Annotated in this window: 46 protein-coding genes (1 of these 46 running past the window's edge); 27 read left to right on the plus strand and 19 right to left on the minus strand. The window is 35.3% G+C overall.

Translation table 11 applies throughout. From position 1 onward, the window contains the following. Positions 1-145: 145 nt before the first annotated feature. Entirely contained in the window at positions 146-1,192 is a 1,047-nt protein-coding gene (locus tag J7604_RS22175; RefSeq protein ID WP_293901047.1) for a hypothetical protein, read from the plus strand. A 17-nt stretch (positions 1,193-1,209) separates the two neighbouring features. On the opposite strand, the gene J7604_RS22180 is transcribed toward J7604_RS22175, so the two are convergent. Genes J7604_RS22180 through J7604_RS22190 form a run of 3 tightly spaced genes read right to left on the minus strand, consistent with a single transcriptional unit; the run spans position 1,210 to position 5,296 of the window. Beyond that, positions 1,210-3,207, minus strand: a complete 1,998-nt coding sequence (locus J7604_RS22180; protein WP_293901050.1) for a glycosyltransferase — start codon at positions 3,205-3,207, stop codon at positions 1,210-1,212. A gap of 9 nt (positions 3,208-3,216) precedes the next feature. After that, positions 3,217-4,269 (minus strand): glycosyltransferase family 2 protein, encoded by a 1,053-nt coding sequence (locus J7604_RS22185; RefSeq protein WP_293901053.1) that lies wholly within the window; start codon positions 4,267-4,269, stop codon positions 3,217-3,219. A 37-nt stretch (positions 4,270-4,306) separates the two neighbouring features. Beyond that, positions 4,307-5,296, minus strand: coding sequence for a lantibiotic dehydratase C-terminal domain-containing protein (locus J7604_RS22190; protein WP_293901056.1), 990 nt, complete (start codon positions 5,294-5,296; stop codon positions 4,307-4,309). A gap of 141 nt (positions 5,297-5,437) precedes the next feature. On the opposite strand from J7604_RS22190, the gene J7604_RS22195 reads away from it, so the two are divergent. The 8 genes from J7604_RS22195 (at position 5,438) to J7604_RS22230 (ending at position 14,861) form a co-directional block, all read left to right on the plus strand. Further along, the gene (locus J7604_RS22195) at positions 5,438-6,493 is read left to right on the plus strand and encodes a glycosyltransferase family 2 protein (RefSeq protein ID WP_293901059.1); all 1,056 of its coding nucleotides are present in this window, start codon (positions 5,438-5,440) and stop codon (positions 6,491-6,493) included. Positions 6,494-6,502: 9 nt separating this feature from the next. After that, on the plus strand, positions 6,503-8,695 hold the full coding sequence (locus J7604_RS22200; protein ID WP_293901062.1) for a peptidase domain-containing ABC transporter: 2,193 nt from the start codon (positions 6,503-6,505) through the stop codon (positions 8,693-8,695). Next, positions 8,695-10,023 (plus strand): HlyD family efflux transporter periplasmic adaptor subunit, encoded by a 1,329-nt coding sequence (locus tag J7604_RS22205; RefSeq protein WP_293901065.1) that lies wholly within the window; start codon positions 8,695-8,697, stop codon positions 10,021-10,023. Before J7604_RS22200 ends, J7604_RS22205 begins: the two co-directional genes overlap by 1 nt. Further along, the gene (locus J7604_RS22210) at positions 10,020-11,222 is read left to right on the plus strand and encodes an ATP-grasp domain-containing protein (protein WP_293901068.1); all 1,203 of its coding nucleotides are present in this window, start codon (positions 10,020-10,022) and stop codon (positions 11,220-11,222) included. Before J7604_RS22205 ends, J7604_RS22210 begins: the two co-directional genes overlap by 4 nt. Before the next feature lie 103 nt (positions 11,223-11,325). Next, positions 11,326-12,078: a TauD/TfdA family dioxygenase gene (locus tag J7604_RS22215; protein ID WP_293901070.1), complete on the plus strand. Its 753-nt coding sequence runs from the start codon at positions 11,326-11,328 to the stop codon at positions 12,076-12,078. A gap of 50 nt (positions 12,079-12,128) precedes the next feature. Next, entirely contained in the window at positions 12,129-12,302 is a 174-nt protein-coding gene (locus tag J7604_RS22220) for a pinensin family lanthipeptide (RefSeq protein ID WP_293901073.1), read from the plus strand. A 102-nt stretch (positions 12,303-12,404) separates the two neighbouring features. Then, positions 12,405-13,463 (plus strand): glycosyltransferase family A protein, encoded by a 1,059-nt coding sequence (locus J7604_RS22225; RefSeq protein WP_293901076.1) that lies wholly within the window; start codon positions 12,405-12,407, stop codon positions 13,461-13,463. 39 nt (positions 13,464-13,502) lie between these two features. Then, positions 13,503-14,861 carry a TolC family protein gene (locus J7604_RS22230; protein ID WP_293901079.1) on the plus strand — a complete coding sequence of 453 codons (1,359 nt, stop codon included), beginning with the start codon at positions 13,503-13,505 and terminating at the stop codon, positions 14,859-14,861. Between the two features lie 7 nt (positions 14,862-14,868). Here J7604_RS22230 and J7604_RS22235 read toward each other — a convergent pair whose 3' ends face one another. Next, entirely contained in the window at positions 14,869-15,738 is an 870-nt protein-coding gene (locus J7604_RS22235; RefSeq protein ID WP_293901082.1) for a DUF1080 domain-containing protein, read from the minus strand. A 308-nt stretch (positions 15,739-16,046) separates the two neighbouring features. Between J7604_RS22235 and J7604_RS22240 the strand changes: the two genes are divergently transcribed. Further along, a complete protein-coding gene (locus J7604_RS22240; protein WP_293901085.1) occupies positions 16,047-17,909 on the plus strand; it encodes a PAS domain S-box protein in 1,863 nt (620 codons plus the stop codon). Between the two features lie 149 nt (positions 17,910-18,058). Here J7604_RS22240 and J7604_RS22245 read toward each other — a convergent pair whose 3' ends face one another. From J7604_RS22245 to lgt, 5 genes are all read right to left on the minus strand, one after another. Then, positions 18,059-18,412: a hypothetical protein gene (locus J7604_RS22245; protein WP_293901088.1), complete on the minus strand. Its 354-nt coding sequence runs from the start codon at positions 18,410-18,412 to the stop codon at positions 18,059-18,061. A gap of 232 nt (positions 18,413-18,644) precedes the next feature. Beyond that, complete coding sequence (locus J7604_RS22250; RefSeq protein WP_293901091.1) at positions 18,645-19,604, minus strand: lytic transglycosylase domain-containing protein; 960 nt, start codon at positions 19,602-19,604, stop codon at positions 18,645-18,647. Between the two features lie 195 nt (positions 19,605-19,799). Then, positions 19,800-20,282 (minus strand): DUF4126 family protein, encoded by a 483-nt coding sequence (locus J7604_RS22255; protein WP_293901093.1) that lies wholly within the window; start codon positions 20,280-20,282, stop codon positions 19,800-19,802. 113 nt (positions 20,283-20,395) lie between these two features. After that, positions 20,396-21,469, minus strand: a complete 1,074-nt coding sequence (locus tag J7604_RS22260) for a DUF748 domain-containing protein (protein ID WP_293901096.1) — start codon at positions 21,467-21,469, stop codon at positions 20,396-20,398. Between the two features lie 408 nt (positions 21,470-21,877). Further along, positions 21,878-22,711 carry a prolipoprotein diacylglyceryl transferase gene (lgt, locus tag J7604_RS22265; RefSeq protein ID WP_293901099.1) on the minus strand — a complete coding sequence of 278 codons (834 nt, stop codon included), beginning with the start codon at positions 22,709-22,711 and terminating at the stop codon, positions 21,878-21,880. Between the two features lie 334 nt (positions 22,712-23,045). Between lgt and J7604_RS22270 the strand changes: the two genes are divergently transcribed. From J7604_RS22270 to J7604_RS22305, 8 genes are all read left to right on the plus strand, one after another. Continuing rightward, a complete protein-coding gene (locus J7604_RS22270; RefSeq protein ID WP_293901102.1) occupies positions 23,046-23,393 on the plus strand; it encodes a PadR family transcriptional regulator in 348 nt (115 codons plus the stop codon). Between the two features lie 47 nt (positions 23,394-23,440). Further along, on the plus strand, positions 23,441-25,462 hold the full coding sequence (locus tag J7604_RS22275; protein ID WP_293901105.1) for a PspC domain-containing protein: 2,022 nt from the start codon (positions 23,441-23,443) through the stop codon (positions 25,460-25,462). A 184-nt stretch (positions 25,463-25,646) separates the two neighbouring features. Then, positions 25,647-26,057: a hypothetical protein gene (locus J7604_RS22280; RefSeq protein WP_293901109.1), complete on the plus strand. Its 411-nt coding sequence runs from the start codon at positions 25,647-25,649 to the stop codon at positions 26,055-26,057. 133 nt (positions 26,058-26,190) lie between these two features. Next, on the plus strand, positions 26,191-26,712 hold the full coding sequence (locus J7604_RS22285) for a hypothetical protein (protein ID WP_293901112.1): 522 nt from the start codon (positions 26,191-26,193) through the stop codon (positions 26,710-26,712). Between the two features lie 481 nt (positions 26,713-27,193). Beyond that, entirely contained in the window at positions 27,194-28,501 is a 1,308-nt protein-coding gene (gene ahcY, locus J7604_RS22290; RefSeq protein ID WP_293901115.1) for an adenosylhomocysteinase, read from the plus strand. 384 nt (positions 28,502-28,885) lie between these two features. Next, positions 28,886-29,203 carry a DUF6660 family protein gene (locus J7604_RS22295; RefSeq protein ID WP_293901118.1) on the plus strand — a complete coding sequence of 106 codons (318 nt, stop codon included), beginning with the start codon at positions 28,886-28,888 and terminating at the stop codon, positions 29,201-29,203. A gap of 227 nt (positions 29,204-29,430) precedes the next feature. After that, complete coding sequence (locus tag J7604_RS22300; RefSeq protein ID WP_293901121.1) at positions 29,431-33,798, plus strand: CusA/CzcA family heavy metal efflux RND transporter; 4,368 nt, start codon at positions 29,431-29,433, stop codon at positions 33,796-33,798. Between the two features lie 8 nt (positions 33,799-33,806). Continuing rightward, the gene (locus J7604_RS22305; protein ID WP_293901124.1) at positions 33,807-35,060 is read left to right on the plus strand and encodes an efflux RND transporter periplasmic adaptor subunit; all 1,254 of its coding nucleotides are present in this window, start codon (positions 33,807-33,809) and stop codon (positions 35,058-35,060) included. 142 nt (positions 35,061-35,202) lie between these two features. On the opposite strand, the gene J7604_RS22310 is transcribed toward J7604_RS22305, so the two are convergent. Further along, positions 35,203-35,514: a helix-turn-helix domain-containing protein gene (locus J7604_RS22310; protein WP_293901127.1), complete on the minus strand. Its 312-nt coding sequence runs from the start codon at positions 35,512-35,514 to the stop codon at positions 35,203-35,205. 121 nt (positions 35,515-35,635) lie between these two features. Between J7604_RS22310 and J7604_RS22315 the strand changes: the two genes are divergently transcribed. From J7604_RS22315 to J7604_RS22325, 3 genes are all read left to right on the plus strand, one after another. After that, entirely contained in the window at positions 35,636-36,619 is a 984-nt protein-coding gene (locus J7604_RS22315) for an NADP-dependent oxidoreductase (RefSeq protein ID WP_293901130.1), read from the plus strand. 239 nt (positions 36,620-36,858) lie between these two features. Next, positions 36,859-38,049 (plus strand): enoyl-ACP reductase FabV, encoded by a 1,191-nt coding sequence (fabV, locus tag J7604_RS22320; protein WP_293901133.1) that lies wholly within the window; start codon positions 36,859-36,861, stop codon positions 38,047-38,049. 147 nt (positions 38,050-38,196) lie between these two features. After that, a complete protein-coding gene (locus tag J7604_RS22325; RefSeq protein WP_293901136.1) occupies positions 38,197-38,562 on the plus strand; it encodes a hypothetical protein in 366 nt (121 codons plus the stop codon). 283 nt (positions 38,563-38,845) lie between these two features. On the opposite strand, the gene J7604_RS22330 is transcribed toward J7604_RS22325, so the two are convergent. After that, positions 38,846-41,416, minus strand: coding sequence for a T9SS type A sorting domain-containing protein (locus J7604_RS22330; RefSeq protein ID WP_293901139.1), 2,571 nt, complete (start codon positions 41,414-41,416; stop codon positions 38,846-38,848). A 384-nt stretch (positions 41,417-41,800) separates the two neighbouring features. On the opposite strand from J7604_RS22330, the gene J7604_RS22335 reads away from it, so the two are divergent. Both J7604_RS22335 and J7604_RS22340 read left to right on the plus strand, forming a co-directional pair. After that, on the plus strand, positions 41,801-42,247 hold the full coding sequence (locus J7604_RS22335; protein ID WP_293901142.1) for an SLATT domain-containing protein: 447 nt from the start codon (positions 41,801-41,803) through the stop codon (positions 42,245-42,247). A 285-nt stretch (positions 42,248-42,532) separates the two neighbouring features. Beyond that, entirely contained in the window at positions 42,533-43,153 is a 621-nt protein-coding gene (locus J7604_RS22340; protein ID WP_293901145.1) for a plastocyanin/azurin family copper-binding protein, read from the plus strand. A 135-nt stretch (positions 43,154-43,288) separates the two neighbouring features. On the opposite strand, the gene J7604_RS22345 is transcribed toward J7604_RS22340, so the two are convergent. From J7604_RS22345 to J7604_RS22355, 3 genes are all read right to left on the minus strand, one after another. Beyond that, positions 43,289-43,555 carry a hypothetical protein gene (locus J7604_RS22345; protein ID WP_293901148.1) on the minus strand — a complete coding sequence of 89 codons (267 nt, stop codon included), beginning with the start codon at positions 43,553-43,555 and terminating at the stop codon, positions 43,289-43,291. A 19-nt stretch (positions 43,556-43,574) separates the two neighbouring features. Next, a complete protein-coding gene (locus J7604_RS22350; protein ID WP_293901151.1) occupies positions 43,575-43,970 on the minus strand; it encodes a VOC family protein in 396 nt (131 codons plus the stop codon). 89 nt (positions 43,971-44,059) lie between these two features. Next, entirely contained in the window at positions 44,060-44,851 is a 792-nt protein-coding gene (locus tag J7604_RS22355) for an AraC family transcriptional regulator (protein ID WP_293901154.1), read from the minus strand. A gap of 275 nt (positions 44,852-45,126) precedes the next feature. Between J7604_RS22355 and J7604_RS22360 the strand changes: the two genes are divergently transcribed. Beyond that, positions 45,127-46,614 carry a PAS domain-containing sensor histidine kinase gene (locus J7604_RS22360; RefSeq protein ID WP_293901157.1) on the plus strand — a complete coding sequence of 496 codons (1,488 nt, stop codon included), beginning with the start codon at positions 45,127-45,129 and terminating at the stop codon, positions 46,612-46,614. Positions 46,615-46,656: 42 nt separating this feature from the next. Here J7604_RS22360 and J7604_RS22365 read toward each other — a convergent pair whose 3' ends face one another. Genes J7604_RS22365 through J7604_RS22380 form a run of 4 tightly spaced genes read right to left on the minus strand, consistent with a single transcriptional unit; the run spans position 46,657 to position 50,503 of the window. Then, positions 46,657-47,790: a PAS domain-containing sensor histidine kinase gene (locus J7604_RS22365; protein WP_293901160.1), complete on the minus strand. Its 1,134-nt coding sequence runs from the start codon at positions 47,788-47,790 to the stop codon at positions 46,657-46,659. A 50-nt stretch (positions 47,791-47,840) separates the two neighbouring features. Beyond that, a complete protein-coding gene (nrfD, locus tag J7604_RS22370) occupies positions 47,841-49,172 on the minus strand; it encodes an NrfD/PsrC family molybdoenzyme membrane anchor subunit (protein ID WP_293901163.1) in 1,332 nt (443 codons plus the stop codon). A gap of 41 nt (positions 49,173-49,213) precedes the next feature. Then, positions 49,214-50,296 (minus strand): SDR family oxidoreductase, encoded by a 1,083-nt coding sequence (locus tag J7604_RS22375; RefSeq protein WP_293901166.1) that lies wholly within the window; start codon positions 50,294-50,296, stop codon positions 49,214-49,216. A 42-nt stretch (positions 50,297-50,338) separates the two neighbouring features. Continuing rightward, positions 50,339-50,503: a hypothetical protein gene (locus J7604_RS22380; RefSeq protein WP_293901169.1), complete on the minus strand. Its 165-nt coding sequence runs from the start codon at positions 50,501-50,503 to the stop codon at positions 50,339-50,341. Between the two features lie 160 nt (positions 50,504-50,663). On the opposite strand from J7604_RS22380, the gene J7604_RS22385 reads away from it, so the two are divergent. Genes J7604_RS22385 through J7604_RS22395 form a run of 3 tightly spaced genes read left to right on the plus strand, consistent with a single transcriptional unit; the run spans position 50,664 to position 56,529 of the window. Continuing rightward, the gene (locus J7604_RS22385; RefSeq protein ID WP_293901172.1) at positions 50,664-52,445 is read left to right on the plus strand and encodes a thiamine pyrophosphate-requiring protein; all 1,782 of its coding nucleotides are present in this window, start codon (positions 50,664-50,666) and stop codon (positions 52,443-52,445) included. 6 nt (positions 52,446-52,451) lie between these two features. Next, positions 52,452-53,549: an enolase C-terminal domain-like protein gene (locus J7604_RS22390; protein WP_293901175.1), complete on the plus strand. Its 1,098-nt coding sequence runs from the start codon at positions 52,452-52,454 to the stop codon at positions 53,547-53,549. Between the two features lie 10 nt (positions 53,550-53,559). Beyond that, a complete protein-coding gene (locus J7604_RS22395) occupies positions 53,560-56,529 on the plus strand; it encodes an FAD-binding and (Fe-S)-binding domain-containing protein (RefSeq protein ID WP_293901178.1) in 2,970 nt (989 codons plus the stop codon). A gap of 212 nt (positions 56,530-56,741) precedes the next feature. Here J7604_RS22395 and J7604_RS22400 read toward each other — a convergent pair whose 3' ends face one another. After that, positions 56,742-57,671, minus strand: the 3' portion of a protein-coding gene (locus J7604_RS22400) for a Gfo/Idh/MocA family oxidoreductase (protein ID WP_293901181.1). The gene runs 102 nt beyond the window's last position; the window shows 930 of its 1,032 coding nt (coding positions 103-1,032); the start codon falls outside the window, past its right edge — the gene reads right to left on this strand; it ends in the stop codon at positions 56,742-56,744.

Consider the following 57,671-nt stretch of genomic DNA (forward strand, 5'->3'; position numbering starts at 1 on the left):
GGATATTTCTTTGATGGAGTCATAGTCTGTTTGAGGAAGAATAAAAGTAAAAAACAAAGGTAGATATAAAATATATTTTTTTATACTAATATGTATTTGATGTCCAAAAAAATAATTAAATTTTCATGATTATTTTTAAGATAAGATGGAAGATACCACTGGTCCTTCAGATAGTAGAATCATAAAGTATATCGATGCAATCCATAAAGAGAGATGGGTGAGTGTTGCGGTCAGGTATGATGAGTTTTCAAGGTTTACTTTGACTTTTATTTTACCTATTAAAAAACACTTACTTGATAAATCTTTAATTACATATTTCTATCACCGTAAGGGGTCTAACAATAATGTTATTCAATTAAATTTTGTTACTTCTCCATTTTATCTTCAAAGAGAAATAAAACCATTTCTAATTGATATGCTTAATAGTTATTTCGGAGAAGAATACTTACAATTAAATTATAATATAACCACCATAGATATGACTATGTGTGAACATAAGCTTGGACTTGATGGCATCGACTTACAAAATCTTAAGTTATTTTCTACAGAAGATTTATATACAAGTCCTATCACTTATTCCATTGGTGTACAAGGAGGCAAGGCGTTATCTGAACTGTTATCTGTCTCGTCAGAAATCCTTTTGTTTGAGGTGTCTTCAAATGATCATTTTATTCAAAGCCAGGATTGTATTGAAAAATCAATGACTTTTAATCTTATCCTTCTATATTATTTTATTCCTGATAAAAATAGTCAATACGAGTTTTTGTCCTGGGTTTATGAAAGTATGCTTACTCAAATGGACAATAAATCGGCTAGTGTGCTAACAGAGTTGGAGACCTCTTATCTTGAACAAAGAGAGCTGCTTTCAGCTTATGTGGATTATATTGAAGATACCTTATCATCTGCAGAAGTATTTGAAGATGACTGGATGAATGACTGGAATAAAGCTTGCTATAAGTACAAGAATTTACTTAATGAATTAAGCGGTTCTGGAAAGCTAACTATGCCTTATGATGTAAAAGACAATCCAACAATCCACTGGGCAATTGATAACAAAACTTATCAGAACTGGCAGATAGCTTATTTCATGGTGTCTTCTATAAATGGACAGTTAGGAATTAATTTCAATACTGAACTAAATATATTGTTTTGGCTCAAAAAGGTATTTCAAGAATTGTATGTGAATGATTAGGGACTAATCGTTTAATATCAATCGATTAGTTCCTTGAATTTGTTAATAGATCCCGCAAAGAAAGCTAACAGGTTTATTTTTCCTTCAGCTTTTTCACCTTCATTGATATAAAAGCAAAATGATTTTATTCTTGACATCAGGAAGTTAAAGTTTTGATCTTCCGGAAGGGATGTGAAGTCAAAGTGGAGCCATTGATAATCTTGTTCTATATTTGCTTTGGTTAGACTTTTTATGGAAAAATCATTTTCGTTTTCATCTCTGGCCACAATATCCATAGTTAAACTGGCACTATTGTTTCCACTCATTAATATCATAATATGTCTGTTTTCTTTTTGAGAAAGGTCAATATATAAATCAAGACTTAAAGGGTGCTCTGATTCTTGTAATGACAAGCGAAAATATTCATCATCATCTTTGTTATAAGATATCGTGATAATTTCATTGTCAGCATCGGATTTAATTTTGTAAGCGTTGGAATATAAATCAGCATCTAAAAGGTCCGCATTTCCAGTGTCAAATTCATTGAAATAATAGTATCGCTTTTGGACAGGAGAGAATATTTTGGTTAAACTTGCCTGGTCCTGATAATATTGTGCTTTTCCATTATTCAGCCAGTTAATTACATCAAAGGTACTCAATGAATAAGGAAAGAATATTTCACTCTCAGGATTCCAGAAATCCATGAGGATGAAATTTTCTTTATTTATAAGTTCTTTAAGCTTATTCTTATCGTGATATTTTAAAAAGCAAACCTTATTTTTTACAGGTATATTCTGGAAGTTGTTTATTTCATTAGTGTTATCTTCTTCATGTGAAGCATCCATCTTGAAATAAATATTATCCCATACTATTTTGATTTTTCCCTCTTCCCATGATTTTAATGCATCTTTTTCAGATCTGAATTTTGTAAAATGTATTTCAATATCATCAAGTTTTCCAATAGGATATTGAACTCCATAGGTATGCCTGAAATCATGAATGTTATTACTTTCTGATAAATCAATGAATTTGATTTCCTTGTTGATGTAATAACTAAACCTTTCAGTTAGTTTGACAAAATCCTTATTGTAAATACGTATTCCAATGAAAGGAGTGAGCTTTGGGAAGTTAAAAGCCTTGTATAATTCCTCACCCCAATTATCATCACTAACTATGGTAAATTGTTTATTATTTAGAGAATCCGGGTTTAAAGGCTTTCTGAATTCACTTTTAATCCAGGGTAAATTTTTTCTATAAAGATTATAAATTCTTTTTAGATGAATATTTTCATGAAAGTCTCTGTAGAGCTCTTCAATGCTAAGGTAGTTCAGTGAATATTTTTGTTGATCTATATGTTTACTCCACACACCTCCCGAATGAATAAGGTAAACACCTCCAAAGAAGTTGTGTACATAACCTTTTCCTTTGTTTAGCAATGTCCAGAAAATCTGAGTATCCCAACAGTATCTATTCTTTTCGAAATGTTGAGTATCCTGCATGGCACTATTTCTGAAAACCATTGTCAGCGTTTGTGTCAGCCACTTTTCAAAATAGTTTTCCTGGCCAAATTCAAATCCTTCTGGTTTATCAATAAAGAGTTCAGGGTGAAGATCTTCTTCATATTTCTGAGTATCCGTATAAAACCTTTTGTATCTGTGACAAGAAATCACATATTGAGGATTTTCGTCAAGAAATCTAATTTGCTTTTTTATTTTATCAGGGTCGGTCCAGTAGTCGTCACCATCCAGAGTGGCTATGTATTCTCCTGTGCATGATCTGAAATTATGCAGGCAGTTTTTTGAGACTCCGAGATTTTTTTCATTTAATATCGGTCGAATGATCTCAGGGTATTTCTTTTGATAACTTTTAATTATTTCTCTTGTATTATCTGTACTGCAATCATCACTTACTACAATTTCATATTTATAGTCATGATTCTGAGATATAATGCTGTCAAGGGCTTTTGCAATGTATTTCTCATGATTATAAGTAGTCATTGCAACACTGAATTTCAAAGGATAGCTTTGAATCATCATTTGTATTGTCTAGGAAACGAAAATTTTTTCTGTAGAAAAGTTCTTGTAAACAGTGCCTTTTCCAAATCCATTTTTATTTACCCCAGCTCTTTTTTCTATGTTGGAAAGAAAGTGTCCGTAGTTGGTGATTAGTGGAAGGTCATAAGAAAGCTTAGCAAGAAATTGCTCATGTGTGATGTTGTAATAAATGGTATTATTATAATTTAAGCAATCATCTTGTTCAGTAAATGTGTATGTAGGTTTACTTTCAGTTGACTTAATAATAATTTTGTCTCCTGCTTTTTCCCATTGTATGGATTCCCATTGGTTGTTATCAAGGACTGCAGGGGCTGGGGTTTGGGTATTGGGTGATAGAATACCTTTGTGTGCAGTTCCGTTTTTATACAATACTAAAACAATTGACCTTTCATGCGTTTCATAGTTAATGTATATTTTATGGAAATAATTTGTGAAGAATTCGTTCTCAACTCTATTTTCATTTCCATGCTTAATAGCATGAAGGAAGTTCAAGTCCATTATAATGTTTTCTTTTTTACCGCTATTTACAAGTCTTTCATAAAGGTCATCATCTTCAAATCCATATCCACTCATTCTTTCATCGTAGCCTGAGACATCCATGAAGTCTTGTTTTGATGCGCAAAATCTACCCAATGCATCTCTGAGGTAATAAAACTTTCTTTTTGTATCAGGTACCAGAAAAAGGTTTTCCTGCTCCTCAAATCTTTGGGAAACATATTCGGCAAAACCTTTCCCTAGGAAGTTATCTGCATCAGTATTACAAATGATGTCTCCGCTTGCCAGTTTGAACATGAGATTTCTGGAATGACTTCTGTCAAAATAGTCGGCTTCGTCATATCGGTAATATACCAGAATTCCATTCTCTATATATTCGGACATTTCCGACTTTATCCAACTTGAAAGGCCGTCAGAAGAGCTGTAATCCATTACTATAAACTCCAGGTTGCCGTAAGACAAATTGTTTTTTATATTTTGAGGAAGGGTTTGCTTTAGGTGATGCAGTCTGTTCATACAGACAGTGCAAAATGATATTTTATGTTTCATTATTCGATAAACCTGTGTCTTTATTTCATTAATAGCATTAGGTGTTAGCTTCCTCAGCTATTAGGGCAATGCATTCTTTGATTGTATAAATCAAATTGAGTTCATATGCATTCAAAATACCCAATTGTGAATTGATAGATCTCAGGTAATATTGAATTACGAGCCATTTTTGCTGGTCTTCTTCGCTAGTGCCTAAATCTTCATTAAGTTTGAAATCTTCAGGCGCGATGAATTCACCATTATTTTGAAGTGTGTTAACTTTATTGTTTATTTTGCAACACAGTTTATACCAGTCGTTAAGCCATTCGTCTTCAAATTTATCATTATCAAGTATGGTAGAAGTAATATAGCATACATAGTCTCTTAGATTTTCCTTCTGTTCACTAAAAGTTGATTGCAAACCTTCCAGCAATTCATTTTTGAATTTTTCCTGATCTTGACCTCCCTGAGTTAATTTTAAGATGTTGTTAAAAAATGATTCATAAAAGCAGGAAGCATTTTCTAGATTTTTGTCAAAAGCAAGGAAAAGAACTACGTGAAGTTGAATGCCTAGACCAATTGCAGTGTCTACGTTCCATTCATCCCCTGTAGCTTCAATGAAATCAAGTATTGTAGATGATGATTCTGACAGCAATTCTTCTGCTAGGGTTGAAGCTTGCAGACCGCCAGTTTCCATAATATCAAATAAGAAATAATCATTAATATGAATATGATTATTTGGATATGGCAAAAACCAATCGTTAACAGGCAGCTCAATTTTTTTGGCAGGAGCAGGATGAATTTTAAAAAACTCTATAGCCTTATGTCTTGCAATAGATTTTATTAAATCTCTGTTGTTTTCATCATTGATCTCACACATTATAATCACATTCTCTCCGCGATCAAAACTACGGTTGAAAATTACTTTGCTGGTCAGCTCCTTATCATATAATTCATCTTTGATTGGCAGAACTACATCGTGAATGATTTTTTCTATTTCGTTATGATAAAGAGAAATAGATATCCAGGGGTTGCGCAATGCTTTCATTTTAATGTTTTTAAAAATGTGTGTTTGATCTGTTTACAGAAAATTAATGATTCAAATTAGGTATATATTTTTTGGAGGTTTGTATCTTTTGTTACAATCAATAAAAAATGTGGGACCTATTTTTATAGAAAAATAAATTCAATGGGTCTATTAAAAATCTCTATTTGTACGGTTTGCATGAACAGGCTTCATCATATAATGCAAACCCTTCCTGCAAATATTGAAAATAATAAAGATTATCCTGAAGTAGAGTTTGTGCTGCTGGATTATAATTCTTCTGATGGTCTGGAGGAATGGGTAAAGGATAATATGGACATTTACCTAAAAAGTGGTGTTCTAAAGTATTATCGTACAGAAGAACCGGCTTTCTTTGACAGGACGCATTCAAGAAATTTATTATTCAAGCTTGCAACAGGAGAAATTATATCTAATGTCGATGCTGACAACTTTACCGGAATAGGATATGCTGCATATCTCAATGAGGTATTTTCCAATAATAATGATATTTATGTTGTAGCTGATACCAAAAAGAGGTATTACTTTTTGAGAAATGCTTTCGGTCGTTTTGCTTGTCAGAAGAAGGATTATTTATCAATTGGTGGAATGGATGAAACCATGAAAAGTTATGGGTCAGAAACAATTGACTTATATGAAAGATTGTCAAATCTGGGAAGGAAAGAATATGTCATAAGAAATACTAATTTGCTTAAAGCGATTAGTCATGCTGATGAAGAGAGGATCGAAAATGAGTTTTTTCTTAAAAATATAGATAGGTTTTATAATAAGTACCTTTCTTATGATTCTTCAGAATTGCTTTTTTTATTCAAAGATCACTCTTATGAAAAATGCAAAATAGTTTCGGAATTAGTCGAAACTCATTTGCCAGCCACATTATTGGAAGGTTCTCTTGAAAAGGGGACCTGGTCTGAAGATGGAGAAAACGTCAGGTTAAATAATAGTAAGAATTATAAGAAATCAGACAATGGTAGACTTACAGAATCTGACAATAATGACGGAGCTTTTTATCAGATTGACGATGCTCGATTTCTTCAGAATGTTGCCAAGAATTATTCATTTATAGTTAACAACGATAAGTTAATTCAGAATAAAAAAGACAAAAGCCTTGTGGTGAATGGTGAATCATTCGGCAAAGGCCGTGTGACTTATAATTTTGAAACTTTGGTAAATATATCATAAGTACTGCGCATGAAGAAATTTCCATTCTATTTTCAGCTCGATCAGATGGATTGTGGGGCTACGTGCCTTAGAATGATTGCTAAGTATTATGGTAAATCTCTTGCCATTGAAAAGATCAGAGATAAGTGTTATGTAGGAAGAGATGGAGTTTCTCTTCTCGGTATCAGTGATGGTGCCGAAAATCTGGGTTTTCATACCCTTGCAGTAAGACTTTCTTATGATGTTCTTGCGAATGAAGCTCCTCTTCCTTGTATACTCTATTGGAGAGAAAAACACTTCCTGATTCTTTATAAGGTAACAAAGACTAAATTGTATGTTGCAGATCCCGCTATCGGTTCAATAACCTATACACCTGAAGAGTTTAAGAAAGCATGGATTATTCCAAAAGCTAATGAAACTCCTGAGGGCTTTGCTTTAATGCTTGAGCCAACTCCTGCATTTTATGAAGATGAAGATAATGTCGAAACCAAGAAATCCGGGATAAAGCATTATCTAAAGTATCTCAGACCATATAAAAAATATTATTTCCATCTGATATTAAGTCTGAGTGTAGCTACGGTTATTTCATTGTTATTGCCCTTTCTAACTCAATCAATGGTAGATGTGGGTATCAACAATCAGGATGTCGACTTTGTATATGTAGTGTTGATTGCTCAGATAGTTTTATTTCTGAGCAGCAAGTCAGGTGAGTTTGTAAGAGGGTGGATTTCATTTCACATGATCAGCAAGGTGAATGTGACCATTCTGTCTGATTTTTTAGTGAAGCTCATGAAACTTCCTGTAGCCTACTTTGACAGGAAGACTCCAGGAGATATTCTTAAGCGAATTGAGGATCATGAAAGGATTCAATTGTTCTTAACAACTACATTGGTTCACTTTGCATTCTCGTTGATGAGCATGGTCATATTCGGGTGTATTCTGGCCTATTATAGTGTCGGACTCTTTCTAATATTTGCGATAGGTAGTCTTCTATATTTTACCTGGATTTTTTCATTGCTTGCGAAAAGAAAAGTACTTGATTATAGAAATTTTGACCAGGCAGTTCTTAGTGAAAACAATACCATTGAACTGGTGACTGGTATGCAGGAAATAAAGTTGCAGAATTGTGAAAGACAGAAGCGGTGGGAGTGGGAAAAGATTCAGGCAAAAAGATTTAAGCTGGGGATTGATGGTGTTAGACTTGGACAGATAGAGCAGACAGGTTCTTCCATTTTGTATGAAGTAAAAAATATTCTTTTGACATTTTATGCAGCCATGCTAGTGATTCAGGGAGAAATGACCCTGGGTATGATGCTTGCAGTCCAATATATTGTCGGACAGCTCAACTGGATGACTGTTGATATCATTCGTTTTGTTCATGATACTCAGAATGCTCAGTTAAGTATTAGCAGGTTAGCGGAAATTCATGAAATGCCGAATGAAGAAACGGAAGAATCTGTAATGGATGCAGATATTGAGCGGGTTCAGGATATAATATTTGAAAACGTCTCCTTTCAGTATGGAGGTCCGAGATCTAAAATGGTATTGGAAGATATCAATCTAAGAATTCCACACAATAAAGTAACTGCTATTGTTGGGACAAGTGGAAGCGGAAAGACAACCTTATTATCGCTCCTGCTAAAGTCTTATAAGGTAACACATGGAGCTATTAAATTTGGCAAATCAAATATCAATAATATCAGCTTTAAATCCTGGAGGAAAAAATTTGCCTGCGTAACTCAGCAAAGTTTTATTTTTTCTGATACGATCGCTAGAAATATTGCAGTTGGTGAAGAAATTATTGATAAGAAAAGGATGAAAGAAGCTACCATTACCGCTAATATCCGTGATTTTATAGAGGAGCTTCCTATTGAATATAATACAAGAATAGGGGCCAGCGGAGTGGGTCTTAGTCAGGGGCAGAAGCAAAGAATATTGCTTGCAAGAGCAGTATATAAAAATCCTGAGATATTATTACTTGATGAAGCTACAAACTCTCTGGATGCCAATAATGAGAGAGTGATTATCAATAATCTTAATGAGTTTTTTAAAGGTAAAACAGTGGTTGTTGTGGCGCACCGACTAAGTACAGTGAAGGATGCAGACCAGATAGTGGTATTAGAAAAAGGAAAGATTGTAGAAGTTGGCAATCATGAATCATTGATTAAAAGTAAAGGAGCATACTTTAATCTCGTTAAAAATCAATTGGAACTTGCAAGCTGATGGTAGAGATAGAAGATAATATTAGAAGGAGTGATGCTGTACATGAAATGATGGCCCGCACTCCTCCATGGATTGCAAGGACTGGTAGCATATTACTGTTTGTATGGTTTTGTATATTGCTAGCATTAAGTTTTATTATAAAGTATCCTGAAATACTTGATGGACCTATTAATATTACTACTAAAACTCCTCCCGCAGAATTGGTAGCCAAAGCAAACGGGAGGATTAACCTTTTGGTAGCGAATAATGATATGGTCAGTAAAGATCAGATTATAGCCTATATAAAAAATCCAGCCTCTTTTGATGAGGTGGTGAGACTGAATAAGCTCATGCCTTTTTTCGGTGACCTGGTAAATAATCCGACTAAAATTAGGTCTAAAATGGATTCTATTCCTAACCTTACTAATCTCGGACAGGTCCAGAATGCCTATAATGCTTTTGTCAGTAAGTTGTTTGCATATGACCTAACTTATACACTTGAAAAAAATAAGAGGCTTGTCCAAAGTAATCTTGAACAGGTAGGAACTTTAGAAAGAAAAGCTATTCTTCTGGATGAAAAGGATATGGTTCTTCAACAAGAATTACAGATTGCTGAAGATAATTTTAAAAAGGATCAGTCATTGTATGAAAGAGGACATATCTCCAAACTTGATTATGATGCATCCAAGACTAATTTCCTTCAGACTAGGAAGAATATACAGAATAATAGACAAGCATTGATTGAAAACAGGCAAAATCTTCAGCATCTATCTTATAGTAATAATGAACTGACTTTAAGTGATAAGGAGCAAAAAGAGTCCCTTAATGTAGGAATAAAGGGCTCTTATAATATTCTGGTTTCAGAGCTTAAAGCCTTTAAAGAAGAGTTCTTTATGACTTCTCCAATTTATGGAAATGTTACCTTCTTTGATGTATGGAATAACAATCAGTTTGTAAATAAAGGTGATCAGGTAGCATTCATAGTAACAGATTCAAAAGATATATTAGGTAAGCTGCAGGTAAAGGGTAACAAATTCGGTAAAGTAAAATTAGGGCAAAAAGTAAGAGTGAAGCTGAATAGCTACCCAATGTCTGAATATGGAATCTTGTTTGGAAAAGTCAGTAACATATCCAAGGTCAATAAGAATAATGTTTATGTTATTGATGTGGATCTTCCTGATACACTTATTACAACTTATAAGAAACATATTCCTTATAAGCATGAAATGAAAGGTCTTGGTGAAATCATTACTGAGAACATGAGTATTATTGAAAGAATATTCTATCACATGAGATCTATTGGAAGAAAAGAATATATCGGTGACGAAGAACTGCAAAAAAAGCCATGAAAAAGTCAAAGAGAATATTATTTCTGGGTGGTTCAAAATTTCAGATTCCGCCTATCATATATGCCAAAGCGCAAGGTCATCATGTAATAACATGCGATTATCTTCCTGAGAATCCCGGGCATCAGTTTGCAGACGAATATTGTAATCTTAGCACCACTGATTTTGATGCTGTTTTACAGCTGGCAAAAGAAAGAAATGTAGATGGTATTGTCGCTTATGCTTCAGATCCGGCTGCACCAACTCAAGCTTATGTGGCAAATGAGATGGGACTTCCTTCCAATCCTTATGAATCAGTAAAGATACTTGCCAGGAAAGATCTATTCAGAGACTTTTTATCTAAGCATAATTTCTATGTTCCAAAGTCAAGAAGCTTTTATTCCTTAAAAGATTCATTAAGCTGGTTCAGAGAAATCAAAAAGCCAGTAATTGTAAAACCTGTAGATTCATCAGGAAGTAAAGGTGTTACTAAAATATTTGATGAAAGCCAGCTTGAAGAGTCGTTCAACTATGCACTATCTTTTAGCAGAGAAAAGAAGGTAGCTATCGAAGAGTTTTTTGTCAGAGACGGGTATCAGGTTGCAGGAGATGGTTTTGTTGTAAATGGAAAACTTGCATTCAGATGCTGGGCGAATGAACATTTCGATAAGCTTTGTAATCCATTTGTTCCTATTGGTGAAAGTTTCCCTTCGATCATGACGGAGAAAACACTGGAACAAGCTCATAGAGAGACACAGAGGCTGCTTGATTTATTAAATATAACACAAGGTGCATTGAACTTTGACTTTCATTATGATAAAAACGGTGATTTTTCTTTTCTTGAATTAGGGCCTAGAAACGGAGGCAATCTTATACCAGAAGTGATAAGGTATTCTACTAATGTAGATCTTGTCAAATATACGGTGGACTCAGCCTTGGGGATTGATTGTTCTGAGTTATCTCAGATTGAAGCAACAGGTTTTCATTCATCTTATATGTTACATGCTCTGGAGGATGGAATTGTTAAAGATATCTGGTATAGCAAGGAGATAAGAGAGAATATTCTGGAAGAAAGCATTTTTATTAAAAAAGGAGATAAGGTTAGCAGGTTCAATGGATCTAATCACACTCTTGGAACAATGATTATGAAATTCGAATCAAGGGATGAAATGATAGAAAAGATGGACAACATGGAAAAATATCTTAAAGTAGTGTTAGAGTAAAAGTTTTTATGAGTGTATGTAACTTTTGTTACAGAGTTCTAGCATGTTCAGATTTAATTTAGCTTTATAATTATTCGTTAATTAATTTTTAAACTAAATATTCATGTCACCTACTTTTATAAAAGATATCAGCTACTCTAAATCAAAAGACTTTCCGGAACAATTGAAGAAATTGATTAAAGAAACTAAGGTTGTACATTTAAGAGATCTTCCTGAAAATATAGACTATAAAGAGTTTTATTCTGAACTTGTTCTTCAGTTGGGAGATATTGTGGGGATAGGTGAAGATGCATTGACAGGAAATTCCAATCAGGAACAATGGACAGATATAAGATACGATAAAGCTAAGGAGAATACATTCCGCCATAGTAATACCAGACAACCATTGCATACGGATGCTGCATATGCAAGCTTTGATCTAGATGTAAATTTTTTCTTTTGTTTGGAAAATGCTGAATTAGGAGGAGCGACAACGTTTGTGGATGCTGAATCTATCATATACATCCTTTCAAAGTATGAACCTGAGCTGTTTAATAGAATTCAGAAAACAGAAGTAAAGTTTGGTAAAGGTGAGGATCAGAGAAAGACAAGAAAGATCATATATACAGAAGACTCAGTGCTTAAGTTAAACTGGAATTATTATAGAGTTTCTCCAGAGAACACTGATGAGGCAAAGGCATTATCTGAGGATTTTCATAATTTTCTTGAAAACAGAATTGTAGCTGCTGGATTGCAAACTCCTATATCATTAAAGGTCGGTGATGGCTTGTTTTTTCACGATACTACTATATTGCATGGAAGAAATTCTTTCTTTGGAGAAAGATGTCTGATCAAAGGTGGGTTTAACTTTAACTGATTACAGCATCAATATAATACTTATACAGAAATAGATTTAATTATTTTAACATGGAAAATTTAGACGAAAAAGCATCCGAAAAGCCTGAAGTGCCTAAGGAAAATGAAGGTTCTGAGTCAAAAGGGAAGAAAAAGAAAGTTTCTCTTTCTGAATTCAAAGTTAAGAGCTTCGTGACTGACGTAAAAGTCGAGCAGATGCAGTTCCTAAAAACTGCAGGAGGTTAATAGTATCAATTAAGTAAAATTCAGATTTATTTCTATTTCATTTCATTCATGGATAAAGTGCCGGAAGTTTCATGTATATGTATCACTCACAATAGAGTTGATATGTTCAGGAGAGCAAAGAAGTGTTTCTTGAATCAGACCTATGAAAATAAAGAATTAGTGGTTTTGTTTGAAAATGATCCTGCTACTGAAGAACATGTTAGAAATTCTTCTGAATATTCATATTTTGAGCTCCATGAATTGCCAGAGGCCTTTCCATTTATCATTGTTCAGTTTGAAGATGAAAACGGGGAGGCCTATAATTCTGCTCTGAGACAAAAAGCATTGTTAAGAAACAATGATGGTCATGTCTTAACTTACATTAACAGCAAATGGGAATACATGTACATTAGTCCTTTAGTTTATGAGTTTACACTTATTCCTGTTAATGATTATTCATTTAAGCTATTGTGGAATGAATTGTGGGTAAATATTAATAAAGATGGATCTGTCATATTAACAGCCCATGAAACGGATGCTCTAATTTATGGAAGCACTGAATTAGTTGACACATCCGTACGTCTGGACCTTAAATGCTTTGAGCCTAACAACAGAAGTTTAGAAAGATACGGCTGGGAGAAAAAGGCAGTGAGGCCTAATGCTGATAGCAATATTGTTTTCTACAAAGTGATGGCAAAGCAAAGGATGTCTCTTGGAATGAAGAGAAACCTTTCTATAAGAGCAGCTCATGGTGAGTATATATGTGTCTGGGATGATGATGATTATTATTCTGAAAATAGAATATCCAATCAGATGAATTTTCTTCGGTTCTCTGAGAAAATGGCTTGTTCTCTCGCCTATGAGATATTTTTTGATCATAATTCTGGAAGGGCTTACTATAATTTTGAACGTTCTACTGGTCATGAAAACTCGCTTCTTTTCAGTAAAAAAGATGCAGGTCAATATGGCAATCTGAATGTAGAGGAAGATACTCCGCTATTGCTTAATTTCTATAACAGAAATCAACTTGCCATAATGGATGATCCTGAACTGTATGTCTATAATTTTCATAAAAGAAATACCTGTACGAATTCTCACTTTCAGATGTTTATAGGAAGATCAACCCTTCTTGATAATGAATATACTTTAAAGATAAAAGAGCTTCTTGAATTGCCCGTGTAACTTTAATATTTAGTTTCTGCAAGTTGTTGAGTGAGGTAAATGAACAGTAGGTTAAAAATAATCGTTATATTTTTTTTATTTGTTGCCGGAACTAAATCATATGCTCAGAATAAGTTAAATCTTGATGCATTGATAGCTCTGGCAATAAAGCAAGATTTTTCTGTTCAACTTATAGAACAGGAACTTAATAAAGCCCAGATAGAGCAAAGAATAACCAGATCCAGTATTTTGCCAACGGTTAGTTTTAATAACTGGAATGGTTATTATGATGGTAGATATTATGATCCTTTAAAGAATGATTTTTTCTATAATCCTACCCTTGTAGGAAATATGGGGCTTACGTCTACGTGGGGGATATATAATGGAGGTTATAGAAATACAAAACTTTCCATAGACCATATCAATATCAATATACAATTGCTCAATCTTGAAAAGAAGAAAAGAGAAATAAGCAGGGAAGTGATTGGTCTGTATAGTGCCATAGTCCAGGCAAATAATCTTATTGATATTTACCAGAAAAAAATAGATCTGTATGCTACAGAGACAACAAGAATAAAAGAGCTGTACTTACTTGAAAAAGTTACTGCAGTTGACACTTCTGTTGTTGCATTGACAAGAATTGATGCAGAGGATAAACAACTTCAACTTAAATACAAGCTTGAATTGGATCTTCATCAGCTAGGATTGCTAACTAATGAGAACTTATTGCTTAGCGATATTGAAAGCAATCCTGAATTTAGCTTTGATCAGTTTGATCAGAATGAATCGGTATACAGTATTTACGATGATACGACAGCGCTCAAAAATTCCTCTATCAGCTACAGAATTAAAAGTTTAGAAATTGAGAAAGCCCGATATTCTACAGAGTTACAGAAAGCACAGTTTAAACCATCGGTAAAATTTGAAGCAGGACTGAATACAGGTTACTCTTCTAATCTCAGGAATGAAGCTGCCAATAGAAACTCTGAGGGTAAATATGTTTTCTTAAAACAGTTTGAAAGCAATAGATATAATTCTACAAGTTTAAATATCTATATCCCTGTATTTGATAGAAGAAACAGGCTTCTGGAGCGTCAAAACAGAGTGGGAGAAAATATTGCCAAGATCGAAGAGGCACAGACTGGAAGAAAGATTTTTATAAAGTATTCTTTGGCCAAAAAAGAGCTAGGAGTAAAATATAAGAAACTGAAAATTTCTCAGGTACAGGTAACAGAGATTAATAAACTTCTTATAAACTATAAGGAGCGATTTGCGCTTGGAAGATTACGTGTCAATGATCTTTTGATTGCTAATGAAAAGTTGATTGATGGTGAAATAAATTTTAGCAACAATTACTTCGAATTTTATAAAGCCCTTAAAACCTTTGAGCTTGATTATACAGGCAATCTCAGTTTCTGATTTTGGTTTAAAAGTAGCCCGCATATTCAGAAGGAAGGTTATTTATAGGTTTTATCTGTATATCTTTGAAATATACTTCAGCAGCTTCGCTTTGTAACTGTATTCTACCTTTTGTTAATGGTTTAAGAATGCCATCCACATAAGATGAATTGGATAGTGCCATTACGACTTTGCCATTTACGATGTGCAGACTTTTGTCCCCATATGTGATTAGCTCCAATTCATTCCATTTATTATCAGGGAGCTCGTTATTACTTCCTGCCTTGCAATAATTGCCTGCAGAGGTTCCTGATCCAAATGAAGTCAAGATACCCTTTTGAGTAAATGTATATGGTTGGTTATCGGTTTCTTTTATGGCTTTAATATTTATTTTGGAATTGGCTATACACCAATAATCTCCCATACTTTCTTCGATGATCTGAAACTCTTGAGACAACATCCACGATCTCCAATAGTCAACGCCACATTCTCCTTGGGAATGATATAGAATTCCTGAATCTTTTGCTTCATTTAATCTTGGTATCCATTTTTTAGTACCCCACTTTACCTTTAGTTTGAAATGATAGTTTTCAAATGATTCTTTAGTATAAACACATCCATAAATTTCCCCTGAAATCCTTAGCACTGGTTCTCCATTTTCTTCAATAACAGAAAATACATTGTTGATATTTTTATTATAACCTATTGGCTTTAGTAAGTCTCCGGAATCATTTACTGGAGCTTCTCCTTTATAGCCATCTTTATGCGGAAAGCTTAAATATATATCCCATTTTGATAGATTTTTATCAAGCAATGTGATCCACTGAGCTTTACGTCCACTTGCTCCTATAAATATTATTAGGATTATGACTGATGAAATGATGATAAGCTTTTTCATGATTGTTATAAATTCGCATAAATATAATAATATGATGGATGATCCATGCTATTTATTTATAGTAGAATAGCCCCTTTTACTTATTGTAAAAGTTATTTTGTGTTTGAAAAATCCTAAATTGTAAAAAAATAATCCTTTGTAGAGTCTTAGGTTTATGTGTACTTAATTGTTTGTCTGATTGGAGATTATATTCAAAATTATTAGAGTGGTAATATGTCCTTTTCTTTTAGAAAAAATCCATTTTTTGAAGAATGTGGAAAACTGAAACAGGAATGCTTCGTACATTACTATAGCTAAAAGGTCACCCTATGGAATTAGAACTTGACACCCTCATTGAAGCCGAATTCTTTAATCTATCTTCAGATCTGATGATTGTGATGAAAAAAGGACGGCTGATGCAGGTGAATACTGCATGGAAACAAATTTTGGGTTGGACTCCCGAAGAAGTGAAAGGCAGACAATTAATTGATTTTATTCATCCTGATGATGTGGAAATGGCCCTCCATGTGGGAAAAGCTATTCATAAGGCAGGTATTGATATTTACGTCGAAAACAAATATCTGACTAAAGATGGATCTTATAAATGGATTAGCTGGAAGACCTTTGCTAAATCAGGACTTGTTCTTGGGGTAGGTAAAGAAATAACCCATGACAAAGAAAAAGATGCACATTACAGAAAAATCGATAACTATAGAAATTCTTTGCTTGAAAATGCCAGGTATCTCATTATATCACTTGAGAAAAATGGTATCATAAGAACTTTTAATCGGGCAGCTGAAAGTATGCTTGGGTACAGAGCTATAGATGTTGCTGAAAAAATTACACCAACTTTATTCTTCAATAAATCAGAATTGCAGGAAAGAAGCCGTGAACTGGAAGCAAAGATTGGTCAACCTGTTAATTATGGATTTGATTATTTTCTTAAATCCGCACAACATAATTTTGCCAATGAACAAGAGTGGCTTTGGAGGAGAAAAGACGGCACTCAGGTTCCATTGCATTTATCTGTTTCCCCGGTACGTGATGAGCATAATGAAATTTCGGGTTTTTTAATTATTGGAAGTGATATCTCCCAGAAAAGAGCGGCTCAGAAGAGGTTAAAGGATAGTGAAACTATATTCAAGGCTATGAATGATGCTAGTCCATTGGGTATATTTCTTACAGATGCCAATGGGGAATGCATTTATTCAAACCGTGCATTTCAGAGCCTGACTGGTTTAGATTTGTCAGAAACGTTTGGATTCTTCTGGAATAAAATTGTTCATGAAGAAGAAAAAAGTGAAATGCTTCAGCTGTGGGATGCCGCTATTGCCAGTCATACTAACTTTCAGAAGAAGATAAGGCTGGTTTCATCATCCAATACTATTAAATGGGTTGATGTAAATGCAGCTCTTATCAATGAACACGAGCCTTCGCTTGGATATGTAGGCATCGTTGTTGATATCACCAAAGAAATCGAAAGCAAGAGAGAACTGGAGGGAACTCTGATAACATTAGAGAAAAGTAATAAAGCTCTTGATAACTTCGCTTATGTTGTTTCTCATGATCTCAAAGCACCATTGAAGAGTATAGCAGCAATGATTAATTTCATAGAAGATGATCTTAAGGCTGGAGGTAATAATGCTTCAGAATATGTCAAATTGTTAATGGGGCGGGTTTGCAAGATGGCAGAAATCATTGAAGGCGTACTTGATTTCTCTAGAATTGGTCATCATGCTGTGAGGAAAGAATTTATCAATGTAAAGCAGTTGGTAACAGACCAGGTAGAATTTCTGACAGTAGAAAAGCCTGCTGACATTCGAATAGAAATGGAGGAGTTTGAAATAATAGAATCTAAAATTCTCCTTACTCAGATATTCTCTAATCTTATTAGCAATGCTGTTAAATATAATGACAAGGAAAAATGTAAAATAACTATAAGGGGTAAACTCTCGGAAGGGCATTGTTACTTTGAAGTAGAGGATAACGGACCTGGTATTCCTGAAGAGTTTCACGAAAGAGTATTTGGGCTCTTTGCTACTTTAAGAGATGAAAGGGTAAAAGACAGCACTGGCATTGGTCTTGCAATTGTGAAGAAGATTATTGAAGAGGAACTGAATGGAAGCATTCGAATCCAAAGTAAAATGGGGCTGGGGACAATATTTATATTTTCCTGGGAGACCAGAATGTAGCAACAGTTTGGAGCAAGAGCAACAAAATACTTGGTCTTGCTGATGATCAATTGTTGCTAATATTTTTTTTAATAATAGATAAAAACATTCAAAACAAAAGAGACTCCCCAAAGGCAGTCTCTTTTTTATTTATTCAACAAAACATATAACTAAAGCATCGGAACAAAATGAATTGCAGCGATTGCAATACTTAAAAGGAGGTTAAATCCAAATACTCCAACTATATATCTCATCGGCAAAATAGATATATTACTTACAAGCACTGCAAAGGTAGACAGCGTAAACAATAGTATACTAATGTCTGAAAATGCTGAATGAAAAAACGATATTAATAATAATAATGGAGGTGCGATAATACAACCTTGAATGATTATAAGTGCCCCGGCAATGGGGAATCTGTAATTTTCAAGAGAATCAATCCAGTTCTCTATTTTTGACCAGGTAGAAACATTTGCATCATTGGTTAAAATCTGGCCGGTATATGATTTTGTTATAGCTCCCATAATTTTTTTGTTTGTGTTTATGATACAAATGTATTCTAGCATTATCAGATTAATAATGACATAGATTATCCCCAAAGATGATTTTTGTCATCATCTGATGTTTAACTTAAGGTTTAAGGAAATGGAAATCTTTGAAGGTTTAAAATCCGGCAATCGGACTAAAAAAATGAATAAGAAAAATGGTAGCTAAGTATGGATTTCTTGAATATAGAAATCCATACTATTCTAGTTTTTATTGTTTTCCAGCAACAATCTTCTGTTGCGGAATTCTAATTTCATAGGTTTCCTTTTTCTTTATCCTTAGCTTAAAATTATCAGTATTGTTAAACCATGGATTTAATTGTCTTAGCTCTTTGTAGGTTGTGTTGTTCTTTTTTGCAAAATCAACAAGGTTATCTATGTCATCATTTACCGTTATGGTAGTGAATTGAAAAGGCTCATATTTTTCAGTATGAGGAACAAAATACCCATAAGCCTCCGGATTCTCCAGAATTAGTTTTAAAGCAAGTATCCGATATACATATCTGGCAGTTTCTGAATTGAGGTGCAGGTCAAAGAAATTATCTACTTTCTGATCTTCCAATCTGTTTTTTATACCTTTCATTCCAACATTGTAGGAAGCTGCAGTGAGTACCCAGTTATTCAGATTAGAGTTTGCCCATTTAAGATATTTGCAGGCAGCTTCTGTTGCAAGTTTTGGATCTCTCCGCATATCAACATCCTGGTTCATTTTGAGATCATAATCCTTGGCGGTTTTCTCCATAATTTGCCACATTCCCATTGCTCCCGCATAGGAGGAAGCGTTATTGTTGAACTCGCTTTCAATTACAGCCAGGTATAGAAAGTCAGGATGTACTCCGGATTTTTGAAGAATTTCGGTTACAAACGGTCTCCAACGTTCTACATTCTTGATAATAAGTAGAGTGTGTGTTTGGCGGAAAGTATTGACCATCAATTCATACTCCAATGCTTCCCTTACATCAGTTCTCTGTACCGGAATTGTTTCACCTGCAAAAGTTACTACTTCCGGAATTGGTACGGAAGTAATGCGCTGAAATGGCATTTTTGCGCTCGCTATTGCTTCATCTGCCTTACTTTCACTTGTTTCAGATAAATTTTGTTCTGGCCCGTTCCCTGATTTACAGGCCAATAAAAACAGTGATAGTAAGGGAATGAGTAATGATTTTTTCATGCTTTTAAAACCAGTTGAATTATTTTATTTCAACAGTAACGAAAATATGGTTGAAACGGTAAATTTATTTAACTAAAATTAAAACAGGATTAATAAATGGCCTGATTATAAATTCGTTTTGTGAATTTCTAAAAAAAATAAGATTTAAAAAACTTTTTAAAGAATGAGTTATAGAGAAGAGTAGGGACTGATTCCCTAAGTTTTAATCAGTCCGGCTCCTGTACCTAAGGCTATCGTATCTTCAATACCTCCAAGTATAGCATCTTCAATTTTAAATGCACTTGCAAAGTATTTCCGGGCATAAAAGCTTGCATAGGTCATTGTCAATGCGGATAAGCCTCCAAGCACTAAGCCGGTTATTCTTTTCTGTTTATAAGCCTTGAAAATAGTAGCACCTACCAATCCTCCGGAAATGATTCTTGTGACCAATTGGGGGGCGGATGTTCTGTCTGGAGCCGCTGGTAACTTATCGCCTACAATTTCTCCTATACTTAATATTTTTGTAATTACATTACTTATAGGTAGTTGAAGGAATTTCAAATTAGAATTTGAAAGGGATTTGAATGATTTGCTATTCAAAAATTGTGATACAAGAGAAGGGGCAAATGTTGCTCTCATTCCGGCAATTGCTCCTAGCCCTAAAGTTAGTTGTATTGCTTTTTTTCTATTCCTTTTCATAAGACTCCTTGGCCGATATATTATCAATTCATTTCTTCTTTACTTTTTAACATGAACCGAAAAATTATAGTTTTCCTAAGGGAAGTTTGTCGTTAGAAAGATGATTTAGCCTTTTATTTTTTCTTGGATTTATCGTTATCTTTCATGTTAATGGTATTGTCTATATTGGGCAATAACACTTTAATAAAGGCATTGCTGATAAGATTGGTAATAACTGTCCAAACCTGAATTTTAGGATTGTCAAGCTGCCCTGAAAATGGAACTTTGGTAGCTATACGATCTTTCGGATGGTTTTTGAATATCTCACCCAACCCTTCAATAGCAGCCTCATATAGAAATCGAATAGGTCCTAGCTTTTCTTCTTTGGGCTTCAGCACATTCAGGTTTTCAATAAGCGGCTTTACATATCCTTTTATACCTCCATCTTTACCCGCAGCTTCTATATATAGGCCAACAGTGCCTTCCTGAACGTCAAACTTACCATAAGCTTTAAAGAAATCATTCAGTTCTGTTGCGGGAAGTTTTTCCATTTTAGCATCCATATCGAAGTATGGGCTTTCGGCGTAGGGGTCAAAATGTAAGTTAAAATTGAAAGTACCAGTTTTCATTGCTTTACCAGTTGCTGTAATATCTGCAACCATCGTCTTTGAGAGCTTTTCACTGTTTGTAAGATTATTGGCAACTGCATGTACAGATTGTAGATATAAGTTAATATCAGGCTTCACTGAATAATCTCTGTAATGGATTTCACCGTTTAATACTTCTAGCCGATTAATTTTTAGTGGAAATAATTTCTTAACAGGCTCTCTCCAATCATTGTTTCCGCCGTCCTGATTTGCTCCTTTGCCTCCGGTTACAAAGTTAAGAGCACAATTATTGATGATTACTTCTCCAACGAATGCTCCCTTAAATAAGGCTTTCCACTGTACAGAAAGATCGGTTTTTTCAGCAAGAAAAAAAGGAACATAGGCTTTGCCCTCAGTCTTTTCAATGTTCAGATGGTGAATGGCATATGCACCTCTTATAAGGTGTATGTCTATGTCATCTACATGTCCCTTATATCCGTTAAGTTCGGAAAGCGTATTATTCACATATCTTAAAACTACGTAAGGAAGCGCTAATCTGAATGCTATCAATAGTCCCAGCAATATTAAACTTATCTTCAAATACAATCTCTTTTTCTTCATCGCTTAGCTTTATGAATGTTAAAAAAGAACATAAGGAGTTTAGGGATTGTTTATCGAAGTAAGGGAAAAATTACTTTTTGTAAGAATTTGTCAGATATAAAGGCTTTGATTTTTAATTGTTTAATCTTTGCAAAAGATGAAAAATGTAATCTATAAAGGTGAAATGTATGAAGTAAAAAACAGGAGTGAATCAGATAAACAAATGATAGCTCAAGTTAAGCTATTACCAAAAGTCATTATTAAGAGATTAGATATATTATATGTCAATATTAAACATTTTGTAATACATGAGTGAAAAAATATATTAGTAAGAGAATTGTATACAGATTGATTACTTAAGCTTTGAATTGATATGCCTGTTAATCAAACTCAGATTAGAGTAGGTAATGAACGTTCATTTTAAATGCTCTATGTTGTTACTGACTTCTCTTCATCTTTAAATGTTGACCGTCTTTCTTTTTTTCTAAAGCTATAATATAAAACATAAAAGCCAGTCAGGACAAGAGGTATACTTAGTATTTGCCCCATGTTAAGACTTAAGCTGTCTTCAAACGATTCCTGATTCTCTTTTACAAACTCAACCAGAAACCTCTGACCAAATAAGGCGATCAGAAAAATTCCGAAAATCATTCCGTTATACATTGCATTTCGTTTATTCTTCCAGATAAAAAACAATATCACAAACAGCATGAAACAAAAGAGCGCTTCATATAACTGGCCAGGATGCCTGGGGATGTTGTCTACTTGTTTGAATATAAACGCCCAGGGTAGATCAGTAGGTTTACCTGTGATTTCTGAATTGATAAGATTCCCCATGCGAATAAATCCACCTGTTAATGCAACTACAATCACAAGCCTGTCAAGCATCCAGAGATAATTATAATTCTTGTTTTTGCAGAAAAGAAATAGTCCTGTTAAAATTCCAATTGCCCCGCCGTGACTGGCAAGTCCAGCATATGGAGGAAGTATAATTTGTAGCGGATTTTCTATGAATGCATAAGGCTCATAAAACAGGAAATGTCCGAATCTCGCGCCCAAGATGCTTGAAATAAAGATATATATGGTCAATGATTCAACATCTTGAATGGGTTTGTTATCCTTCTTGAAAAAATGGAACATAACCTGTTGACTAAGCAGAAATCCTAATAGCCATGTAACTCCATACCATTTTAAGGGCCAATTGATTAATGGAATAGTAAAAATTTCAGGATTAGGATTCCAGATTATATAATCTAATAACATTGATTGATGGCTTAAAAATTTTTTTCAAGTTTTCGTACTAAGATAGCAATCAACTTATCTTCATTTGGTAATGAAGTGAAATATAATTCACTGGAAAATTTTAATTACACTTTTTTTACATCCTTTTTGTGAAAGTAGTCTATTTGAGAATAGACTATAGTGATCCATTTGTTAATTAGTATAAATAGTAATGTATTGGTTTATAGGTTATTAATATTTTTACATTACCTTTTATTAAACATTACCTGTAAAAATAAGGTACTATGTATTGTATAGTACTTAATAAATTTTACCTTTGGGCTCATATAGTTGTCATAAAACCAAAACGGATAATATGAATATTGAGAATACGCAGAGTCAGATGCGGAAAGGGATTTTAGAATTCTGCATTCTTTCAATAATTCGAAGAGGGGAAGCCTATCCCAGTGATATTGTCGAAGAAATGAAGGCAGCGAATTTGCAGATTCTGGAAGGTACACTTTATCCTTTACTTACCAGATTGAAAAATGCGGATATGCTTACCTACAGATGGGTAGAAAGCACTTCAGGGCCACCGCGAAAATACTTTTCCCTGACTGAAAAGGGAGAACTCTTTTATAAAGAATTAGAGCAAACCTGGAATGAATTGTCAAACGGCGTCAATGCCCTGACGAATAAACCAAACACATCAACAAACCAATAACAATGTCCTAAAAACTGAAGGGCATTTTCAACCAAAAGGAGTCAGATATGAAAAAGATCATCAACATAAATCTCAGTGGAAGGGTGATAATGATTGAAGATACGGCTTATGAAAAACTTAAAGCTTACATAGATAGTCTTCGTCAATATTTCGCCAAAGAAGAAGGAGCGGATGAAATAATAAACGATATAGAGAACAGAATAGCAGAGCTTATGAACGATAAGATTCGCAAAGGAGCTCCTGCTATTTCCGATGCACATATAGAGGAGATTGCCTTGCATATGGGCAGACCAGAAGACTTTGCTGCAGAGGAGGCAAATGAATTTGAAACTGGGTCAAAACAAAAGGCAGAATATGCTCATGCTAAAGCTTCTGATTCAGCAGGAAGAAAAAAAGGGCGTTTGTATCGCGATGCAAATGATAAATTTCTTGGTGGAGTGTGCAGTGGTATAGCTGAATACTTTGGCATGGATCCAGCTATCGTAAGAATTTTATTTGTAATTGTTACCATCAGCGGGTTTGGTTTTGGTGTATTTATATATATTCTCCTTTGGGTAATATTACCTTCTAAAAACCTTGAAAATCCAATAACAAAGAGGTTGTACAGAAATCCTGATGATAAAATGATTGCTGGTGTTGCAGGTGGACTTGCTGCTTATTTCGGACAGGAGACAAAAATATTCAGGCTTATCTTTGCGGCCCCGCTTATCATCGGAATATTCATTACCCTTATAAGAGGTATTTTTTGGAGTTTAAGTTTTCCATTTTTCCCAGGTTTCTTTTTCGGTTCTGCAGGCAGCACATTTATATTGGCTTATTGCATCTTATGGATTGTTTTACCTGAGGCAAAAACAGATTATGAGAAAATGGAGATGCGTGGTGAAAAGATAGATGTCAACAAGATTGCGAAAAATATGAAGGAGCGGGTACGTGAATGGGGAGAAGAGGTGAAAGGCTCTGCGCAAGACTTACGTGATAAAGCTAAGAAATATGCGGATACAAGAGGACAATCATTTACCTCTGAAGTGAATCATGCTATGAGGCAGAACCGATCAGGTTTTTTTCGTGCGATTGGCACACTTGTAAAAGTATTCCTGTTGTTTATTGTGAGCATGATAGTTCTATGTTTAGTTGTATCACTTGCCGGAGTAGCTATCGGTGGCTTTGCATGGTGGCCTGTCAATAACTTCTTATGGACTGATGACTGGCAGAAATTTTTTGCCTTAGGTGCTTTGAATTTTTTAGTACTAATACCTCTCATTGGTTTAATAACATGGCTTATAAGACGTATCATGGGGATTCGTTCTCGTCATTCCTATTTAGGTTGGATATTCGGGATATTGTGGATGGGAGGATGGGTTTCTTTGGTTTTATTTGGAATCAGCATGGCAAGAGAATTTCGTGAGTATGAAGGGACGGGAGAGACCTCTGTTGCTACTGTGAGGCCAGACATTGATAAATTAACGCTGACTGTATCAGATCCAAAATTATATTATGGAGGCAATTTCAGCTGGATGATGAATGATCATGACCATGATTATGATTATGATGGACAAGGTTTTGATCTTTCTTCCGATACTTTAAAATTATCTTGGATAAATTTTAATATAGATAAAAGTTTAGATTCCTTGTATCATGTTTCTGTCAGAACATACAGCTTTGGTTCTACTAAAGACGCTGCGATTGATAGAGCTGAAAAACTACAATACAAAGTGATAGTGAGAGATAGTATGTTGGACCTTGCAAATGGCTTTTCAATATATAAAGACGACAAGTGGCGAGGACAAACAGTTGTGGTGAATATTCAAGTGCCTGTGGGGAAAAAGATCCGTCTTGATGAATCAGTGAAAGGTAAGTTAATACCAGCTGTTGTCATGAATGATAAAAGCCATGCAAATAAAAAGTTTAGTTTTAAAGGAAGAAAAGGTGTTTGCTGGAAAGCTGATGTTGATTACACAATGCAGGAGAATGGGAAATTAATAGATAAAGAAAGTAACAAAGAAATTGATGCAGACTGTCATAAAGGAAGCCATTGGAGAAAAAGAAAGAGAAAAACGGTTGAAATGTAGATTGATTACACGAATCATCAATTAAATCGGTAAAGGCTTATGCTAAGAAGAAACCTCTGAGTGTAAGCCTTTTGTTGTAATGTTATGCCAGAGTATGAAACTCGGTGTATAGGTTAATCTTTTTCAGCTTCTGGAATTGGCATTTTTTTAGTATATTGACAATAGGTCTTGTAATTGAATTTATATGAGGTTTAGTAAGTATAAAGGATTTAAATTCATATTTCTTTTTATGGTATTAGCAGCTTCAATTGAAGGGGTTGCGCAAGCAAACTCTAATAATAGAGATGTTCATAAGAGATTAGAAGGAAGTTGGCTTTTGATGGGTCAAAATTCCGATAGTTTGTTTTTGGAAAGAAATTTAGGTGGGAACTTCAATCTTGGACATAAATTCGAGTTGAATTGGGATGGTACTTTTTTTGATATTTATTCAGCAGGGTGTGGCAATGATCCTAATATTCATAATTATGAAGGTGCATGGAGACTTGACACAGCGAAGATGATCCTTACAACTTCTTTTCAAGGAAGCTTAAACATCAATTTTTATAAAATTATTAAATTAACTGACCATAATCTTGTGCTTGTAAAAGTTGGTTGATCAGGTGAAGCAATAGACCCCTGTTTGAAAAATGAACATTTATTTTGTATAGAGTCACATTGGGATCGTGAAAAAAGATTTTTTAATTTAATCTTTCAAGCCTACTATATATGTGACTCTTGCCAGAGATAGTATGATATTAAAGGAGTTTTACAATCGAAACAAACCACTCATAAATTCTATAATAACAGGAATAATTTATTTTATTTTTTCGTGGTCAGTTGACTTTAACGAAGGAATTAAAGTTCTATTTATTTCTGTTATGATGTTCCTGCCTGGGCTGACATTCCCTTTGGTAACAACCTACTATAAGTTAAAAGGAGAAAATAAGATTTTGATTCATCTTATTTTATCAGTTTTGATTTATCACTGTAGCGTTTGGTTATTTAGTGGAGAGGGAGTAATTAAATACATCACCATAGCTGCGGGGATATTTGGCTCATTACTTTACTTGATAATTACTAAGTTAATCCTAAAAAGAGATATTTCCTTTATTCAGATTATGATAACATCATTATTGAGTGGATTAGCATTTTTACCATATGAACTGATTGGAAGGGAAGGAATATTAATTGGATTAGCTATTTTACAATGGAATATATTTAATGGCATAGTGTTGAATCATGAATTTAAAAGATCGATCGAAAGTCATTAAAAAAAAAGATAATAAAGCTATAGCAAGCTTAAATCAAGTGATACTTTTTGTCATTGTAAGTTTAGAATAAAGTCAGAAAAAAGGATTTAATTTTATTCGGATCTTTTATTTCTTATCATTCTGTAATTCTTTGTTGAAAAACGACCTGGGAGATACAAGTCGTTTTTTTTAATCAAGGCTATAAGAGAAGAGCTAATTACATGTGATATCCAGGTTGTATCCTCTGAAGTATTAATGGTCATGAATCTTATTTGTTAAAACTATCACTAGAATAATATTCTACAAAATAGGAATTAGATATACTGATTTAGAATATTTTTCTTTATTTTTTTTATTTAAAGGTGTTTATTCTAAGTTTGTCCTGTTATTAGGTAATAAATTCTAAAGAGCATAGCTTTGTATTATTGCGAGTAAAGAGTTTAGTAAACGGATGGAGAAATTTCATCTGTTTGAAATGGAACCTTTAAAAACAACTAATATTATGATTGCAACATTTGAAAAATACAAGGTAAAAGATATTGGTCAGGCCGATTGGGGCAGAAAAGAAATTAGCTTAGCTGAAGCTGAGATGCCAGGTCTGATGTCAATTCGCAAAGAATTTGGCGCGTCTAAACCATTAAAAGGAGCTCGTATTGCAGGCTGTCTGCACATGACTATCCAGACAGCTGTATTAATTGAAACCTTGATTGAATTAGGAGCTGAAGTAACTTGGTCATCATGTAATATATTCTCTACACAGGATCATGCTGCTGCTGCTATTGCTGCTGCCGGTGTTTCAGTTTATGCCTGGAAAGGTATGAATGAAGAAGAATTTGACTGGTGTATTGAGCAGACATTATTCTTCGGTGAGGACAGAAAGCCATTGAACATGATCCTTGATGATGGTGGCGATTTGACAAATATGGTACTTGATAGGTATCCTGAATTAGTTCCTGGTATAAGAGGTATATCAGAAGAAACAACTACCGGAGTATTACGCTTACATGAGCGTGTGAAAAAAGGAAAATTGCCATTGCCTGCAATCAATATCAATGATTCAGTTACTAAATCTAAATTTGACAACAAATATGGATGTAAAGAATCATTGGTAGATTCTATCCGTCGTGCTTCTGATGTCATGATGGCTGGTAAAGTTGCTGTGGTTGCCGGATATGGTGACGTAGGGAAAGGCTCTGCAGCTTCATTGCGTGGAGCAGGTGCCCGTGTAATTGTTACAGAAATAGATCCGATCTGTGCATTGCAGGCAGCTATGGATGGTTATGAAGTTAAAAAAATGGATGATGCTGTGAAACGTGCTGATATTATTGTTACTGCTACAGGTAACTTTAATATTATCGTCGGACGTCATTTTGAATCTATGAAAGATAAGGCCATTGTTTGCAATATCGGTCACTTCGATAACGAAATTGATATGGCTTGGCTGAATGCAAATCATGGTAAGTCTAAAATAGAAATCAAACCTCAGGTTGACAAATACACTATCAAAGGCAAAGATATTCTTATCCTTGCTGAAGGTCGCTTGGTAAACCTTGGCTGCGCTACAGGTCACCCATCTTTCGTGATGTCTAATTCTTTCACTAACCAGACATTAGCACAGTTGGAACTTTGGACAAATGGTTCTAACTATGAGAATAAAGTTTACACACTTCCTAAACATTTGGATGAAAAAGTTGCTCGTTTGCACCTTGCTAAAATAGGGGTTGAATTGGATACTTTGTCAACAGATCAAGCTAACTATATCGGTGTTAAAGTAGAAGGACCGTACAAGTCTGACGAATACAGATATTAATATTTGATTATTCATAAAAGACTCCTATCTAATTGCCAATTTGATAAGAGCCTAAACTTTAAGAAAAACGATCTGCGTAAATGCAGGTCGTTTTTCTTTTTTAATCAAATTACTAAAAAGCATAAGATCAGAGACTCACAGAATGGGCGATCACTTACCAGAAAGTTTTACAAAGAATATTGAAGACATTTTAACTGTTAAAAAGGAAGCATGATCATTTATAGGAATTTTAGCTGGTAAAGAGCTGATTTCTTTATGTTATACATTGGTAGTTAGGTGATTATTAGTTGAGAGATTATGTAATATGTATAAGAGCAAACCGTTAAATTATACATAATTTCCTTGAAAGGATTGTTTTGTTCAGGTTTTTGTTAAATTAGCGATATGAAGTTTTTCGTTTTTATAATTAGTGTCTATGTCATGGCTTTGTCAATAATGCCGTGCCTGGATTCTTTTACCTGTGAAGGAGAAAAATCTTCTATATCTATTTCCGGAATTCATAACCACAGTGAAGATGAGGGTGACTTATGTAGCCCTTTTTGTATTTGTTCCTGCTGTGGTTGTTCGTTTGTAGGAGTTAATATACCTGTATTTTTTAGCCAGAGTATAAAGACAATTGAGTCACGAGGCAATGTTCCTTATTACACTCAATTTAATTCTTCTTATTACCATTCATTCTGGCAGCCGCCAAAGCTTTCCTAATACCTACTGATCGGATATTTGAATCTACTTGTATGGTTGTAACTAGAGAACTGGTTGCATACATTTGCCATTCATTTATTCTTAAATTAATTAAAAACAAAGGAGGAGAGTGCATACAAACTTTCCGGATTTTATTTCATGCTACGTGAGGTTTATTGGGCCTGATTGGCTATAGCAGCATGGAGCTTTATCCATAAGGGACGCACTATTTAAATCAGAATTTATCTATGTTAGATAAGATTATATATTTCTCGATAAAGCATAAGTTAATTGTCGGGATGTTAACTATTGCGCTTATTATCTGGGGTTGTTGGTCTGCAACCCGTCTTCCGATTGATGCGGTACCTGACATCACTAATAATCAGGTACAGGTCATTACTACAAGTCCCTCTCTTGCTGCTCAGGAGGTAGAAAGGCTAATTAGCTTTCCTGTGGAAATCAGTATGGCTAATATTCCAGGGATCATTGAGATCCGGTCAATTTCCAGATTTGGCCTTTCAGTTGTTACAATCGTTTTTGCGGATGACATAGATATTTATTGGGCAAGACAACAGGTTTCAGAACGATTGAAAGCTGCTATTGAGCAGATTCCCAAGGGTGTCGGAATTCCTGATTTAAGCCCTATTACAACAGGTTTAGGGGAAATCTATCAATATGTTCTTCACCCCAAAAAAGGATATGAAAAGAAATATTCAGCTATGGAACTACGCACCATTCAGGATTGGATTGTACGAAGGCAGATGCTGGGTACAAAAGGAGTTGCAGATATAAGCAGTTTTGGTGGTTATCTTAAACAATATGAGGTAGCGATTGATCCTGAAAAACTTCGCAGTATGAACATTACCATAGGGGAAGTGTTTGCAGCTCTGGAAACCAATAATCAGAATGCGGGAGGAGCATATATCGACAAACTTCCCAATGCCTACTTTATAAGAACGGAAGGACTTGCCGGAGGGTTGGAGGATATTAAAAAGATTGTTGTCAAGAATACGACTAATGGAACACCTGTGTTAATGCGTGATGTTGGTATTGTTCAATTGGGACATGCAATCCGCTATGGCGCGATGACCCGCAATGATCAGGGGGAGGCAGTCGGTGGTATTGTGATGATGTTAAAGGGGGCGAACTCCAATGAAGTAATTGGAAATGTAAAAGAGCGAATTGAGCAAATCAGCAAATCTTTGCCTGAAGGCATCGAGGTAGAAGCTTTTCTTGACAGAACAAAACTTGTAGATAATGCAATTCATACAGTTTCAAAAAATCTGATTGAAGGAGCCCTGATAGTAATTTTTGTCCTCGTATTAATGCTGGGCAATTTCAGAGCAGGTATTGTGGTTGCTTCTGTCATTCCCCTTGCCATGTTGTTTGCCATTTCGATGATGAATCTCTTTGGGGTATCCGGAAACCTGATGTCTCTTGGTGCTATAGATTTCGGATTGATCGTGGATGGTGCCGTCATTATTGTAGAAGCGACTTTGCACCACATAACAGACAGAGGTCTTACTCATAGGTTATCTCAGGATGAAATGGATTCAGAAGTTTTTGATGCAGCTTCCAAAATAAGAAGTTCAGCAGCTTTCGGGGAAATCATTATCCTGATAGTTTATCTGCCAATACTTGCTCTGGTTGGCATTGAAGGGAAAATGTTTAAACCTATGGCTCAGACAGTATCATTCGCGATTCTAGGAGCTTTTATACTCTCTCTTACATACGTGCCTATGATGTCCGCTCTGTGTTTAAGTAAGAAAACTGAGCATAAGAAAAATATATCTGATAAGATTATGGAGTTTTTTCAGAATGTATATCATCCTCTACTGGAATTTGCTTTAAGAAAGAAGATGGTTGTTGCTTTGACAGCATTTTTGTTGTTTGGTGGAAGTCTTTGGCTGTTTTTGAACATGGGAGGAGAGTTTATTCCGACTCTAGATGAAGGAGACTTTGCTGTAGAGACGCGGGTGTTGATGGGAAGTTCCATGCAGGAGACTATTAACACTGCATTAAAAGCAGGAGAAATTCTGAATAAAAAATTTCCTGAAGTGAAAGAGGTTATAGGTAAAGTAGGATCAAGCGAAATACCTACAGATCCAATGCCTATTGAGGCATGCGATCTTATGATCATTCTGAAAGACAAGGATGAATGGACAAGTGCTTCGACCAGAGATGAGTTAGCCAACAAAATGCAAGAAGTTCTCGAAAATGAATTACCGGGAGTGAATTTTGGTTTTCAGCAACCTATTCAGATGCGCTTCAATGAATTGATGACAGGTGCAAGACAAGATGTGGCCATAAAAATTTATGGTGAGGACCTGGACATTCTTACTGAACAGGCAAATAAGCTTGGTAAGATTGTTTCCCCGATAGAAGGAGCCAAGGACCTATATGTTGAGAAGGTAACAGGTTTACCACAGATTGTAGTTTCATTTGACCGAGATAAAATTGCTCAGTTCGGGTTAAACATTGATGAAATGAACAGGATTATACGAACTGCTTTTGCAGGGGAGGCTACTGGTCTTGTCTACGAGGGAGAAAGAAGGTTTGATATGGTTGTAAGATTAGATAAAGTGGACAGACAGAATATAGATGATGTAAGGCAAATTTATGTCACTACACCAAAAGGTACTCAGATACCTTTATCACAGGTAGCTAACATAGAATTCAAAGTAGGTCCGAATCAGATTCAAAGAGACGATACCAAAAGGAGAATAATAGTGGCTTTTAATGTGAGGGGACGAGATGTGGAAAGTATAGTTGAAGAGATCAAATCAAAGGTGGATAAGCAAATGAAACTTCCTCCGGGTTATTTCATTACCTACGGTGGCCAGTTTAAAAATCTGATCGAAGCAAAGGAAAGATTAAGTATAGCTGTACCGATTGCTTTAGGTCTTATTTTCATATTGCTTTACTTTACTTTCGATTCTGTAAAACAAAGTATACTGATTTTTACTGCCATCCCACTTTCTGCAATCGGAGGAGTCTTAGCACTGAATCTGAGAGATATGCCATTCAGTATTTCTGCAGGAGTTGGTTTTATAGCACTTTTCGGAGTAGCGGTGCTTAATGGAATAGTACTTATAGGAGAATTCAATAGATTAAAAAGCAGCGGCCTGACAGACTTGTATGAGATAGTCAGAAAAGGAACAGAGATTCGTTTACGTCCGGTATTAATGACAGCTTTGGTTGCCTCACTGGGCTTCCTGCCTATGGCGCTGTCTCAGGGGGCCGGTGCTGAAGTACAAAAACCTCTTGCCACTGTAGTAATAGGAGGTTTAATATCAGCGACCCTGCTTACCTTGCTTATTCTGCCAATACTCTATATCTTTTCCGAGACAGGATTTAAGAGGATATCTCCTGCTGCAATGACTCTGCTGGTTTCAGTGTTTTTGTTTTTATCTGGGAACAATGCGGAAGCACAAACAGCTCCCCTGAGTATTTCCTTAGAACAAGCCTTACAAATGGCTCATGAACAGAGCAATTCGATCAAATCTGCTCAATATGAGGTAGCATATAATAAAGCGCTGAAAGGAACTTCAACAGAGATCACTAAGACGAATGCAACTCTCATGTATGGTCAGTATAATAGTTTTTATAATGATAATAACATAACTTTGTCTCAGGATATCCCTTTCCCTGTAGTTATGCATCGTCAGGCTCAATATTACAAAGCTACGACGAAGAGTGCTGAGTATAATCTTGCTGTAATACAGAACGACCTGGACTATAAGATTAAAGTTGCCTATTATAATCTAAGATTAGCCAAATCCAGAATGCAATTGCAGCTTAAGCTTGATACGCTTTATTCCAACTTTCTGAATGCTGCTGATCTGCGGTTAAAAACTGGAGAAACAAATACACTTGAAAAAGCTACTGCTCAAAGTCAGTTTTATGAAAATCGTACGTACATCACTCAGGTCAATGCTGATATAAAGATTTATGAAACACAGCTTCAGACCTTCTTGAATAGCGGAGAGCCTGTAACCTCAATAGAATCATCCTTGGATAAAAGAACTTTGATTTTGATGGAAGATACAAATGCAATTGTGTCCAATCCTTCATTAAATTTCTTTCAGCAACAAGTGGAAGTGGCAAATGCCAATAAGACGCTTCAAAAGGCCAGATTGCTTCCGGATATAAATCTGGGATACTTTTCTCAAACGCTTTATGGGGCTACAGATTATAAGGATGTGTCTCTGGTTGCAGGCAAAAGGCAGCGGTTCCAAGGGGTGATGGTTGGCGTTTCTTTACCGTTATGGATCAAACCTCAAATGTCCAGAATAAAGGCAACAGATGCTTCTGTAAACGCTGCTAAGACAAGCCATAAAGCTTTTGAAAGAAACCTTCAGGGTGAATACGAGAATGCTTATCAGCAGTATGAAAAATACAAGATAAGTCTGGAGTATTATGAAAGCAATGTATTGCCTACGGCTCAGGTTCTGGAAAATAGCGCCTGGAAGAATTATCGCACTGGCAATATAGGTTACCTGGAATTTTCTCAGGGCATAGCCAGAGCAGTTGCTATTGAGCAAGGCTATCTAAATGCTTTAAATCAGTTTAATCAATCCATCATTGTAATAGAATATCTGATTGGAAATAAATAATTTACGTCATGAATAAGTTAATATATATCATCACATTTTCATACATGATTTTTATCTCTGCGTGTAATTCAGATCCGGAGAATAAAAATGAAGAGTATCATGAAGAAGAAAGTAGTGTTAAACTGACGGCCAGTCAGTATAAGAATGCCAGTATTGCTTTTGGTAAAGTTGAAATGAAAAATATCAGTTCTACTTTGCCGGTAAATGGCTTATTAGATGTGCCTCCTCAGAACCTAGTAACAGTTGCTGCCATGATGGGTGGATTTGTAAAATCAACCCATCTTTTACAAGGCATGAGAGTTAAGAAAGGAGAGGTTTTGGTAACAATACAAAATCCTGATTTTATCCAGATTCAACAGGACTACCTCAATAATAAGAGTAAACTTCTCTTCGCCGAGCAGGAATATAAAAGGCAGGAAGAACTGGCAAAGGATAATGTAGCTTCTCAAAAAACATTCCAGCAGGTTACTTCAGAATATCAAAGTCTTAAAGCCATGCATGAAGGTTTATTGGAGAAGCTTTCGATCCTGGGGATTAATCCATCTACGGTTGAAAATGGAGCGATTAAAAGCATTGTATCAATTGTCTCACCCATTAGCGGATATGTTACTGCTGTTAATATAAACATCGGGAAGTATGTCAATCCGCAAGACCTGATCTGTGAAATCGTTGATACTGACCATTTGCATGCAGAGCTCACCGTTTTTGAGAAGGATGTATTTAAAGTGAAAGAAGGCCAGAAAATAAAATTTCAACTGGTAAATGAGGAGCACAAATTTAGAACAGCTACTGTTTATCTTATAAACAGAAAAATTGGAGAAGACAGAACTGTAAGGGTACATGCTCACCTGGATAAAGAAGACAGGAATCTTTTACCCAATACTTATCTGAAAGCATTTATTGAGATCACAGATAATCTTACAACGGCATTACCAGACGAAGCTGTGGTTTCGTCAGGTGGGAAATATTTTATATTCATCAAAGATGAAGGTCATGGCCACACGCACGAAGAAAGCGTACCTCATGAGAGAAATGATAAATATACTCCGGATCATAAAGGTGATGAAGGCAAACATAAAGAAGAAGTTTCAGAAGAATTTTCTTTCAAATCTATAGAAGTAAAGAAAGGCGTATCTCAGAATGGATTTACAGAAGTTATTTTACCTGAAGGTTTTGAAACTGATGCTGAGGTTGTGGTTAAAGGGGCATACGCTTTACTTTCAAAAATGAATAATTCTGAAGAGGAAGGACACGGTCACTAAAAATCAGCCACAGTTTGGGCAACAGCAACAAAATATTCTTGCTGTTGTTCAAACTAATAGTTTATTTAATTAAAATTAATAAGATCTTAGAAGCGGCTATGTTGAAGAGTTATTCCGGCTGTGAGTTGGAGCGGTTTAAAAACTAAAAATTTTCTTCTCCAAATGCTACAATGCTATCGAGGATGGGTAAAGCTTTTTCTCCCTTTTCAGTTAACTTATATTCCACTCTTGGAGGTACTTCAGCATAAGCTATTTTAGCTACTAGACCTGCATCCATAAGTTCCTTTAATTCCTGAATTAACATTTTTTCACTCACATCAGGGATCAAACGTTTCAGTTCACCATATCTTTTGGCTCCATCACGCATCTTTCGGATTAGCATCACTTTCCATTTGCTTCCAACAAGCTTCATTGCTTTTCGGATACCGCAATCTTCATCCAAATTTTTTTTCACAAAATCTATAATTTTTCAGGCTTATAATCAGTAATTCTAACTTCTAAGTAAGCACCTTACCAAAAAGTAAGTACTTGACTAAAGTAATGAAATGCCTCAATTTTATCAAAAAAAAACTCTTATGAAAGCGATTAACTTATATAACTACGGTACAGCAGAAACCTTACAATTTAATGAAACCCTCGTACCACAAATTAATGAAGATCAGGTTTTGGTAAAAGTCTATGCAGCTTCTGTCAATCACATTGACGGATTAAAAGCTTCGGGTGCTATCCAACAAATTTATCCTTTGCAGTTCCCATGGATTCCCGGGAGTGATTTTTCTGGTAAAATTGAGGCTTTGGGAAGCAAAGTTACTGGCTTTAAAGTTGGAGATGAAGTATACGGCAATAGCCCAACAGGAGGTGCCTATGCTGAATATGTTGCCGCAAATCCAAATGCCATCTCCCAAAAGCCAAAATCACTTTCGTTTATCGAAGCTGCTTCAGTTCCAGTTGTGGCGGGAACAGCGTGGCAAGGCTTGTTTAAATATGCTCATCTGATTTCAGGTCAGACTATTCTAATCCATGGTGGTGCAGGAGCAGTAGGGGCCTATGCTGTTCAGTTTGCTCATCAGGCTGGAGCTAAAGTTATTGTCACAGCTTCCGGGACTGATAAAGCATATCTTACTTCATTGGGGGCAGATGAGGTAATAGATTATAAAACAAATACCTTCGAATCAATGGTGAATGATGTTGATGTTGTTTTTGATCTTGTAGGAGGAGAAGTTCAAAAACGTTCTTATTCAATTATAAAAAAAGGAGGATATCTGATTGCTACAAATCAACCAGTATCTGAAGAAGATGCCTTAAAGCACAAGTTTTCCGGGATCTTTATGCATCATGTTCCTTCAAGCAAAGATCTGTCGTATTTTGCTGAGTTATTTGATAAAGGCTTATTAAAAGCAGATATTGCAAAAGTGTTTTCCATTGAAAAAACAAGTGAAGCATGGAAAGCCCTTTCATTAAATCTTCCTGGAAAGATTCTTCCTCATACAGATAAAAATTATTCATGGCAAGATAAGAAACATGGAAAAATCGTACTCGAACTTTTTAACTCATATTAAAAGTCAAATGTAAAAAGACACCTCTTCAAAGGTGTCTTATTTTTTAGAACCTCATTAAACAAAATTTGATACAATATTCAAGATTTACAGGCTGTTAAGTTTTTACAGTAGATTGTAAATTAATATAAAACTACCACCATGAGACAACAAAACTTGAGCCTTCTAAAGTATAAGTTTGCCTTTATGTTAAGTATTTTCCTTATATTTCGGAGTTAGGACGTTTAACAGGATAAACAAATATGATAATTGAACCTAGAATGAGAGGATTTATTTGTTTGACCGCTCATCCAAAAGGATGTGAGGCAAATGTATTAAATCAAATTCAGTACACCCAACCTAAGGGACAGATTAAAGGGCCTAAAAATGTGCTCGTAATAGGTGCTTCGACAGGCTTTGGTCTTGCTTCAAGAATTGTAAGTGCTTTTGGTGCCGGAGCTTCCACAATTGGTGTTTTCTTTGAAAAGGCACCATCGGAAGGCAAAACAGCTTCACCGGGATGGTATAACAGCGCTGCCTTTCAAAAAGAAGCAAAAAAAGCAGGCCTTTATGCAAAAAGCATTAATGGTGACGCTTTTTCTGATGATATCAAAAACAAAACCATTGACCTGATAAAAAAAGATCTGGGTAAAGTAGACCTGGTAATATACAGCTTGGCTTCTCCGGTGAGAACCAATCCAAAAACCGGGATTACTCACCGTTCGGTACTTAAGCCTATCGGTCAGAGCTATACCAATAAAACAGTAGATTTCCATACTGGTGTGGTTTCCAGCATTTCCATCAATCCTTCTACTGAAGAAGATATTGAAAATACCGTAGCTGTAATGGGTGGAGAAGATTGGCAAATGTGGATCGATGCTCTTTTAAATGCAGGAGCTCTGTCTGACAATGCAACAACGATTGCATACTCGTACATAGGACCTGCACTTACCGAGCCTGTTTATCGCAAAGGAACAATTGGAAAAGCTAAAGATCACTTGGAAGAGACTGCTTTTAAAATAACTGATTCGTTAAAAAAGTTAAACGGAAAGGCATATGTTTCTGTGAATAAAGCATTGGTTACTCAGGCTAGTTCGGCTATTCCTGTAATTCCTTTATACATCTCACTTCTGTATAAAACAATGAAGGAAAAAGGGATTCATGAAGGATGTATTGAGCAGATAGATCGTTTGTTCAGAGAACGTTTGTATACAGGGCAGGAAATACCTACTGATGATAAAGGGAGAATAAGAATAGATGATTGGGAAATGAGAGCTGATGTTCAGGATAAAGTGGCTGAACTATGGGAGCAGGCTACTAGCGAAACTTTGCCTGTAATCGGCGACTTGCAGGGATATAAATCAGATTTTCTGAATCTGTTTGGTTTTAATTTTTCTAACGTCAACTATTTAGAAGACGTTAATGAAAATACACAGATAGAAGAGTTGCAATAATTTTGTTAGAATTTTAATTGAACAAAGTGCCTTCAATTATCATAATTGAAGGCATTATTTTTTTAGATTGATCGTTGCTTATTAATTTTTAAATACTACTTCAGAAATTACTATCTAGATAAAAGTCATATTATAGTATTATTTGCAATGGAAACCATATTTACTTTTAAAGAACAAATTGGTAAACGAGGATATTATGCTGAATTATCAATTCGTGTTGAAAAGAAAAGATCTATTAACAATTATCCTCAAATAATTTTTAACGGATTAAATAAAGAAAATGAAGAATGGATATCAGCGTTTCGTTTTGGTGCAGATTTATTTTTGGAAAAACATTGGAAGGAAACGTCAGATATACTAGTTATAATTGATTATTTTTTCTGGTATCCTCGTGATACAACAATGATGGTTACTGCATTTGTAATGTATAATGCACTGTGTCAGATTTATGATATTAAATTGAATAAAATTATTTTTGATAAAGAGCAAGAATGTTTCTTAGTTACCCCATGATGAACTAAAAGGTGAAACCAAGAATCTTTGTATTGACATTAGTAGTAGCAGACTTGGAAAAATCAATTGAGTTTTATCGTGACAGACTTGAATTGTCAACCGAATAATTATCGGAAAGGAATTGGAATATGGTGCTGTGGCTTTCCTTTACCTGAAAAATGGTCTCAAGCTAGCTTTTTGGCCTAGAAAGAGTATCTCAAATGATAGGGGTGATAGAGAATGTTAAACTAATCAGTTATAAAAAGATTCCAGCCTGATACACAAGCCGGAATCTTTCAATTATTTATCTTATGATCAGTTTTTCCGTATAATTTTTTGTCTCTGAAGTAATCTTTAAATAATAAACACCTGGACTGAGTTTTTGTGTATTAACCCTCAATGGCCCATCTTTGAGCCTTGATAAATCTCCGTTAAATACCACTTCTGATAAGCCTTTTAAATCATAAATTTCTATAATTCCATGAACCGGCTCTTCTTCATTTAATGAAATATCTACATACTCCGTTGATGGATTAGGATAACATCTTACTGAACTTTGTGAATCTGTATAATTATCTCCCACTCTTGGACTGCTATATACTACATTAAAAGTATATGTTCTTGTTTTTCCTTCAATACCACTTCCATATACTCCTGTATAGGCAGTTGTCTGGATCGTATTTACTCCGGCTGTGAGGGTTCCTTTATTTGATATACCATTTGCATCACCGAAAAGGCTGTAGGGAGCCGCGTTTTCCATAACATTTAGAGCTCCGTTGTTATAATTTATACGCACACTTCCAACAACTCCATGAGTATATGCAGTTACAGAAACTTTCTCTCCATAGACAAGGTTAATTGTATTACCATTTTCCGTGTGAATTTCTTGGGTTCCGTTTATTAGCCCATAAATAACAAGCTCATAGACCGATGGATTAGTTACATCAATAGAAAAAGTAATTGAGCTTGTTTTCAGCAAGGCCCCGTTTCCATTAGATCCTGAATATTCCTTGGCGACGACGGTGAAAGTATCAGAGCGTACATAATTCCAGGAATTGAAGTTTCCATTATTGTCACCTGCCAGAGAATAGGGGGCGACATTTTCTACTGAAAACTGGCTACCATTTAAAGTAAATGAAACACTCTTCGAATTATAAACAGGATTGTATTTTACGTTTATCTTAGTAGAGCCATCCAATGAGACATTCATTTGATTTCTGATCCTTGTGATATAGGAATCGCTATCGGAGTCAATCAGAGTAAAAGCGCCAGGTTCATTATCACAGGAATTCAGGTTTCCGTCATAGATCCATAATTTAGTTATATCTCCTCCTGGCTTATACGGATTATAGGTTGTGAAAATGATTTTGGAATTCAGTTCAGTGAAATTACTACTTCCTGCAAGGGATATGCCGCAAGCATTTCTGACAGATCGCGTAGTGGTAAGATCTGAAACGAAAAGCTGATTATAGTCATCGCTGTATATTGGACTATCATATTCGGACGGACCGTCTATGGCAACAAAGTACAATTTATTACCTATAACCAATGGTTTGCCATCATATGGACCATATTCTGAAGGTGTAAAATGTGAACCATTGCCGGGAGTCCCGTCAGTTTTATAAAATCCTAACCAGGTCATCTGGCCCATATCCCCTAAAACAACCTGGTTGCCAACTGGAAATAAACCATGTAAATAGTTGTCAGGACCGAATGTGGTGAGGAATGTTCCTGCAACTGTTCCATCAGAGATGAGCAGGTTAAAATTTCCACCTCTGTCAAACACTGCATAATATTTTCCATTATGGAAGAGAGAAGTTAACTTATATTCTCTCCAATGATCGTTCAGGATTTTAAATTGTTCTGTACCGGCAGCTGTCCCATCTGTCTTCCATATATAACCTTTCATATCATTCTCATCAGAAATAAGAAAATATACATTTCCTGAATCAGCATATAGAAGATCAATTAACCACCAATAAGAGTTGACTTTAATTCTTGTAACTAGACTTGTTCCGGCGGAGGTCCCATTTGTTTTCCAAAGTTCTGCCGAATCAGCCGTAACTTTTCCAATAAAGTACTGAAACCCGCCAGTGGTTAAAACTGTGTCTCCGTTAAAGCCATTGATAGCACCGGGAGCCACATCTTTTACAATGTCAGTACCTGAAGTGGTTCCATCTGTAATATATAGCTCGCCTCCGTTTGTTCCATTGTCTCCTTTGAAATAAACTTTTCCTCCCGATACCCATGGACCTCCTGCATATCCACTGGTAGAGCCTGAGCTCACATCTTTCAGCAGAAATGTACCGGTAGTTGTGCCATCAGTCCTCCACAACTCCTTGCCATTAGCTGCAGTCGTTGCCTGAAAATAAAAGATTCCGTTATGAGAAACAGATTTAGATGTACCAAATCCATCTCCGCTTCCGGCTTCAATGTCTTTTAATAATATTGTACCTGCTATTGATCCGTCTGTTCTATAGAGTTCGTTTCCTGTGGCTGTTTCCTTAGCAGAAAAATATAAATAGCTTCCTGTAGTTGAAAGGTATTTTATACTTCCATATACATAAGTCTTTAATAAAACAGTACCGGAATTAGTACCGTCACTCTTCCAGAGTTCAGTTCCTCCCTTTATAAAATAAAGTAATCCATTGGACTCATAGAAATTGTTGATTCCCGAAAGGCCCGACTTTACAAATGAAGTTCCGGAGACTGTCCCATCAGTCTTCATAAGAGAATCATTTGTGGCGAAAAATACAAAGTTTGCAGCTTTTACAAAGCCAGCGCTGTTGTTTGAAATTACCCTCAGCTGTTGTGGCTGGGAAAAACCAATTTGACCTAACAACAAGGCCAAAAAGAGTAGATTTAATTTTCTCATAGGTTTATTTTTATTTAAAAAATATTAAAACCTTATGATGGCTTAATTGTTAGGGAAAAATGTATTTTCTTTAAATAATAATTTTAAAATGACATCTTAAGTGTGTTTTATTTTACATTAGAATGTATTGTTGTGTAGGGAAGAATAACTAGGTCCTTAAGTTTGAATTTTCCAGGCTTACACCGGAGCATTCAGGTGGTTTTCTCATTGTTGCAGGAATGATTCGGATTCTTTGGGAAACATATTAAATTAAAAGTCTATGTTTTAAAGTCATTAGGTCTAAACATTCTTCATTGCAGATAATTGAGCATTAATTAAATTCAGTAAAAGTGAGTCTTACCTATAAAGAACCAATTTCAACGAAGGACTTAACTACTCAGATAAATGAAAATAAAAGAGCTAAATGAGGACCTGATTTATAAAAGTGTACAACTGTGGATTGATAAAATCAGAAACAAAAAAAGAAGATATGCCGCATTCTATAAGGTTTCCAGAGTTCTGACATTTTTCGGAAGTGCTTCCATTACAATTATTGTAGGATGGAAGAAGCCAGAGGAATTGGAAATGTCTTCGGCAAATTTAATACTTTTAATAAGTGCATTTATCGCATTTACAGCTGCAATTGAAGGATTATTTGATCTTAAGGATAAAGCTAAAAGCTACGATGTTTTCTTATTTGAATTGAGAAGGCTGAGAGATCGAATGTCTTATGATTACAGCAAAGATCAAAAGCTTTACGAACAAAATAAAGATCAATACTTCAGTAAATATGAAGGAATCCTGAATGCTCAAAAAATGATTATTGAAAACTCTTATGAATCGGAGGAATAGAGTGCCTTCTCAATAATTATATCGAATGTTTCCATCCTGAGGCCGGGGAGATGGGATGAGATGATTTAATGTTTAAACATTTTTTTATTTTGAGGGTTACTTTACCTATATTTGACTGTAGGTGAATTGAATAAAGAAAACTTATCTCTTTGGTTGATCTAGCAGGAGTGTGCAAAACTGAATTGTCAAAGATTTGCGATCACCTGCATGGAATAGGACTAATGTGGGAATGTTCTTTTTCCTAGGATGTATTTAACTCTATAACCTTATAAACATTATTCTACCATGAAAAAAATATTTATAGCCACGTTATTTTCATTAATCATTTCTTCAAGTAATGCCGCCATCCATGTTGTATTAGTTGGACAAGGCGGAAATAAATTTGCACCAACCGATTTAAATGTAATTGTAGGGGATACAGTCAGGTTTCAATGGGTAAGCGGATTTCATACAACAACATCAACAAGTATTCCTGCGGCAGCAGAATCTTGGGATGAAGTCATAGCAAACAGCGGCGATGAGTTTGATTATATTGTTAAAACTGAAGGAAAATATTCTTATGTGTGCACTCCTCACGCTGCAATGGGAATGGTAGGTAGTTTTACTGCTACTCAAAGTGTAACAGGGATTGCAAGTCAGTACGCTTCGATTAAAGAATCTGCAAATATCACCCCAAATCCTGCAACTGATCATACTACACTTATCTTTAATTCAGATATTGCTTTTAAGGGTTTTCTGAAGATATATGATAACAGTGGTATCATGATCTCTGAAGAGAAATTGAAAGTAGAGAAAGGTGAAAATTCTATATTGGTTAGCACCAGTTTATTGAAATCAGGATTATACTATGTCAACTTGTTTAATCAAGAAGATGTGTTCCTTGTAAAGAAAATGATCAAACAGTAGGGAAAGTTAAGTTGTAAGTAATAAGGCTTTTAAAATTAAAAATCGAATTTGTAGAGACGCCATGCTGGCGTCTCTTTATCTATGAAATATAAATTCGATTAATTACCTCAAGTATAAAATCTCTTGATTAGAGCCTTAAGAAAGAAGTAAAGTGTCATTCCAATCCCGAATGACAAAAGATTTAACGAGCCCTTCCAGAATAAACGGGTCTTCCTTTACAAACTCCTCTGCTGCTGCCCGAGTTTTGAATATGGCCATATTTCCTCTATCACTAAAAGGACCGATACCGATCACATCTCCTCTATCGATGTATTTTTCAACAACAACTTTATGTCTTGGATAAACAGCCATGATTACATCCATTGATGCTCCTGATGATTCTCCGATAACTACTGCTTTCATTAAAATTCTGATTTAATTTCTAATTGTTTGAATGCAATCCAATATTGTTTCCTTCAGTATCCGTGAAAAATGCCATGTATCCTGATTGCTCGTCTATTAAGGTTTTGGGCATTGTAATTTTTCCTCCTGATTTTTCAATTCGGTTAAGTACCAATTGGATATCAGGATTTCCATTAAGATAAACTATTGAACCTGTAGCACTTGGTGTATGCATTTCACTTTGAACCAATGCACCTCCAACTTTTCCATTGCTGCTGTCAGATGGTAACATCGCCATTTTCATTCCCATCATCTCCATTTCTGTTAATTCTGTTTCCAAGATTATTTCATAGAATTTTTTCGCTCTGGCAATGTCCTTCACTGCAATTTCGAACCAATTGATAGCATTGGTCTCTGAACTGATTTTTTCGCTCATGGAATTATTATCTGATTATTTGGTTTAATTTTTATTGTGTAAAATAAATCAAACAATATTCTGCAAAATTGTAAAAAAGGGAAATAGCCCTAAAAATGCTTCCCAAAATCATTGTTGAATTTTGAGTATTGTTTTGGGGAATAACCTGTATAGCGCCTGAACTCCTTTATAAGATGAGATTGATCGTAGTATAAATCATCGGAATTAATTTCCTCCGTTGAAAAATGTTTGTAGAAATGTTGAAAGCGATAGATTGTCGCCAGAGTTTTTGGTGAAATGCCCAGATGATTTTTAAAAAGTAAATCCAGGTAACGTTTTGAATAACCAGTCTTTTTCTCCAGTTCATTTATTGTTGTCAATCCGTGCAGTGAGGAAATTAAATTGACGGAGTAGTTTACTACCAGATTGTTTCTTCTGTCATTAGAGAGTTGCTTAATAAGAAATTCCTGGATGATATTAATCTTTAATTTCGGATCTTCTGTGTCTGTTATTTTTTGATATAAGTCTTTTGAGTCTTTTCCATATAAATCTGAAAAGGAAAAAAGATTGTTTGTCAGTTGATGCATCGGGATATTCATAAATCTGTAGGCTCCATGAGTTGTCAATTCGACACCAATTGATCCTGTTATATCTTTTGGAGTTCCCAATGTAACTGGTACATCCCTGAGGCCGATGAAATAAATATCACCTTCTTTGCAAATATCTGTCTTTTTATTGTCAGTTGTTGTTAATTCACTTTTGTATGGAATAATAATTTTTGCTCTGGCATTTGGAGCAATCAGAGTCCCATGGTTTATAAATCCGCTGTTGTTTTCAAACAACCAGATCTTTGTAATATATGGTTTAAGCTCTTGTCGTGGTTGTATGAATTGTAATTTCATTTGTTCAAAAAGTGCTTATTCTTTAAATTAGTTAATCATTGTGAATTGTTAAAATATGGATTAGAGGTATTGGGAAATATAAATTTGCAGTTTTTATTTTTTTAATCAAAGAAGACAGAGAGGTGGAATTGTCCTTACTGAACCATCAAGCCATATAAATGAGGAGGATTTATTATAAAGATACAATATTCCTTAACACAAAAACCTATCAGTAGTTATCAATAAGCATAACTCCTTTAAGAAATGTTTTTTGAATATTTTCTGATCGATTAGATATGGCAAAAACTCATAATGCAAATAATATTCAAATAAATAAATCTACATTCCTGAATTCAATGCTCGCAAATTCAAGATTAGCTTGTATCCTAATTCTTAATAAAGAAGGAATAATTTGGGAGATGAGTCATGGCATTGAGGAACAATTGGGATATACTCACGAAAATCTTATCGGTAAGCATTTTTCAATTCTTTTTACAGAAGAGGATCTGAAAGAAAATAAACCAGGGAAAGAATTACAGGTGGCGAAGGAAAAAGGTTTTGGCATTGATAATAATTATATTATTCATAAAAACGGGGACCTTATATGGTGTCAGGGTGAAAGTATAGTTGTCGATGATGAGGGAGAAATATATTTCGTCAAGTATATTTATAACATCAATAAGCAGAAACAGCTTGAAGAGTCGCTTAAAAAGTCTAAAAAGTTTTCTGAAAGTGTTCTTGAAACTATTGATAATCCTTTAATAGTCCTGGATAGTAACCTGGAGATATTAATGGCTAATAATTCTTTTCATAAGGTATTCAATCCTCATCAGGAGGAGATCATCAAAAAGTCATTTTTTGAAATTAAATATTTTAAATTGAATGTTAAAAAACTCAGAGAATTACTGGAAAAGATCCTCCCGGAAAGCACCTTGATTAAAAATTATGAAATAGAGTTCAGTCTTCCCGATGGACAAAAATTTTTTCATTTAAATGCTCAGCAAGTAACAGAGGAGGGAAGGAAAGTACAGGAGATTCTCATTGCTTTTCAAGATGTGACTGATGAAAGGATTATGAAAGAAAATCTCAATAATAAAAATGAAGAGTTAAACAAGGTCAATAAGGATCTTGATACTTTTGTTTATACAGCCTCTCATGATTTGAAAGCACCTATCAATAATATTGAGGGATTAATTACTGTTATGGAGAATAACCCTGATTTTTCTGAGGGTACTTATGAAGTGATTCAATTGATGAGGGAGTCCATTGATAAATTTAAGAGTAATATTAATGACCTTTCAACAATTGCTAAGATTGAAAAAGAAGGAAATGGAAAAACGGCACCAGTTAAATTGGAAGAATTATTTGAAGAGGTAATTTATAATTTAAAAGAAGAGATTAAAAAAACTGAAGCTATTATTTCGTCTGACTTTTCACAGACACCCACTTTAAAATTTTCCAGAAAAAATCTTAGAAGTATATTTCATAACCTTCTTTCAAATGCAATAAAATTTAAATCTCCTAACAGAAAGCCTGAAATATCTGTAATCACAGAAAAAGTAAATAGTTATATTCTGTTAAAGGTAAAAGATAATGGGATTGGTATAAAAGAAGAGGATAAGGGAAGGGTCTTAGCTTTATATCAAAGACTGAATCCTGATATAGAGGGCTCTGGTGTGGGTATGAATATTGTAAAAAAGATTATTGATAATAATGGAGGTGAAATTGAAATTGATAGTGAAGTAGGGAAGGGAAGTATATTTAAAATTTACATTAAAATATAAGGCACTAAGCTTAGAGCTTAAAGTATAAATTATAAAGCTTTTTCAAATCGGGAAATACACTTTGACTGTTGTACCTTCTCCTGGCTTACTTTCCAGTTCTATTTTTCCTCCTTCATTTTCAATAATTCTTTTAACTATAGCCATTCCCATTCCTGATCCTTCCACATGATGGTGACTTCGCTGATACATTTGAAAGATGTTTTCCTGATCTTCCTTTTTTATCCCTAAGCCATTATCTTGAATAGTTAGTAATATGTATGCCCCCTCCATTTTCTTTGTAGCTATCCGAACTATTGACTTTTTTTCCAGAGACCTGTATTTAATAGAATTAGATAAAAGATTCGTTAAAATGCTTCTTAAATTCTTTTTAGAAAATTTTATGATAGGAGCATTTTCAAAGTCTTTTATAAATTCAATCTTAATCTTATCTATATCATCTTTAAAGTCTGTTAAAACTTCTTCCAATAGCTCATCAATATTTATATCTTCCTCTTGTATCTTTTCAGTTTCTTGTTCCCTGGCAATGGATGACAATTCCCGGATTTTATTCCGAAAGCTTTCAATGAGATGATATATTTTGCCTATGAAAAATTTTGATTCAGAAGATTCATTAATAAAAGATTCAAGATATCTGATTAATCCTTCTATGCTGTTAATTGGAGAAATCAAATCATGTGAAACAGTGTAAACAAAATTATTCCGATCATTTATGATCTTTTTCAAATCACTGTTTCTCTGTTGCAGTTCATGTTCTAGTATCTTTTGCTCAGTAATATCCTGTAAAAGTTTTATCAGAAAGGTTCTGTTTTTATCGTCTTTAGTATAGATACTTTCTCCATGTACCCAAAGTTGAGAGCCATTCTTGTGTAAGATGAAATTATTGTCAAGGGAAGATCCTGTCCTTATTGTTCTTGATAATTCTTTCTGAGGAACAGCATTGTTTCTGTCTTTTTCTATAAACAGTATTGAAAAATTTTTGTCAATTAAGTCGTCTTTAGAATATCCAAAAGTTTTGATAAAAGCCTCATTAACATCAATAATCACACCTTCTGTATCTAATATTAAAATAGATGTAGCCTTTGCATTATTAAACATTATTTTAAAGAACAAAGAACTATACAAACTTAACTTGTCATCGTTGCCCTTTGAGTTTTTGCCTTTATCTTTATTACTCATAATCTAAATTAGGTTTAGGATTTACAGGTAACACAAAAAAAAATTAACTTCTAAACCATAGCCCTCACTTCAGAAATATTTATCACAGGAAGGTATCTGATAAATAACAGGAACATAAAAAAGAATAAGCCAAGAGAGAATATGAATACACCGATATCGTAAATAGTAGGAGTGAAAACAGACCAGGAGGAGGGAAGAAAGTCTCTTGAGAGGGATACGACAATTATTACATAACGTTCCATCCACATACCGACATTTACAATGATTGAAAGGATAAAGCTAAATACGATATTTCGCCTTAAGCTTTTTTTCCATAATAATTGAGGAAGTATAAAATTAAACAGATTGATCATGAAGTAATACTTCGCATAATTGCCCATGAACTTATAGAGCATTTGATACACCTCAAAGCCGTTATTTGAATAGAACGCTATAAATACTTCTGTCATATAAGCGAGCCCCACAAGACCCGCCATAAAGAGGACGATTTTATTCATATTTTCAATATGAAGTATCGTAATATAGTTTTCGAGTTTCAATAATTTCCTTACAAGTATCATCAATGTAAGCACCATTGCAAACCCTGAATGGATGGCTCCTGCAACAAAATAAGGAGGGAAAATAGTTGAATGCCACCCAGGAACAATGCCAGTGGAGAAGTCCATTGAAACAACAGAGTGTACAGAAACAACCAAAGCCGTTGCCATTCCTGCCAATACAAGCATCATAGGTTCATAACGTCTCCAAAGCTCTATATTATTATTCCACCCAAAGCTGAGTAAATTATATATCTTTTTCAGAATACCTTTACTTCTGTTTGCAAGTAATGCAAGATCAGGAATAAGTCCAAAATACCAATAAACAATAGAAACAGTAAGATATGTTGTTACCGCAAATGCATCCCAGACAAGTGGAGAATTAAAGTTTACCCAGATTTCCTGCCTGTTCGGATATGGTATTATGTAATATAACAACCATGGTCTTCCGAGGTGAGCAGCAATAAATAAGGCGGAGCAGAGTACAGCACATATGGTCATTGCTTCAGCAGCTCTGTTGATGGAGTTTCTCCATTTAGCCCGAAATAGTAAAAGAATGGCAGATATTAAAGTGCCGGCATGCCCGATTCCTATCCACCAAACAAAATTTGTAATATCCCAAGCCCAATTAATAGTTTTATCTTCTCCCCACATTCCAACGCCGTCCCACCAGGTTTTTGCAAGGCAATAGCCCCCAGACAGGATCATAAGAACAGATATCGCCAGTGCTATCCTCCAGTTATTTAAAGCCTCAGTGGTCAGGGGAGCTAAAATATCTTCTTTGACATCATTCTGTGTTCTGTTGTTTAAAACCAGAGGTTCTGCCAAAATTTGGTCATCATTCATATAAAAAAATCTTGAAGTGCATTTTCAGAAACTCTTATACTTCAAAATTGTTCAGAAGATTTTAAATCAAGATTTTGTCTCATTTTCTTTTTTAATATCCAACCAATAGTAGTTATAACTCCCAATCCAATGAATATTTTATTTTTGTTCATACTTAGCCAAAGTTCGGTACTTTTAGAAGAGGCATCCTTATCAAAAGAACCATGTGATCCATGATCTCCAGGGACAGGAGCATATAAATTATTTAATCTATCAGGGTCTTCTTTAAGTTCTGTTTGTTGTCCTTTATAACCTTCTTTTGCAAGTACATGATCACCCAACCAGGGAGCAATCTTATTCCCCAATATGGAGTATAAAGTGGGGTAGCCAACATATATTTCCCTTCTGTTATGCTTAGCCGCATATACAATGGCTCGGGCAGCTACTTCTGGCTGATATATTTTTCCCATGGGTTTGGCTTTATTGGGAAGACGACTTTTTACAAGTTCAAATTGTGTAGTATTCATGGCAGGCAGTTGTACCATACAGGTCTTTATCTTGCTTTTATCATGAATTAATTCAGCCCTTAGAGCATCATAGAATCCTTCAATAGCATGTTTGGCTGCGCAGTATGCGGATTGTAATGGTATTCCTCTGTAAGCTAGGGCAGAGCCTACGAAAATGATTGAGCCTTTATTTCTTTTGCGCATGTGTTTTAATGCTGCCAAGGTCCCGTATACTTGTCCTAGGTAGGTTACTTCTGTTACACGCTTATATTCTTCCGCTAACATTTCATTTACAGGTGAAAAAACACTCACCATAGCATTATTTATCCAAACGTCAATTGGGCCCAACTCATCTTCAATATCATCAGCAATTTCTTCGATTTTACCAGCATCAGCAACATCTACTTGTTTTATCAAAGCTTTGCCTCCCAGTTTTTCTACTTCTTCCTTTGCTCCTGACAATCCATCTTCTCCTCTTGCAAGGAGTGCAATAGAGCAACCAAGTTTGGCGTACTCCCTTGCGATACTCCTTCCCAGTCCCGCAGATGCTCCTGTAATTACTATTACTTTAGGTGAGTCGTCTTTGAAATAGGAAAATACTTTTCCGATAAAACTATCATTCATAAATATTTCGACCAATGCTATTACTCCTTAAGTTAGCTATATATATGAGGGAAGGAATTATTTTTTATCTTGACCCTTAAATTTGTCTTCTTTTCTTTTATTGGGTTCATCTTGAGTATATTCTCCTCCTTCATTTTCATAGTGATGGGGTTGCTGAGAACTTTGATAAAGGTTAGAATTTTTAGCTTTATCTTTTTCTACTTTTTTATCAGGATCTATCATATCATTATCATTTTAATTTCCACTATATAACATTAAAACAGCCTCTTATCGGGAAAAAGTTTCTGTTTTATTTTACCTGAAAAATTCATGTCGGATGTCTGTAAACAATCATCACAACCATCAGGTTAAAAGATTTCACGAAAACCATAACCCCAACAGTATGAGCCAAAATGTAAGTGATTTCCTTCTCAAAAGACTTTCTGAATGGAATATTAAAAGAATTTTCGGTTATCCCGGCGACGGTATTAATGGGATAATGGGTGCTTTAGACCGAGCGGAAGGCCTGATTGATTTCATTCAGGTGAGACATGAGGAAAATGCGGCATTTATGGCTTGCGGACATGCAAAGTATACAGGTGAAGTTGGTGTTTGTCTCGCTACTTCAGGTCCTGGTGCAATACATCTTTTAAACGGATTATATGACGCCAAAATGGATCATCAGCCTGTTGTTGCCATTGTAGGTCAACAAGCAAGAGGAGCAATGGGTGGATCTTATCAGCAGGAGGTTGATCTGGTCTCTTTGTATAAAGATGTAGCACACGAATATGTGATTATGGTTACAGAACCTTCTCAGATGAGGCATGCAATAGACAGAGCTTTCCGGATTGCATTGACAGAAAGAACTGTTACCTGCCTGATCATTCCTAATGATCTTCAACTTGAAAAGGCAGTTGAAACTCCAGAACATAAACATGGAACAATACACTCTGGAATGTCCTTTTCCAAACCTCTTATTGTACCAGCTCGAGAAGATATAGCAAAAGCTGCAGATATATTAAACGCTGGTCAGAGGGTAGCTATTCTTGTTGGTGCTGGAGCCAATGGAGCTGGAAAAGAGGTAATAGAAATTGCAGAATTACTAGGTGCGGGAATCGCAAAGGCATTATTAGGCAAAGCCGTTATATCGGATGATCTGCCATATGTGACCGGTTCTATTGGGTTATTGGGAACTTCTCCAAGCTGGGATATGATGCAGGAGTGTGATACGCTTTTGATGATAGGTTCATCTTTCCCATATTCTGAATTTTTGCCAAAAGAAGGGCAAGCCAGGGGAATACAAATAGATATTGATGGAAGGATGCTTAATATAAGATACCCGATGGAAATAAGTCTAATGGGGGATAGCAAGGAAACACTTCGTGCACTGATTCCATTAGTCACTCCTAAACAAGACAGGAGTTGGAGGAACAGAATCGAAGAAAATATTAAAGACTGGTGGAAGGTTTTGGAGAAACGGGCAATGGCAAGTGCACATCCAATTAATCCACAAAGAGTATTCTGGGAGTTATCAAGTAGATTGCCTGATAATTGCATTCTTTCTTCAGACTCCGGATCATCTGCGAATTGGTTTGCAAGAGACCTTAAGATAAGATATGGAATGAAAGCTTCCTTATCCGGAAATCTTGCTACCATGTGTCCGGGAATTCCATATACCATTGCAGCCAAGTTTGCTTTCCCCGACAGGGTTCCAATTGCCCTGATCGGAGACGGAGCAATGCAAATGCTGGGAATAAATGAATTGATAACAATTGCAAAATACTGGAAACGCTGGAGTGATCCGAGATTAGTAATTCTCGTTTTAAATAACCAGGATCTTAATCAGGTAACGTGGGAGCAAAGGGCGATGGAAGGTAATCCTAAATATGAAGCTTCACAGAATATACCAGATGTACCTTATGACCGTTATGCAGAAATGTTAGGCCTTCGTGGATTAAGTATGGAAAAGCCAGAAGATGTCGGACATGTTTGGGATGAAGCCTTTCGTTCTGATCGCCCAGTTGTGATCAATGCACACACGGATCCTAATGTCCCTACATTGCCTCCTCATATTACATTTGAGCAAGCCTATGCTTTTGCTAAAGCAATGTTTAAAGGCGATCCAAACCAACTGGAAGTATTAACTCAAACATTAAAGGACAAAGCACAAAGTTTTCTTCCATAATAAATAATGGAAAAAAATCTTGTCCGTATTGAAAATGTGAATGTTTCTGTCTATAAGATCCCAACCCAAACTCCTGAAGCTGACGGGACTTTGGATTGGGATCATACTATTCTTGTATATGTAGAAATCAGAGGTGGTGGTGAAACAGGCATTGGTTACTCTTATGCAAGCTTAGCTGCAGGTGTTTTAATCAAAGAACTGCTTTCTGAAAAGATAACAGGAATGAACATCTTTGATATTCCATCAATAGTCCATCAAATGATTCACGTCATACGGAACCAGGGGAGAGATGGCATAGCATCCATGTCTATTTCCGCGATAGAAACTGCATTGTGGGACTTAAAAGCTAAAATACTTAATCTTCCTTTAGTAAAATTATTAGGAGGCTTAAAGGAAAATGTAGAAGTATATGGAAGTGGCGGATTTACCAATTATTCTGACCGGCAATTGGAAGACCAAGTAAGACTATGGAAGTCTTTCGGGATAAATAAAATAAAAATTAAAATAGGAAGAGACTTTAAAGAAGATGAATCCAGAATCATAAAACTCCATAAATATCATGGTGCTAAGCTTGAAATATTTATAGATGCCAATGGCGCGTATCAAAAAAAAGAAGCTTTGCTCAAAGGAAAGAAGTTTGCAGAAATGGGAGTGGTCTGGTTTGAAGAACCTGTCTCTTCTGACAATATAGATACACTTAAATTCCTTTCTGAAAATGTTCCTCCTCCGATAAGTATTGCTGCAGGAGAATATGGGTATGATCTGTTTTACTTTCACAGAATGCTGAAGGCAAAGGCAGTAGACATATTACAAATAGACGCAACCAGATGTGGTGGATTTTCGGAAATGATAAAAGCAATGAATCTAGCTGAGGCATTCAGTGTTCCTGTCTCCACACATTGCGCTCCTCATCTTCACCTTCATGTAGCATGTGCCACAGGCGTCATTCACATGGAATACTTTTATGATCATTTTAAAATAGAGACCGAACTGTTTGATGGTGCAACTACTCCTGAAAATGGATATCTGAAGCCAGACTATTCAAGACCAGGAATAGGATTGGAACTTAAGAAAAAAGATGCTGAAAAATTTTTGTATAGATAAAATCACACCAATGGAATATAAAACATCCAATTTACCTTTAAATTTTCCTGACAAATCAGATGTAGATGTAGAACAATTGTATAATGAGCTCAGAAATAAATTAAAAGGAGAAGTCAGATTTGATGATGGAACCAGAGCCATGTATTCAACCGACGCATCTAATTACAGGCAGGTTCCTATTGGTGTTGTGATCCCAGTAAATGTACAAGACATTATTACAACTACAGAGGTTTGTCGAAAGTATAGAGCTCCTCTTTTATCAAGAGGCGGAGGTACTAGCCTGGCAGGTCAGTGTTGTAATGTTGCTGTAGTAATGGATATGTCCAAATACTATAATCAAGTTCTTTCAATCAATAAGGAATTAAAACTGGCATCTGTGCAACCAGGAATTGTATTGGATGAATTAAACAAGCAAGCTCAAAAAGTAGATTTGATATTCGGTCCTGATCCTTCTACCCATAGCCATTGTACCTTAGGTGGTATGATTGGAAATAATTCATGCGGTGTACATTCTGTAATGTCAGCAATGCATGGACTCGGAGCCAGAACTTCAGATAATCTCCATTCAATGGAAATTCTCACTTATGATGGTCTGCGTATGACAGTGGGGAAAACATCTGAAGAAGAATTAAATAAGCTGATCAATGAAGGAGGACGTAAAGGTGAAATTTACAAGCGACTAAAAAATTTAGTTGATAAGTATGGAGACGAAATAAGAAAGCGCTATCCTAAAATTCCGCGAAGAGTATCGGGCTACAATCTTGATGAATTGCTTCCTGAAAATGGATTTAATGTAGCAAGAGCACTGGCAGGTACTGAAGGTACTTGTGTTATTTTCTTAAATGCTAAGCTTCATTTGCTTCCTAATCCTGGTGCCAGATCTGTACTCATTTTGGGATATCCAGATATAGTTCAGGCTGGAGCTCATGCACACGAATTACTAAAATTTAACCCCATTGGTCTTGAAGGATTCGATCACCAACTTTATGATTACATGGTCAACAGGCATATGCACGTACAAGATCTCAAACTTCTGCCCGAGGGTAAAGGTTGGCTTTTTGTTGAGTTTGGAGGAAAAGATAAGGAGAATGCAGATAATCAGGTAAAGCAGGTGATGGAGGCGTTGAAGAGAGGTGATAACCCACCTAATATGATATTTTATGATGATCCGGAACAAGAACATAAATTATGGAGGATAAGAGAAGCTGGTCTGGGAGCTACAGCGTTCGTTCCGGGGCTTCCAGACGCTTGGGAAGGTTGGGAGGACACAGCAGTGCATCCTGAAAAACTGGGTGATTATCTTAGTGATTTTAGCAAGCTATTAGAAAAATATAACTATCATTCGGCTTTGTATGGCCACTTTGGACAAGGGCTTTTGCATTGCCGTATCAATTTTGATCTGGAAACCTCTGATGGTATTTTGCATTATAGAAAATACCTTGAAGAGGCATCAGATTTGGTAGTCAGATATAATGGCTCTTTTTCAGGTGAACATGGAGATGGACAATCTAAAGCAGAGCTTTTGCCTAAGATGTTTGGCAATGAGCTAATAGCAGCATTCAGAGAATTTAAATCAATATGGGATCCAAAAGGATTGATGAACCCAGGTAAAGTAAGTGATCCATATCCTATTGTATCCAATCTTAGACTTGGGGTTTCTTATAATCCGGCAGAACCTGAAACTTATTTTAAATTTCCTGAAGACAAAGGCAGTTTTGCAAGAGCAGTGTTGAGGTGTGTTGGCGTGGGTGAATGTAGAAAACACAATGGAGGAACAATGTGTCCGAGTTATATGGTCACTATGGAAGAGCAGCATTCTACCAGAGGCAGAGCTCATAAGCTTTTTGAGATGTTGCGTGGGGAAGTAGTAAAAAAAAGCTGGAAAGATGAATCTGTAAAGGAAGCACTTGATTTATGTCTTGCATGCAAAGGATGTAAAGGCGATTGCCCTGTGAGAGTTGATATGGCCACTTATAAAGCAGAGTTTCTTGCACATTATTATAAAGGTAAGATAAGGCCACTTAGTGCTTACTTGTTTGGAAGGATTGCTCAATTTTCAAGATTTGCAATGCTCTTTCCGGGCTTGTCTAATGCAGTAAAAAATTCATCTTTAACAGGTTCATTTATCAAGAAGATTTCAGGGATTGCAAGTGAACGCAAAGTTCCTGATTTCGCAGAAGAGAGCTTTAAAAAGTGGTTCTTTAAAAGAAGTATTGTAAATCAAGGAAAGCCTATTGTAATTTTATGGGCAGATACTTTCAATAATTATTTTCATCCTCACATTGCTATTGCAGCAACAGAAGTACTGGAATATCTTGGATTTCAAGTGAAAGTCTTTAGGCAACCTCTTTGCTGCGGCAGACCTTTATATGATTTTGGAATGCTTGATACTGCTCAAAAGTGGCTTTTGGAACTTCTGGAACATGTAAAGGATGATGTTAGGAGAGGGATAAGTATTGTTGGTCTGGAGCCAAGTTGTGTCAGTGTCTTCAGAGATGAACTCGTTAATCTCTTTCCAAATAATGATGATGCAAACAGGGTTAGTCAGAATACCTTTATGTTAAGTGAATTTTTAGAGAAGAAAGTTATAGATTATAGTTTTCCTCAATTAAAAAGAAAAGCTATTATTCACGGTCATTGTCATCATAAAGCGATAATAACGATGAAAGATGAAATCTCTGTATTAAATAAGATTGGACTTGACTGTAATGTGCTTGATGCAGGATGCTGTGGCATGGCTGGTAGTTTTGGTTTTGAAGAAAAACATTACAAAGTATCGGTTGCAGCAGGAGAACGTGTATTGCTTCCAGAAGTAAGAAAAGTTGAAAACGATACACTCATAGTTATGAATGGATTCAGTTGTAAAGAACAAGTTGTTCAACTGGCCAATAAATCTTCTTATCATCTTGCGGAAATTTTAAAGATGGCGATAGAATCAGAAAAGGATCATAGGGAATCAGCTAAACAGATTCAGACCTGAAGCCCTTAATTTGATCTTTTTTGGACTAGAGATTTGGCAGAACTTTTCATTAAAAGCATAGCTGATTCGGATGTACTTAAAAATATAAAGAAGTTAGTATTTCAGATTAAAATAACTTTCTTTGATAAACGAGCAAGGTTACCTTAATTATATTAGAATAAAATCAAAAAAGGAGATTTGGAGTCTCCTTTTTTGTTCTATAATGACAGCTATTAAACATGGGTATATTCCTGAATTTTTTCCAGAGTTACTCTTTCTCCTGTTTTAGCTGATTTATAAATGGCTTCTATTATCTGAACATCAATAAGTCCTTCTATTCCCGAAGCCCTATTATGAATTCCATTTATGATAGTATCAGCAATACCCTCCATCTGAGCTTTTTGCTGATTAATTCTTTCTACCTTAAGATTACCCTGCTCTGTAGATCCTTGCAAACCGTAGTAATAATAAGCGGGGCTTATTTCAATATAACCTTTTTCTGCTTCTACATATAATTTGTCGGATTCTTTAGTATAGCTAGAACTGCAATAAGCAATTACATTATCAGGAAACTCCATTTCCCAGGTTACATCACCATCCACTTCACTAGGCCTTTCAAAAATTGTATTTTCTAGTTTGACATTTCTAACTGCAATGGGATTTTTTCCAACTACATATCTTGCAGCTTGTATTACGTATATGCCAACATCTACCAGAGCACCACCTCCGGCAAGGTCCTTTTGAAGCCTCCATTGTCCATTGTCTTCTATTTTAAAACCAAAGCTGCCCTCAATTTTCTTTATTGGGCCTTTTGCTTTGGTTTGACCTAGCTTCATCGCTTCTAGATGATGAGGCTCAAAATGAAGTCTGTATCCAACAAATAATTCAACATTGGCATCTTTGCAGGCTTTGATCATTCTTTCACATTGCTTGACAGATGTGCCCATAGGCTTCTCCGTTATGACATGCTTTCCGGCCATAGCGGCTCTTATAACGTATTCTTCATGCATTGCATTCGGAAGTGCTATGTAAACGATATCTATATCTGTATTACCTTTGATTGAGTCAAAGTTGTCATAGTTATAGATATTCTTTTCTGGGATATCGTATTTTGTAGAATATTCCTGGGCTTTTTCTTCAGATCCTGTAACAATTCCTTTGAG

Origin of the sequence: Sporocytophaga sp. (genome assembly GCF_017745095.1) — a bacterium.
Taxonomy (GTDB): Bacteria; Bacteroidota; Bacteroidia; order Cytophagales; family Cytophagaceae; genus Sporocytophaga.

What these genes read in the sequence shown, in the direction of transcription:
- J7604_RS22175 (WP_293901047.1), top strand. Translation starts at nt 146, where the DNA reads ATGGAAGATACCACTGGTCCTTCAGATAGTAGAATCATAAAGTATATC.
- J7604_RS22180 (WP_293901050.1), bottom strand. Translation starts at nt 3,207, where the DNA reads ATGATGATTCAAAGCTATCCTTTGAAATTCAGTGTTGCAATGACTACT.
- J7604_RS22185 (WP_293901053.1), bottom strand. Translation starts at nt 4,269, where the DNA reads ATGAAACATAAAATATCATTTTGCACTGTCTGTATGAACAGACTGCAT.
- J7604_RS22190 (WP_293901056.1), bottom strand. Translation starts at nt 5,296, where the DNA reads ATGAAAGCATTGCGCAACCCCTGGATATCTATTTCTCTTTATCATAAC.
- J7604_RS22195 (WP_293901059.1), top strand. Translation starts at nt 5,438, where the DNA reads ATGGGTCTATTAAAAATCTCTATTTGTACGGTTTGCATGAACAGGCTT.
- J7604_RS22200 (WP_293901062.1), top strand. Translation starts at nt 6,503, where the DNA reads ATGAAGAAATTTCCATTCTATTTTCAGCTCGATCAGATGGATTGTGGG.
- J7604_RS22205 (WP_293901065.1), top strand. Translation starts at nt 8,695, where the DNA reads ATGGTAGAGATAGAAGATAATATTAGAAGGAGTGATGCTGTACATGAA.
- J7604_RS22210 (WP_293901068.1), top strand. Translation starts at nt 10,020, where the DNA reads ATGAAAAAGTCAAAGAGAATATTATTTCTGGGTGGTTCAAAATTTCAG.
- J7604_RS22215 (WP_293901070.1), top strand. Translation starts at nt 11,326, where the DNA reads ATGTCACCTACTTTTATAAAAGATATCAGCTACTCTAAATCAAAAGAC.
- J7604_RS22220 (WP_293901073.1), top strand. Translation starts at nt 12,129, where the DNA reads ATGGAAAATTTAGACGAAAAAGCATCCGAAAAGCCTGAAGTGCCTAAG.
- J7604_RS22225 (WP_293901076.1), top strand. Translation starts at nt 12,405, where the DNA reads ATGTTCAGGAGAGCAAAGAAGTGTTTCTTGAATCAGACCTATGAAAAT.
- J7604_RS22230 (WP_293901079.1), top strand. Translation starts at nt 13,503, where the DNA reads ATGAACAGTAGGTTAAAAATAATCGTTATATTTTTTTTATTTGTTGCC.
- J7604_RS22235 (WP_293901082.1), bottom strand. Translation starts at nt 15,738, where the DNA reads ATGAAAAAGCTTATCATCATTTCATCAGTCATAATCCTAATAATATTT.
- J7604_RS22240 (WP_293901085.1), top strand. Translation starts at nt 16,047, where the DNA reads ATGGAATTAGAACTTGACACCCTCATTGAAGCCGAATTCTTTAATCTA.
- J7604_RS22245 (WP_293901088.1), bottom strand. Translation starts at nt 18,412, where the DNA reads ATGGGAGCTATAACAAAATCATATACCGGCCAGATTTTAACCAATGAT.
- J7604_RS22250 (WP_293901091.1), bottom strand. Translation starts at nt 19,604, where the DNA reads ATGAAAAAATCATTACTCATTCCCTTACTATCACTGTTTTTATTGGCC.
- J7604_RS22255 (WP_293901093.1), bottom strand. Translation starts at nt 20,282, where the DNA reads ATGAAAAGGAATAGAAAAAAAGCAATACAACTAACTTTAGGGCTAGGA.
- J7604_RS22260 (WP_293901096.1), bottom strand. Translation starts at nt 21,469, where the DNA reads ATGAAGAAAAAGAGATTGTATTTGAAGATAAGTTTAATATTGCTGGGA.
- lgt (WP_293901099.1), bottom strand. Translation starts at nt 22,711, where the DNA reads ATGTTATTAGATTATATAATCTGGAATCCTAATCCTGAAATTTTTACT.
- J7604_RS22270 (WP_293901102.1), top strand. Translation starts at nt 23,046, where the DNA reads ATGAATATTGAGAATACGCAGAGTCAGATGCGGAAAGGGATTTTAGAA.
- J7604_RS22275 (WP_293901105.1), top strand. Translation starts at nt 23,441, where the DNA reads ATGAAAAAGATCATCAACATAAATCTCAGTGGAAGGGTGATAATGATT.
- J7604_RS22280 (WP_293901109.1), top strand. Translation starts at nt 25,647, where the DNA reads ATGAGGTTTAGTAAGTATAAAGGATTTAAATTCATATTTCTTTTTATG.
- J7604_RS22285 (WP_293901112.1), top strand. Translation starts at nt 26,191, where the DNA reads ATGATATTAAAGGAGTTTTACAATCGAAACAAACCACTCATAAATTCT.
- ahcY (WP_293901115.1), top strand. Translation starts at nt 27,194, where the DNA reads ATGATTGCAACATTTGAAAAATACAAGGTAAAAGATATTGGTCAGGCC.
- J7604_RS22295 (WP_293901118.1), top strand. Translation starts at nt 28,886, where the DNA reads ATGAAGTTTTTCGTTTTTATAATTAGTGTCTATGTCATGGCTTTGTCA.
- J7604_RS22300 (WP_293901121.1), top strand. Translation starts at nt 29,431, where the DNA reads ATGTTAGATAAGATTATATATTTCTCGATAAAGCATAAGTTAATTGTC.
- J7604_RS22305 (WP_293901124.1), top strand. Translation starts at nt 33,807, where the DNA reads ATGAATAAGTTAATATATATCATCACATTTTCATACATGATTTTTATC.
- J7604_RS22315 (WP_293901130.1), top strand. Translation starts at nt 35,636, where the DNA reads ATGAAAGCGATTAACTTATATAACTACGGTACAGCAGAAACCTTACAA.
- fabV (WP_293901133.1), top strand. Translation starts at nt 36,859, where the DNA reads ATGATAATTGAACCTAGAATGAGAGGATTTATTTGTTTGACCGCTCAT.
- J7604_RS22325 (WP_293901136.1), top strand. Translation starts at nt 38,197, where the DNA reads ATGGAAACCATATTTACTTTTAAAGAACAAATTGGTAAACGAGGATAT.
- J7604_RS22330 (WP_293901139.1), bottom strand. Translation starts at nt 41,416, where the DNA reads ATGAGAAAATTAAATCTACTCTTTTTGGCCTTGTTGTTAGGTCAAATT.
- J7604_RS22335 (WP_293901142.1), top strand. Translation starts at nt 41,801, where the DNA reads ATGAAAATAAAAGAGCTAAATGAGGACCTGATTTATAAAAGTGTACAA.
- J7604_RS22340 (WP_293901145.1), top strand. Translation starts at nt 42,533, where the DNA reads ATGAAAAAAATATTTATAGCCACGTTATTTTCATTAATCATTTCTTCA.
- J7604_RS22345 (WP_293901148.1), bottom strand. Translation starts at nt 43,555, where the DNA reads ATGAAAGCAGTAGTTATCGGAGAATCATCAGGAGCATCAATGGATGTA.
- J7604_RS22350 (WP_293901151.1), bottom strand. Translation starts at nt 43,970, where the DNA reads ATGAGCGAAAAAATCAGTTCAGAGACCAATGCTATCAATTGGTTCGAA.
- J7604_RS22355 (WP_293901154.1), bottom strand. Translation starts at nt 44,851, where the DNA reads ATGAAATTACAATTCATACAACCACGACAAGAGCTTAAACCATATATT.
- J7604_RS22360 (WP_293901157.1), top strand. Translation starts at nt 45,127, where the DNA reads ATGGCAAAAACTCATAATGCAAATAATATTCAAATAAATAAATCTACA.
- J7604_RS22365 (WP_293901160.1), bottom strand. Translation starts at nt 47,790, where the DNA reads ATGAGTAATAAAGATAAAGGCAAAAACTCAAAGGGCAACGATGACAAG.
- nrfD (WP_293901163.1), bottom strand. Translation starts at nt 49,172, where the DNA reads ATGAATGATGACCAAATTTTGGCAGAACCTCTGGTTTTAAACAACAGA.
- J7604_RS22380 (WP_293901169.1), bottom strand. Translation starts at nt 50,503, where the DNA reads ATGATAGATCCTGATAAAAAAGTAGAAAAAGATAAAGCTAAAAATTCT.
- J7604_RS22385 (WP_293901172.1), top strand. Translation starts at nt 50,664, where the DNA reads ATGAGCCAAAATGTAAGTGATTTCCTTCTCAAAAGACTTTCTGAATGG.
- J7604_RS22390 (WP_293901175.1), top strand. Translation starts at nt 52,452, where the DNA reads ATGGAAAAAAATCTTGTCCGTATTGAAAATGTGAATGTTTCTGTCTAT.
- J7604_RS22395 (WP_293901178.1), top strand. Translation starts at nt 53,560, where the DNA reads ATGGAATATAAAACATCCAATTTACCTTTAAATTTTCCTGACAAATCA.